The organism is Micromonospora sp. NPDC005205 (genome assembly GCF_040608275.1).
GTDB lineage: Bacteria > Actinomycetota > Actinomycetes > Mycobacteriales > Micromonosporaceae > Micromonospora.
On sequence record NZ_JBEXHV010000008.1, the window covers coordinates 57,672 to 113,811 of the forward strand.

Annotated in this window: 53 protein-coding genes and 1 riboswitch (2 of these 54 only partly in view); of the genes, 23 read left to right on the plus strand and 30 right to left on the minus strand. The window is 73.5% G+C overall.

Annotated features, from left to right (window positions below; all coding sequences use genetic code 11):
- The 3 genes in view from ABZU43_RS16585 to ABZU43_RS16595 are tightly spaced (at most 4 nt apart) and all read left to right on the plus strand, a layout consistent with a single transcriptional unit that may run on beyond the window.
- Nucleotides 1-856 carry the 3' portion of a carbohydrate ABC transporter permease gene (locus tag ABZU43_RS16585; RefSeq protein ID WP_355007379.1) on the plus strand. The gene continues 32 nt to the left of window position 1, outside the view, so the window shows 856 of its 888 coding nt (coding positions 33-888); the start codon falls outside the window, past its left edge; its stop codon occupies nt 854-856.
- A 4-nt stretch (nt 857-860) separates the two neighbouring features.
- Nucleotides 861-1,481 (plus strand): hypothetical protein, encoded by a 621-nt coding sequence (locus tag ABZU43_RS16590; RefSeq protein ID WP_355007380.1) that lies wholly within the window; start codon nt 861-863, stop codon nt 1,479-1,481.
- On the plus strand, nt 1,478-2,323 hold the full coding sequence (locus tag ABZU43_RS16595) for a PmoA family protein (RefSeq protein ID WP_355007381.1): 846 nt from the start codon (nt 1,478-1,480) through the stop codon (nt 2,321-2,323). The genes ABZU43_RS16590 and ABZU43_RS16595 overlap by 4 nt, the downstream gene beginning before the upstream one ends.
- A gap of 7 nt (nt 2,324-2,330) precedes the next feature.
- Here the strand turns inward: ABZU43_RS16595 and ABZU43_RS16600 are convergent, their stop codons facing one another.
- From ABZU43_RS16600 to ABZU43_RS16680, 17 genes are all read right to left on the minus strand, one after another.
- Nucleotides 2,331-4,535 (minus strand): hypothetical protein, encoded by a 2,205-nt coding sequence (locus ABZU43_RS16600; RefSeq protein WP_355007382.1) that lies wholly within the window; start codon nt 4,533-4,535, stop codon nt 2,331-2,333.
- A 50-nt stretch (nt 4,536-4,585) separates the two neighbouring features.
- Nucleotides 4,586-5,341 carry a hypothetical protein gene (locus ABZU43_RS16605; protein WP_355007383.1) on the minus strand — a complete coding sequence of 252 codons (756 nt, stop codon included), beginning with the start codon at nt 5,339-5,341 and terminating at the stop codon, nt 4,586-4,588.
- 30 nt (nt 5,342-5,371) lie between these two features.
- Nucleotides 5,372-5,833: a hypothetical protein gene (locus ABZU43_RS16610; RefSeq protein ID WP_355007384.1), complete on the minus strand. Its 462-nt coding sequence runs from the start codon at nt 5,831-5,833 to the stop codon at nt 5,372-5,374.
- The gene (locus ABZU43_RS16615) at nt 5,830-6,759 is read right to left on the minus strand and encodes a hypothetical protein (protein WP_355007385.1); all 930 of its coding nucleotides are present in this window, start codon (nt 6,757-6,759) and stop codon (nt 5,830-5,832) included. The genes ABZU43_RS16610 and ABZU43_RS16615 overlap by 4 nt, the downstream gene beginning before the upstream one ends.
- Entirely contained in the window at nt 6,756-7,271 is a 516-nt protein-coding gene (locus ABZU43_RS16620) for a phage tail protein (RefSeq protein ID WP_328654054.1), read from the minus strand. The genes ABZU43_RS16615 and ABZU43_RS16620 overlap by 4 nt, the downstream gene beginning before the upstream one ends.
- Nucleotides 7,252-9,924 carry a putative baseplate assembly protein gene (locus ABZU43_RS16625; RefSeq protein WP_355007386.1) on the minus strand — a complete coding sequence of 891 codons (2,673 nt, stop codon included), beginning with the start codon at nt 9,922-9,924 and terminating at the stop codon, nt 7,252-7,254. Before ABZU43_RS16625 ends, ABZU43_RS16620 begins: the two co-directional genes overlap by 20 nt.
- Nucleotides 9,921-10,355 (minus strand): GPW/gp25 family protein, encoded by a 435-nt coding sequence (locus tag ABZU43_RS16630; protein ID WP_355007387.1) that lies wholly within the window; start codon nt 10,353-10,355, stop codon nt 9,921-9,923. Before ABZU43_RS16630 ends, ABZU43_RS16625 begins: the two co-directional genes overlap by 4 nt.
- Nucleotides 10,352-10,690 (minus strand): hypothetical protein, encoded by a 339-nt coding sequence (locus ABZU43_RS16635; RefSeq protein ID WP_355007388.1) that lies wholly within the window; start codon nt 10,688-10,690, stop codon nt 10,352-10,354. Before ABZU43_RS16635 ends, ABZU43_RS16630 begins: the two co-directional genes overlap by 4 nt.
- Nucleotides 10,690-12,282 (minus strand): contractile injection system protein, VgrG/Pvc8 family, encoded by a 1,593-nt coding sequence (locus tag ABZU43_RS16640; RefSeq protein WP_355007389.1) that lies wholly within the window; start codon nt 12,280-12,282, stop codon nt 10,690-10,692. Before ABZU43_RS16640 ends, ABZU43_RS16635 begins: the two co-directional genes overlap by 1 nt.
- Nucleotides 12,279-13,151 (minus strand): hypothetical protein, encoded by an 873-nt coding sequence (locus ABZU43_RS16645; RefSeq protein WP_355007390.1) that lies wholly within the window; start codon nt 13,149-13,151, stop codon nt 12,279-12,281. Before ABZU43_RS16645 ends, ABZU43_RS16640 begins: the two co-directional genes overlap by 4 nt.
- On the minus strand, nt 13,151-14,620 hold the full coding sequence (locus ABZU43_RS16650) for a hypothetical protein (RefSeq protein WP_355007391.1): 1,470 nt from the start codon (nt 14,618-14,620) through the stop codon (nt 13,151-13,153). Before ABZU43_RS16650 ends, ABZU43_RS16645 begins: the two co-directional genes overlap by 1 nt.
- On the minus strand, nt 14,595-15,077 hold the full coding sequence (locus tag ABZU43_RS16655; RefSeq protein WP_030327509.1) for a phage tail protein: 483 nt from the start codon (nt 15,075-15,077) through the stop codon (nt 14,595-14,597). The genes ABZU43_RS16650 and ABZU43_RS16655 overlap by 26 nt, the downstream gene beginning before the upstream one ends.
- A gap of 1 nt (nt 15,078) precedes the next feature.
- A complete protein-coding gene (locus tag ABZU43_RS16660; protein WP_355007392.1) occupies nt 15,079-16,329 on the minus strand; it encodes a phage tail sheath subtilisin-like domain-containing protein in 1,251 nt (416 codons plus the stop codon).
- Nucleotides 16,330-16,352: 23 nt separating this feature from the next.
- The gene (locus ABZU43_RS16665) at nt 16,353-17,051 is read right to left on the minus strand and encodes a carboxypeptidase regulatory-like domain-containing protein (protein WP_355007393.1); all 699 of its coding nucleotides are present in this window, start codon (nt 17,049-17,051) and stop codon (nt 16,353-16,355) included.
- Nucleotides 17,048-17,656: a glycine zipper family protein gene (locus ABZU43_RS16670; RefSeq protein WP_355007394.1), complete on the minus strand. Its 609-nt coding sequence runs from the start codon at nt 17,654-17,656 to the stop codon at nt 17,048-17,050. The genes ABZU43_RS16665 and ABZU43_RS16670 overlap by 4 nt, the downstream gene beginning before the upstream one ends.
- An 11-nt stretch (nt 17,657-17,667) precedes the next feature.
- Entirely contained in the window at nt 17,668-18,003 is a 336-nt protein-coding gene (locus ABZU43_RS16675) for a hypothetical protein (protein ID WP_355007395.1), read from the minus strand.
- A gap of 143 nt (nt 18,004-18,146) precedes the next feature.
- On the minus strand, nt 18,147-18,959 hold the full coding sequence (locus tag ABZU43_RS16680) for a DUF3153 domain-containing protein (protein ID WP_355007396.1): 813 nt from the start codon (nt 18,957-18,959) through the stop codon (nt 18,147-18,149).
- Between the two features lie 140 nt (nt 18,960-19,099).
- Here ABZU43_RS16680 and ABZU43_RS16685 point away from each other — a divergent pair, with 140 nt between their 5' ends.
- Complete coding sequence (locus ABZU43_RS16685; RefSeq protein WP_355007397.1) at nt 19,100-19,564, plus strand: NUDIX domain-containing protein; 465 nt, start codon at nt 19,100-19,102, stop codon at nt 19,562-19,564.
- Here ABZU43_RS16685 and ABZU43_RS16690 read toward each other — a convergent pair.
- Complete coding sequence (locus ABZU43_RS16690; RefSeq protein ID WP_355007398.1) at nt 19,534-20,697, minus strand: FAD-dependent oxidoreductase; 1,164 nt, start codon at nt 20,695-20,697, stop codon at nt 19,534-19,536. The genes ABZU43_RS16685 and ABZU43_RS16690 overlap by 31 nt on opposite strands.
- Before the next feature lie 67 nt (nt 20,698-20,764).
- Between ABZU43_RS16690 and ABZU43_RS16695 the strand changes: the two genes are divergently transcribed.
- On the plus strand, nt 20,765-21,394 hold the full coding sequence (locus ABZU43_RS16695; protein ID WP_355007399.1) for a TetR/AcrR family transcriptional regulator: 630 nt from the start codon (nt 20,765-20,767) through the stop codon (nt 21,392-21,394).
- A gap of 487 nt (nt 21,395-21,881) precedes the next feature.
- Nucleotides 21,882-23,006 (plus strand): FUSC family protein, encoded by a 1,125-nt coding sequence (locus tag ABZU43_RS16700; protein ID WP_355007400.1) that lies wholly within the window; start codon nt 21,882-21,884, stop codon nt 23,004-23,006.
- 33 nt (nt 23,007-23,039) lie between these two features.
- On the opposite strand, the gene ABZU43_RS16705 is transcribed toward ABZU43_RS16700, so the two are convergent.
- Entirely contained in the window at nt 23,040-23,747 is a 708-nt protein-coding gene (locus ABZU43_RS16705) for a phospholipase (protein ID WP_355007401.1), read from the minus strand.
- 91 nt (nt 23,748-23,838) lie between these two features.
- Nucleotides 23,839-24,831 (minus strand): LacI family DNA-binding transcriptional regulator, encoded by a 993-nt coding sequence (locus tag ABZU43_RS16710; RefSeq protein WP_355007402.1) that lies wholly within the window; start codon nt 24,829-24,831, stop codon nt 23,839-23,841.
- Nucleotides 24,832-25,040: 209 nt separating this feature from the next.
- Here ABZU43_RS16710 and ABZU43_RS16715 point away from each other — a divergent pair, with 209 nt between their 5' ends.
- Nucleotides 25,041-26,243, plus strand: coding sequence for an MFS transporter (locus ABZU43_RS16715; RefSeq protein WP_355007578.1), 1,203 nt, complete (start codon nt 25,041-25,043; stop codon nt 26,241-26,243).
- Nucleotides 26,244-26,316: 73 nt separating this feature from the next.
- Nucleotides 26,317-27,213 carry an aldo/keto reductase gene (locus tag ABZU43_RS16720; RefSeq protein ID WP_355007403.1) on the plus strand — a complete coding sequence of 299 codons (897 nt, stop codon included), beginning with the start codon at nt 26,317-26,319 and terminating at the stop codon, nt 27,211-27,213.
- A gap of 19 nt (nt 27,214-27,232) precedes the next feature.
- Here the strand turns inward: ABZU43_RS16720 and ileS are convergent, their stop codons facing one another.
- The 3 genes from ileS to ABZU43_RS16735 form a co-directional block, all read right to left on the minus strand.
- Nucleotides 27,233-30,379 carry an isoleucine--tRNA ligase gene (ileS, locus tag ABZU43_RS16725; protein WP_355007404.1) on the minus strand — a complete coding sequence of 1,049 codons (3,147 nt, stop codon included), beginning with the start codon at nt 30,377-30,379 and terminating at the stop codon, nt 27,233-27,235.
- 278 nt (nt 30,380-30,657) lie between these two features.
- Nucleotides 30,658-31,326, minus strand: a complete 669-nt coding sequence (locus tag ABZU43_RS16730) for a hypothetical protein (RefSeq protein WP_355007405.1) — start codon at nt 31,324-31,326, stop codon at nt 30,658-30,660.
- A 30-nt stretch (nt 31,327-31,356) separates the two neighbouring features.
- Nucleotides 31,357-31,863: a hypothetical protein gene (locus ABZU43_RS16735; protein WP_355007406.1), complete on the minus strand. Its 507-nt coding sequence runs from the start codon at nt 31,861-31,863 to the stop codon at nt 31,357-31,359.
- 146 nt (nt 31,864-32,009) lie between these two features.
- On the opposite strand from ABZU43_RS16735, the gene ABZU43_RS16740 reads away from it, so the two are divergent.
- The gene (locus ABZU43_RS16740; RefSeq protein WP_355007407.1) at nt 32,010-32,786 is read left to right on the plus strand and encodes a maleylpyruvate isomerase family mycothiol-dependent enzyme; all 777 of its coding nucleotides are present in this window, start codon (nt 32,010-32,012) and stop codon (nt 32,784-32,786) included.
- On the opposite strand, the gene ABZU43_RS16745 is transcribed toward ABZU43_RS16740, so the two are convergent.
- Nucleotides 32,783-33,502: a hypothetical protein gene (locus ABZU43_RS16745; RefSeq protein WP_355007408.1), complete on the minus strand. Its 720-nt coding sequence runs from the start codon at nt 33,500-33,502 to the stop codon at nt 32,783-32,785. The genes ABZU43_RS16740 and ABZU43_RS16745 overlap by 4 nt on opposite strands.
- Complete coding sequence (locus tag ABZU43_RS16750) at nt 33,495-34,076, minus strand: RNA polymerase sigma factor (RefSeq protein ID WP_355007409.1); 582 nt, start codon at nt 34,074-34,076, stop codon at nt 33,495-33,497. The genes ABZU43_RS16745 and ABZU43_RS16750 overlap by 8 nt, the downstream gene beginning before the upstream one ends.
- A 118-nt stretch (nt 34,077-34,194) precedes the next feature.
- Between ABZU43_RS16750 and ABZU43_RS16755 the strand changes: the two genes are divergently transcribed.
- Nucleotides 34,195-34,530, plus strand: a complete 336-nt coding sequence (locus ABZU43_RS16755) for a hypothetical protein (protein ID WP_355007410.1) — start codon at nt 34,195-34,197, stop codon at nt 34,528-34,530.
- A gap of 105 nt (nt 34,531-34,635) precedes the next feature.
- Here ABZU43_RS16755 and ABZU43_RS16760 read toward each other — a convergent pair whose 3' ends face one another.
- Nucleotides 34,636-35,352: an MBL fold metallo-hydrolase gene (locus ABZU43_RS16760; RefSeq protein ID WP_355007411.1), complete on the minus strand. Its 717-nt coding sequence runs from the start codon at nt 35,350-35,352 to the stop codon at nt 34,636-34,638.
- A 341-nt stretch (nt 35,353-35,693) separates the two neighbouring features.
- Nucleotides 35,694-35,823: riboswitch (cobalamin riboswitch) on the plus strand.
- A gap of 47 nt (nt 35,824-35,870) precedes the next feature.
- On the opposite strand from ABZU43_RS16760, the gene ABZU43_RS16765 reads away from it, so the two are divergent.
- From ABZU43_RS16765 to cobA, 13 genes are all read left to right on the plus strand, one after another.
- Nucleotides 35,871-35,993 carry a hypothetical protein gene (locus tag ABZU43_RS16765; protein WP_355007412.1) on the plus strand — a complete coding sequence of 41 codons (123 nt, stop codon included), beginning with the start codon at nt 35,871-35,873 and terminating at the stop codon, nt 35,991-35,993.
- 124 nt (nt 35,994-36,117) lie between these two features.
- Nucleotides 36,118-39,786 carry a cobaltochelatase subunit CobN gene (cobN, locus tag ABZU43_RS16770; RefSeq protein WP_355007413.1) on the plus strand — a complete coding sequence of 1,223 codons (3,669 nt, stop codon included), beginning with the start codon at nt 36,118-36,120 and terminating at the stop codon, nt 39,784-39,786.
- Nucleotides 39,783-42,023, plus strand: coding sequence for a magnesium chelatase subunit D family protein (locus tag ABZU43_RS16775; RefSeq protein WP_355007414.1), 2,241 nt, complete (start codon nt 39,783-39,785; stop codon nt 42,021-42,023). Before cobN ends, ABZU43_RS16775 begins: the two co-directional genes overlap by 4 nt.
- Nucleotides 42,024-42,110: 87 nt before the next feature.
- Nucleotides 42,111-42,722 carry a cob(I)yrinic acid a,c-diamide adenosyltransferase gene (gene cobO / locus ABZU43_RS16780; RefSeq protein ID WP_355007415.1) on the plus strand — a complete coding sequence of 204 codons (612 nt, stop codon included), beginning with the start codon at nt 42,111-42,113 and terminating at the stop codon, nt 42,720-42,722.
- Nucleotides 42,716-44,071 carry a cobyrinate a,c-diamide synthase gene (locus tag ABZU43_RS16785; protein WP_355007416.1) on the plus strand — a complete coding sequence of 452 codons (1,356 nt, stop codon included), beginning with the start codon at nt 42,716-42,718 and terminating at the stop codon, nt 44,069-44,071. The genes cobO and ABZU43_RS16785 overlap by 7 nt, the downstream gene beginning before the upstream one ends.
- The gene (cobI, locus tag ABZU43_RS16790) at nt 44,068-44,841 is read left to right on the plus strand and encodes a precorrin-2 C(20)-methyltransferase (RefSeq protein WP_355007417.1); all 774 of its coding nucleotides are present in this window, start codon (nt 44,068-44,070) and stop codon (nt 44,839-44,841) included. The genes ABZU43_RS16785 and cobI overlap by 4 nt, the downstream gene beginning before the upstream one ends.
- Complete coding sequence (gene cobM / locus ABZU43_RS16795) at nt 44,838-45,662, plus strand: precorrin-4 C(11)-methyltransferase (protein ID WP_355007418.1); 825 nt, start codon at nt 44,838-44,840, stop codon at nt 45,660-45,662. The genes cobI and cobM overlap by 4 nt, the downstream gene beginning before the upstream one ends.
- Nucleotides 45,659-46,810 (plus strand): cobalt-precorrin-5B (C(1))-methyltransferase, encoded by a 1,152-nt coding sequence (locus ABZU43_RS16800; protein ID WP_355007419.1) that lies wholly within the window; start codon nt 45,659-45,661, stop codon nt 46,808-46,810. The genes cobM and ABZU43_RS16800 overlap by 4 nt, the downstream gene beginning before the upstream one ends.
- Entirely contained in the window at nt 46,807-48,174 is a 1,368-nt protein-coding gene (cbiE, locus tag ABZU43_RS16805; RefSeq protein WP_355007420.1) for a precorrin-6y C5,15-methyltransferase (decarboxylating) subunit CbiE, read from the plus strand. Before ABZU43_RS16800 ends, cbiE begins: the two co-directional genes overlap by 4 nt.
- Entirely contained in the window at nt 48,171-49,898 is a 1,728-nt protein-coding gene (gene cobJ / locus ABZU43_RS16810; protein WP_355007421.1) for a precorrin-3B C(17)-methyltransferase, read from the plus strand. Before cbiE ends, cobJ begins: the two co-directional genes overlap by 4 nt.
- Nucleotides 49,895-50,137, plus strand: coding sequence for a 4Fe-4S binding protein (locus tag ABZU43_RS16815; RefSeq protein ID WP_355007422.1), 243 nt, complete (start codon nt 49,895-49,897; stop codon nt 50,135-50,137). The genes cobJ and ABZU43_RS16815 overlap by 4 nt, the downstream gene beginning before the upstream one ends.
- On the plus strand, nt 50,134-50,730 hold the full coding sequence (locus ABZU43_RS16820) for a precorrin-8X methylmutase (protein WP_355007423.1): 597 nt from the start codon (nt 50,134-50,136) through the stop codon (nt 50,728-50,730). The genes ABZU43_RS16815 and ABZU43_RS16820 overlap by 4 nt, the downstream gene beginning before the upstream one ends.
- Nucleotides 50,727-52,427, plus strand: a complete 1,701-nt coding sequence (gene cobA, locus ABZU43_RS16825; RefSeq protein WP_355007424.1) for a uroporphyrinogen-III C-methyltransferase — start codon at nt 50,727-50,729, stop codon at nt 52,425-52,427. The genes ABZU43_RS16820 and cobA overlap by 4 nt, the downstream gene beginning before the upstream one ends.
- 3 nt (nt 52,428-52,430) lie before the next feature.
- On the opposite strand, the gene ABZU43_RS16830 is transcribed toward cobA, so the two are convergent.
- The 4 genes from ABZU43_RS16830 to crcB all read right to left on the minus strand — a co-directional run.
- The gene (locus tag ABZU43_RS16830) at nt 52,431-54,587 is read right to left on the minus strand and encodes an FtsX-like permease family protein (protein ID WP_355007425.1); all 2,157 of its coding nucleotides are present in this window, start codon (nt 54,585-54,587) and stop codon (nt 52,431-52,433) included.
- Entirely contained in the window at nt 54,584-55,264 is a 681-nt protein-coding gene (locus ABZU43_RS16835) for an ABC transporter ATP-binding protein (RefSeq protein ID WP_355007426.1), read from the minus strand. Before ABZU43_RS16835 ends, ABZU43_RS16830 begins: the two co-directional genes overlap by 4 nt.
- Entirely contained in the window at nt 55,261-55,785 is a 525-nt protein-coding gene (locus tag ABZU43_RS16840) for a PadR family transcriptional regulator (RefSeq protein ID WP_091398392.1), read from the minus strand. The genes ABZU43_RS16835 and ABZU43_RS16840 overlap by 4 nt, the downstream gene beginning before the upstream one ends.
- Before the next feature lie 113 nt (nt 55,786-55,898).
- Nucleotides 55,899-56,140, minus strand: the 3' portion of a protein-coding gene (gene crcB / locus ABZU43_RS16845; protein WP_355007427.1) for a fluoride efflux transporter CrcB. Its footprint extends 121 nt past the window's final position; the window shows 242 of its 363 coding nt (coding positions 122-363); the start codon falls outside the window, past its right edge — the gene reads right to left on this strand; the stop codon is at nt 55,899-55,901.

Below are 56,140 nucleotides of genomic sequence, written 5' to 3' on the forward strand. Positions count from 1 at the left end.
GCCTAACGTGCGCCGACGCCCCGGCGGACGGCCCGTGCTGCGACTGCTGATCCTGGTGGCGATCGTCGCCGTGGTGCTCTACCCGCTGATCTGGATGGTGGGCACCTCGCTGAAGTCGCAGGAGGAGATCGTCAACAACGTCGGGCTGCTGCCCGAACGGTTCACCCCGGGCAACTACACCGCCGGGTGGTCCAACTTCGACGTCAGCTTCGGCCGGTTCTTCCTCAACAGCGCCATGGTCAGCCTGCTCACCGTCGTCGGCAACGGCCTCTCCTGCCTGCTGGCCGCGTACGCCTTCGCCCGGCTGCGGTTCCGGCTGCGCGGCATGTGGTTCGCCGTCATGATCGGCACGCTGCTGCTGCCGCAGCACGTGCTGATCGTGCCGCAGTACATCCTGTTCCGGACGTTGGGGCTGGTCGGCGGTGACTGGCCGTACCTGCCGCTGCTCATCCCGCAGTTCCTGGCCACCGAGGCGTTCTTCGTCTTCCTCATGGTGCAGTTCATGCGGGGCGTACCCCGGGAGCTGGACGAGGCGGCCCGCATCGACGGCGCCGGCCCGTTCGGCATCTTCCGGCACATCATCCTGCCGCTGAGCCGCCCGGCGCTGGTCACCACGGCGATCTTCTCGTTCATCTGGACCTGGAACGACTTCTTCCGCCAACTGGTCTTTCTGTCCCAACTGGAGGACTACACCGTCCCGGTCGCGCTGACCCTGTTCATCGACTCGACCAGCCAGAGCGCGGTCGGCCCGATGTTCGCCATGTCGGTGCTGTCGCTGTTGCCGGTCTTCCTGTTCTTCGTCGCGTTCCAGCGGATGCTCGTCGAGGGGATCAACACCAGTGGCATCAAGGGCTGAACCGGTGGACACCGGCGGGCGGCGGGACTGGCGCGACGTCGCCCGCGACGCCGCGGACCTGGCCCTGCTGGGCATCCTGCTGACCCTCGCGGCGGTCCCCCTGCTCACCGCCGCCGCGGCGGCGGGCACGGCCAGCGCGGCGGTGCACGACTGGACGCGTACCGGCAGTTGGCCCTCGGCACGCACGACAGTGCGCCGGTTCGGCCGCGCGGTGCTGCCCGGTGTGCCGGTCAGCCTGCTGGCGCTCGCCGCCACCGCGCTGCTCGCCGCCGACCTGGCGGCGCTGGCCACCGGCCGGGTGCCCGGCGGCCCGGCTGCGCTGCTGGTGACGGCGCTGGTCGCGGCCGGCCTGGCCGGGTACGCCGGGCTGGTCGTCGTCGAGGTGGGTGGTAACGGGGGCGTGCGGTGGCGGGCCTCAGCCCGCTCCGCCGCGCGCGCCTGCCTCGACGCGCCCATCCGCTGGGCGGCGCTCACCGGGGTCGTCACACTCGCCGGGCTGCTCACCGTCCTGGTCACCCCGGTCGCGGTGCCGATCCTCGCCGGCTACACGGTGGCAGCCCTGCACGCCGTCGCCAATCGCCGGCCGGTCTCCGTCGCCGTCGCCGGCCCTGGGGAGCTGCCGTGAGCGGGGAGCCGGTGCGGCTGACGGTCGGGGCCACGGAGGTGGCCGAGTACGTGCTCGACCCGGCGCTGGACGCGCGACACGGTCCCCGGCCGTACCTGCACCCGGTGCGCACGCTCGGCGGAACGGTGGTCACCGACGCGCTCCCCGCCGACCACGTGTGGCACCTCGGCGCGTCCCTCGCGGTTCAGGACGTCGACGGCAGCAACCTCTGGGGCGGGCGCACCTACGTCCGCGACGTCGGCTACACCTGGCGCGACGACCACGGCGTCATCGCGCACACCGGTGAGGTCGAACGGTCCCCGGGCCGGTACGCGCACGATCTCCAGTGGCGCGACCGGACCGGCGGGGTGCTGCTGACCGAGCGGAGGTGGCTCGCCGCGTCGGTGGTCACACCGGACGCCTGGCGCCTCGACGTGGAGTCCGTCCTCGTCGCCCCGGACGACCGGGAGATCCGGCTGGGCAGTCCGGCCACCAACGGCCGCCCGGGTGGGGCCGGCTACGGCGGGTTCTTCTGGCGGGCCGCCGCCGACGGTGAACCGGCGGTGTTCACCGCCGACGCGGTCGGGGAGGAGACGGTCAACGGCAGCGCGGCGCCGTGGCTCGCGCTGACCGGCGCCCGGTCGGGCGGCGGGGCGTACACCCTGGTCTTCTCGGGGCTCGGCCGCGACGACAGGTGGTTCGTGCGGACCGGGATGTATCCGGGGGTCTGTGTGGCGTTCGCGTTCGACCGTCCGGCGGTGGTGCCGGCCGGTGGGAGCCGGCACGGCCGGTACCTGGTGTGGGTGGCCGACGGGACCCTCGACCGGGACGCGGTGACGGCCCTCGTCGCGCTGACGCCGTGAGTGCGGATCAGCCGGAACGGTCGATCAGCTCACGGATCGCGACCTGGTACGCGGCCTGGGTGTGGTACGGCCAGTGTCCTTCGATCGGCGGCGGCACGGTGTCCGCCGGGTCGATGGTCAGGCTGCGGGGATCACGCAGTCGGACGTCGACGTCCGGCGGTGTTCCGGGCGAGCCCGGCGGGAAGATCGGCCCGCCGATCGGGTCGGTGTCCCGCCACAGGTTGCGCCACCGCCACCCGATCCGCCCACCCAGGTCGTGCAGCGTCCGCGGTCCGAAGTACGCGGGGTAGAGCCGCGCGTAGGTGCGCCGCAGCGGTGACCCGTAGGTCAACAGCGACACCCGGGTCAGCACGGCCGGCGGTAGGTGCAGGATGGTGGCGGCGGCGAGCACCGAGCCGTGGCTGTGCCCGGAGATGACCACCGGGCCCCGCGCGGTGAGCCCGGTGACCCGTTTCGCCAGCTCCGGGACGGCGCGGGCGGCGTAGCAGGGCGGCGCGAACGGGTGGACCGTCCGGGGCCAGAAGGTGCCCAGGTCCCACAGCACCGCCACCACCCGCCGGGTCTGCGCCGACCGGTACGCGCGGAACCCGAGGATCAGCAGGCAGATCACCAGCAGGCTGATCACCCAGACACCGGCGTCGGTGACGTAGGCGAGCACGACGGCTGCGCGGCCGTCCCCGCCCAGCCGGTCCGCGAGCTGGGTGGGACCGATCCCGATCACGTCGAAGGCGACGGTGGTCAGCCCGAGCGACGCGATCAACAGGAACGCGAGCAGCACCGGGCCGAGCTCCTCGGTGACCCGGGACCGGGCGATGGTCTCCCGGACCACGCGCAGCCGGTGCGCGTCCGCCGCCGGCACGTCGGGGTAGTCCCGTTCGATGATCCGTGCCGCCAACCGCCGTCGCCGTCGCCGACTCAGCAGGAGGGTCACGGAGGTCACCGCCGCCCCGATCAGCAGCGCGGCGAGCCCGGCGAGCGCTGCCCACCAGTAGGCCACCGGCGGGTCCAGCGGGCCGACGATCGGCGGGTTGGGCCGGATCGGGTCGGGGATGTCGCCGTGGTCGAGGGCGTCGGCGACGCGGTAGACCAGAGTCGCGGTGAAGGCGGCGCCGATGCTCACCGCCGCCGCAGCCATGACCGGGGTGCCCAGCCCGCGCAGGACGGGGCGCTCGTCGCCGCGGGCGGCACGCTGGCGGGTGTACGTGACGACGGTGAGCACGACGAGCAGGACACCCTGCGTGGCGACCACCCCGGCGGCGGCGCCCTCGTACCCGGGCAGTTTGCCCGAGCCGGACGGTGTCGCGTCCGCCAGCGTGGCCGAGCCGAGGCACAACACGGTCGCCACCACTGTGGTCGCCCACAGGGGTCGCAGGATCCGTCGGGCCCGCACCGGGCTGGTCGGCACGGGCAGGGCGAGGAGCACCACGCTCGCCCCGAGCAGGCCGACGGCGATCACGAACAGCACGACGTGACCGATCCCGCCCGGTGCGACGCCGGCCAGCAGGGCGACGTTCAGCGTCCCGATGCCGAGCACCACATGGACCTGCCGTAGCCAACCGGTGACGTGCGCGTCCTGCCAGAAACCGGCGTCGGTGAGGCTCTGGTCCCGGTCGTCGGAGCGGGGTTGCGCCGCCAACGGGCCGAACCCCTCGAAGGCCCGCGCCGACCGGGTGCCGATGGCCCAGACGACCCACAGCGCCAGCAGGGGAACGAGCGACAGCAGGGCCAGCCGGGGCCCGGCCGGGACGGTGTGCAGCCAGGCCAGGTAGGGGCGGCTGGCCCGGCACCCGGGGTACGGCACGCACTGCCAGCCGACCAGGTCGAGGGTGACGCCCACCGCCGCCAGCACGAACGTGGCCGTGAGGGTGCCGGCGAGCACCCGGCACAGCAGGCCGAGCAGCCCCCACCTGTCGTGCCCCGCCGGCCGGAGCCAGATCGCCAGGTTGCTCAACATGAAGGGCAGCAGCAGCAACATCGAGGCCGTCCGTACCGCCGCGCCGGCGGTCAGCGAACCCCAGCGGTATGCCTCGACGGCAACCCCGTCGGTGGCCCCGCCGGCGGTGCCGCTGCCAGGCCGGGGCCGGAAGAAGCCCGCATGCGTGTTCCCGGCGACCCGGGTCACGATCGGGTGGTCGAGGATCCGCTCGGCGGTGACGCCGGAGATGCCGTGCACGCGCAGCTCCACGGCGTCGCGCCCCGGCGTCTCGTCCACGCCGTCAGGGTCACAGACAATTCACCCAGGCGCTGCCGATACCGCAAAGGTCAACGGCTCGGAAGGGCGGCCGTTACCCGGATGGCCTTGACGATCGCCGGGATGGAGCCGATCAACAGCACCAGGCCCCAGATGATCGCGATGATCGCGAAGACCAGCGCCGCCACGTCGTCGACGATGCTGACCAGGATCACCGGCACCAGGTTGTGCAGGAACTCCAGCACGACGGTGCACAGCAGGGTGGTGAGGATCAGCAGGACGAGGCCCTTGTTCTGCAGGAAACGCGGTTGGGCCAGCACCAGCATCCCGGCCCACACCAGTTTGAGCAGCAGCACCAGCCCGAGCAGCACCGCCGCCTCACCGACCGGGAAGAAACCCCACAGCGCCAGGTAGGCCAGGGTGCCGAACGGGACGGCCAGGAACAGCGACACCATGATCATCAGCTCGACGAACGCGACGACCAGCGCGACCAACCCGACGATGATCAGGATGATCGAGAAGATCAGGCTGGCGACGCCCTGCACCCGACCCTGGACGCGCTCGGGCAGCAGCAGCCCCAGGCAGAACAGCCCGGTGCTCCAGACCGCCACCGCGTCGATCAGCGCCAGGTAGCCGGTGCCCCGACCGGACGGTTCGCTGACCCCGGACACGTCGTCGATCTCCACGTCCAGCGCGCCGGCGCTGTCGGCGAGGGCCGCGCCGGCGTCGGCGCCGCCGAGCAGCAGCCCAGCGCCGAGCTCCACCCCGATCGCCAGGACGATGGCGAGCATGGCCATCAGCAGGAACGGCTTGCGCAGGTCACCCACGGCGGCACCTTCCTCTCGGTCCCTGTCGATTCAGGACGTGGCCACGACGACAGTGCAGCCGCCCAGGCCGGGGCAGGCCAGGCCCACCTCGGTGGCCTGGTCGACGGCGATCTTCGCCACCGCGCCGGTGCCGTCCGCGGCCGGCTCGACCTCGTCGCGGATGGTGAGGTCGGCGTCGCCGGGCGCCGGGGCGACGACAGTGAACCGTGCCGCGCTGCGCAGCACGAGGGTGCGCAGCCCGCCGGGATCCGCCACCCGCACCACGCAACTGCCGGAGAACGCCAGCCGGCCCGTCTCGTCGGCGCAGTCGGCGCTGACCGTCAGCGGATCCACTGCGGAACGCTCGCCGCCCAGCGCGCCCAAGCGGTCGACGAACCCGTGCCGGGCCCTCGGATCACCCCGGTCGTCCCGGCCCGCCCCGACCGCTACCACGAACAGCGCCACCAGCAGGACGGCGAACAGCCCCAGCAGCGCCTTCTGCCGTCCACTCATCGCGCCACGGCCTGCGCCACGACCTCGGTGAACCGGATCTCGTCGACGCCCGCGAAGTAGCGGTTCGTGCCCTGCGTCTTGCCGACCACCAGGAGCGTGACCTGGTGCGGGCCCTTGGTGAGTTGGACCGTGCCGACGTCCAGGAACTCCGTCTTCCGCACCGTCGGGGTGAAGCCGAGGAACGTCCCGCCGACCTGGCGGCCGTCGATGACGAAGACGGTGTTGGCGTAGTCGAGGGAGGTGGTGCGAACCGTGGCGAAACGCCAGGTGCCGTCAGCCGGGATCTGCACCGTCACGGTGACCTTGTCGCCGATGGCCAACCCCTGGAAGAACAACTGCTTGTCGCCGGACCAGGTCACCCCGCAGCAGTTGGGCTGCGCCTCCACCTTCGCGGCGCTCTTCGTCGGAGACTCCACCAGCGCGCCCTCCACCAGGCTCTCCGCCTCGACGGTGGCCACCCGCGGCTCGCCGGGGGTCGGCTCGCCGTCGCGGGTCAGCAACACCACCCCCACGGCGACCACCACCAGCACCAGCGCCGCCGCGGCGGCGATCCACAACCACGGGGTACGCCGTGGCGGCGCGACCGCCCGCACCTCGTAGGTGACCCGGCCGCTGGAGCGGGAACTCTCCTCCGGCGCGGTGTTGGCCGAGTACGCGAACCCGGTCATGTCGTAGCGCCGGGGCGCGGTGCCTGCCGGCACGGCGAGCTTGACCAGGAACGACACCGAGCCCTGCCCGGGTACCACGCGTTGGGGTTCGGCGACGGTGAACCAGGCCCGCTGCGAGCCGTCACCGGGTGCCACGTCGAACACCACGGTGTCCGGCGCGTTGCCCGGGTTGGAGACGGTGAAGGTCAGCTCGCCGCTGTTGCGCGGGTCGACTGTGAACTGCTCGGCGGCGGCGACGACCGCCCACTCGGTGGTCATGACGACTCCTCTTCCAGGACGATCTCGACAGTGGCCGAGGCAGGTTTCTCCGCCTCGACGATGCGGGTGATCACGGCGAGCTGACCGGCGGCGGCGACCGGCACCCGCACCACGACGTGGAAGGCCCGCTCGGGAGGCTCGTCGATGGCGAAGCCCGACATCCCGGTGGCCAACTCCAGGGCCCGGCGCATCCCGTACGGGGTGCCGCGCCAGCGGGCCAGCAGGGCGGCGTTGGCCACCAGGTCGCGCAGCCGACCCACCGGCAGCGGCAGCGGGGTGTCCGGTCGGGGCGAGGCCACCACGTGATCCATCGCCACCCAGCGGGTCAACCGCACGACCAGCCCGTCCGGCGCCCGGTACGGGTCGAAGAGCGCGTCCACCTCGGCGAGGATCGCCTCGTCCGGGGCGTGCAGCCCCTCCATCACGTCCAGCAGCGCCCAGAGCACGCTGCCCGGCACGCAGGCCCGCTGGTAGGCGGCGGGCAGCAGCCGTTCAATCGCCGAACGTCGCATCCTGGCGCACCACCTCGATGTCGTGCTCGCCGGAGCAGAGCAGCCAGGTATCGGGGACTGTCACCACGTCGGCGGTGGCCTGGTTGGCGCTGGGCGTCCAGGTGACGGCGTCGGCGCTGCGGTGCACGCCGCGTTCGCCGCCGGCCAGGATCAGCCGCTCCGCCGCGCCGGTGCCGCCAGCTGCCGCGCTTCCGGCCGTCGGACCGCTCACCGCGATGGCGTCGACCGGCACGAACCGGGTCCGGTCCCGCAACGGCAACCCGCAGTTGACCGACACCGCCTGCCACTGCGGCTGGGCGGCCAGGGCGTCCAGCCGCAGCACCCCACCGCTCTGCGTGGCCGCCACCGCCTGCTGACCGACGAACGCGAGGTCCCGGCAGGTGCCGCCCATCCACCCGGCCTGCATCGACTGCCACTTCACGTCCGACTCGAACAGCCGGGTGCGGTGGCAGCCCTGCCCGGGTTTCTTCGGATCCGGCTCACCCGCACCGCACCACAGCAGGGTGGCTGGGCCGTCGTACTGCACGGCGAGGACCCGGTTGTCCACGTTGGCCAGACCGACGTGGGTGAAGCTGCCGGGTCGGCCGCCGGTTGTCGACAGGTACACCCCGAAGCTGGCCTGCGCCGCCACCGCCACCCCCGGCGCGCCCCGTTCGGAGACGAACGTGCGGACCGCGTAGAAACCCCGGTCGGCGTCGGACGGGTCGACGAGGATCTGCAACGGCACCGCCCCGGGCAGCAGCGACACCTCGTACAGGCCGGTGTCGGTGGCCACCAGCAGCGCGCCCGCGCCGTCGCGGTCCAGCCAGGCCACGTCGGAGATCCGCGCGTCCAGGTCGGTGAGCAGCGACCACGTCTCGCCCAGGTCGGTGCTCAGGTGCACCCGGGAGCCGCCCGACTCACGCAGTGTCACCACCGCCACCGAGCCGGCTCGCGCGACGATGCCCGGCCGCACCGGCGCGGGCGCGGGCGCCACCCGCAGCACCGTCTCGTCGTCGAAGCGGCCGGCCGGTTCCCAACCCGCGCCGCCGTTGCTGGAGCGGAACAGCACCGGGCCGCGTCCGGCGTACCAGGTGCGCGGCTGGTACTGGTCCACGGCGAGGGCGCGCACGCCGGCGTCGGGCGCCTCGTCGACCACGAACCGCACCGACTCGACGTAGCGCACCCCCGGCTCGGCGTGCTCCAGCAGCCGGTACACGTTGGACGCCCGCAGCGGCTCGCCGAACGGCCAGCCGGTCGGGTTGAGCGCTGTGGGCAGCGGGCTCAACGTCTGGTGCAGCCGGTCGTGGATGCGGCGACGGACGGCGTCCACGTCCTCCTCGCGGCGGACCACCACCCTGGCCCGCACGGACACCGCCTTGAAACGGGCCCAGGTGGCCCGGGAGCGGATGCCGAGCATCCGGCGTTCCTCCAGGTCCGCCTCGACCCGGTGGCGCGCCTCGGGCACCTCGTGCTCGCGCAGCACCGCCACCGGCAGCCGACCGCCCGGCCGGGCCGCCTCCGGCACGTACGGCACCAGCACCACCTCGACCTCGCCCGGCCGGGCGAAGCTGTAGACCGCCGCGCGGGTGAACGCCCGCGCCCGCGCCACCGCGCCGGAGCTGGTCGCGAGGACCTCGAAGTCGCGGGCGGTGACCGCCCGTTGCTGGGCGAAGAACTCGTACGGGCCGCGCAGGAGCACCGACTCCAGTGCCTCCATCTCCCGGCCGCCGGCCGCCGGCGCGGGGTTGTCCACGCGTACCCCGGGCAGTGGGTCGCGCAGGCTGGTCAGCGTGCCCGCCGCCACGTTGCCGGTCGGCCCGCCACCGGCGCGGTACCAGAGCCGGATCTGCCGTCCGGCCGGCGGCACCGCCGCGACGGTCACCGGCGGCGCGGTGCTCGTCGGTGCGGCCGCGTCGGCGGTGGCCTCGCCGTGCGGGGTCGTCAGGGCGGGGGGTCGCAGGTCGAGGGCCGGGGCGAAGATGACAGTGCCGGAGCACCGGTCGACCAGGTACGCCTTGGCCTGCGGGCCGAGCCCGGCGAAGCTGTCGACCGGCTGCCAGATCTCGAACGTGCGGCCGTCGTGCTCGCGGGCCGCCGCGCCCAGCTCGACGGTGCCGGCCGCCACCTCCACCCCGAGCAGCAGGTCCAGCGCCTCGGCGGTGCGTGTCAGCGGCGCGTGGGTCGCGCGCAGCACCTGCCCCGGCTGGCCGGTGCCCACCCCGAGCAGCTCCGCCTCGACCGGTTCGCAGTGGTGCATCCGTACCGTCACCGACGTCTCGTCGGCGGGCAGCAGCGTCGGCTCGGTGGTGACGAACACGACCGGCCGGGGGTCCGCGCCCCGGGCCGCGGCGACCCGCAGCCCGGCCGGGATCCGGACCGCGCCGCGGTCGGTGCCGGTACGGGTGAACCGGACGTCCGCCCAGGCCGCCGTCGGCGCGTGCCGGGTAACCCCGAGCAGGTTCAGAAACGAGACGTACGCCTTCTCCGGCAACTGGTTCAACCGGTAGATCATCACCTCGGTGAGGTGTGCGAACGTCTCCACCAGCGCCATGCCGGGGTCGTGCGCCGACAGGTCGGTCCACGCCGGGCAGGACTGCCGGATCCGTTCCCGGGCCTCGGTGACCAGGTCGAGGAAACCGCGATCGTCCAGGTGCGGCACGGGCAGCGTCATGACGCTCCTCCCTCAGCGGGCTCGTCGACGGGGAGCAGATCCACGGAGAAGACCAGTTGCCCGGGTGTCAGGCTGGCCCGCACCCGGTAGTCCAACCGGATCACCAGGCGCCAGGCGTCGTCCGGGTCCGGCCCGGCGTCCACGTCGATCACCTCGACCCGGGGCTCCCACCGGGCGATGGCCTGCCGGACGTAGTGAATGGCCAGACCGGCAGTCGTGTCGTCGTTGGGCGCGAAGACCAACCGGTGCAGCCGGGAGCCGTACCCGGGTCGCATCAGCCGCTCACCCGGCGTGGTCGACAGGAGCAGGAACAGCGCCTGCCGTACGCTCTCGTCGCCCTCGGTCATCGCCAGGCCGCCGGCAGCGGTGAGCGCCAACCCGCCGGCGCGGCCGGCGTCGAAGCCGGCGCCGACGAAACGGAACGCCCTCATCGGTCCGCCCCCAGGAACTGCTGGCGCGGGTCGCGCACCGTGTGCTTGACCAACCCCGGCGGTGTGCCGTTGGTGAACCCCTCCAGGTGCGACAGCACCACCCGGTGCCCGTCAACGCGAACCCAGTCGCTGTAACCGACGCGTACGGTGAGTGTCGTGGTGCACGGCTTGATGGTCGGGCCGTAGTTCGGGCAGGCGACTATCTTGCGTCCCTCCGGGTCGTCGTCGACGAGCACGGGCACACCGGTGACGGTCACCCACTCCCGCGAGGGTCGGTTCTCGACCCGACCGTCGTGATCGCAGGTGATCACGGAGTCCCGGTGGATCCAGCGCATCAGCCGCCTCCTTCGTGGTGGGCGCGGGCAAGCGTTCGGGCCTGCTCCGCCGCGGTGGTCGGGTCCTCGGTCGAGGCGGCGTGCAGGAAGTCCACGCTGCGGGCGCGCACCACCATGGCCCGGCCGGGTGCGGAGATCACCAGGTCGGACGCCGCGTGCAGGGTGGCCAGGTCGGGGGTCAGCTCCAGGAAGCTGCCGCCCTCGGTGCCCAGCCGCAGGCTGCGCCGTACGTCGTCGACGACGATCGACTGCCCGCCGGAGGTGCGCATCGTCCAACGGCGGGCCTTCCCGTCGTCGATGCCCGCGTCGTACGGCTCGACCGCGCCGAACAGCGAGCCGAGCACGATGCCCGAGGCCGGCTCGCCGCCGGGCAGCACCACGAGCACCGTGTCGCCCGGATCGGGGAGCGCCACCAGGCCCTTGCCCGGCCCGGCCCCGGGGCAGAGCACGGCCAGCCAGCCGGCGTCCAGATCCCCGTACGCCGGCAGGGTCAACCGGACCCGGCCCAGCCCGTCCGGGTCGGCGACGTCAGTGACGTTGCCGAGGGTGACCACCGCGCCGCCGGTCGGGGTCGCCTGCGTGGCCGGAGGCACAGTGGAGAACCGGGTCAGGTGCCCGTTGCCGTCCACCGTGTGCACGACTTCGGTCAGCACGTACGTCCCGGCGACCGGGTCGGGCACCCCGCCGAGGTCGACGCGGCGGCCCGGCCGTAACGCCGGGTCGCCCTCGGCCACCCCCTCGGCCGTTGCCAGCGCCGCCGCGCGGCTGTCGAGGCGGGCCTGGGCCAGCGCCGCCAACTCGTCGTCGCTGCGGCCGGGCTGGTCCACAGCGGTGCGAACGCCGTCGGCGCCCACGTCGGCCGGGTCCGGGCGGTCGTCGGCGGGTCGGCCGCAGCGCGCCTCGTCGACCTGCTGGCTGATCACCTCGGCCCGCTGCGGGTGCCAACCCAAGGCCGCACTGGCACCGCTGGCCTGGTCGGTGTTCAGGGAAAGCCGGAGGCTGTGCACCCCCGCGCCGAGCGTCAACGTGACCGGCTCCCCGTAGCCGGCGAGCGTGACCAGCCGGACGCCGTCACCGTCGGCGGCCAGGTGCAGCCCGGCCCGGCCGGCCACCTCGCGCAGCAGCTCCAGGTCGCTGTGCCGGTGCTGGAGCAGCCGCTCCAACCGAGGGCCGTCGACCTCGGCGGTCACCGCCAGCCCCACCGCGCCGCACAACTCCCGGGCCAGCTCGACGGCGGTCACCGCGGTGAAGACCCGCAACCCCTGCCGCTTGCGCAGCCGGTGCAGCGGGTCGTACGCCCGCAACCGCAGCACCGCCGCCCCGTCGGCGGCGAACTCCACCTCCACGCAGGTGACCTCACCGGTGAACAGGGCGTCCGCGTGGTCGGCCAGCCGTACGTCGAGCGCCGTGCCGGGGCGTACCGGTGGGTCGAATGCGCCGGTCCCGGCGGTGGTGGCGAGCACCAGCTCGGCCTGGGTGGGCTGGTTGAGCCGGGCCGCCACCCGCACCGACCGGACCCGCTGACGAGCCGCGCCGACCAGCTCGACGCCGTCCAGCAGGACGACCAACGCCCGGGGCGCGAGGCTGGTCACGGCGTACCCCCGGGACTGCCGGACGCGCTCGGGGCGGCGGCGGTCGGGCCAGTCGGCGCGTTCCACGGCGCGTCGGCGATCGAGGCGCCCAGGTACGACGCTCCCGCGCCCACCACACCCGCCACCGCCCGCGCCAACCCGGTCACCGGAGCGGTGCCGGCGCTCGGTGGCACGGCGAGAGTGGTGCCGGCCGGCACGGCCAGGGGATCGGTGATCCGGTTGTGTTCGGCCAGCAGTCGCCAGCGCAGCGGCGAGCCCAGCGCGTCGTTGGCCAGCAGATCGAAACGCACACCGGAGCGACCCGGCTCGGCCGCGCCGTCACCGGCGGCGATCACCGCGCTGCCCGGCGCGGCGGTCGGGGTGCTCGCGGCGGCCAACTCCTCGGCGAAGCCGGCCTCGGCCTGATCGGCCGTCTCGGCGGCGCGGACCAGCTTCAGCCGCAGCCAGGACCGCCGCGGCGACCCGGTGCCGGTGAACGCGTCGAACCGTTCCGCCACCGCGACGATCACACCTGGCACGTTCCAGGTCTTGCCCCAGACCAACCGGACCAACGGCGGTCGCAGCCAGCCATGCTCGGCGGTGGAATTCTCCGCCAACATCCACAGCGGACGGGTGAGCACCCGAACGTCGGCCGGACGCAGCTGCGCCTCCACGAAGTCCACGTCGAAGAGCAGGTCGAGCACCAGCTCGGTACGGCCACCACCGGTGAAGACCAGTGGGTCGTCGGCCAGACCGGCCCCGGTGAGCTGCCCGCCGCCGGCACCCCGCTGCCGTACGCCGGCGAGCCGGGTCACCTGCACGGTCTCCGGGTTGAGCAGGCAGTCCACCCGAACGCCGGAGGAGTCGATGAGGAAGGCGACGCGTTCCATCAGTCACCCGCCTGTTCCCGGTCCAGTCGGGTCAGCTGGGCGGTGTCCAGCGCCGCGCCGGGAACCGACCACAGTGCGGAGTCGTCGGGCAGCGCCGGCCACGGGTCGACGCTCCGGGCCGCCGCGCCGGACGGCGACCCGTCGATGCCCGTCGGTCGTCGGCCGCCGGCCGCGTCCGTCAGTGCGTCGCGCCGTACGGCCGGATGTCCGGGTGGCGCCGGTTCACCGGGCAGGGCCAGCCACGGTCCACCGTCCGCCACGCGATCCAGGTCACCACGCACAGAGGCCGACGGGTTCCCGGCGCTCGTCGCCGTCCACCCGGTCCAGGGTGCGTCGACCCCGCCCCGGATCGGCCCGTTCCCGTCGCTGCCCCGCACAGTCGTTGCGTCTCCTCGAGAGGTCCATGCCGCGTTCTGCGCATCGCCACGCGGGTGCCCGCTCCGGTCCTCCCTGGGCCAGGGCTGACCGTCCGGGTGGCCCCCGAACCCGTCGCGGCCATCCGGGAGCCGGTCGGTGGTGGGCCGCGCGGGGAACGCGCCGGTGGAACGCCGGTGGTCGACCTCGCCGGACCGCCGTGCGTCCCGGTGTGGATGTGAGGTGGTTGGGGTGGCCTCGACCCGGTGCGGGCGGTCGCTCGGCGAACGGTGCGGCCCGAAGACCATGGAACGGGCCGGCTGTCGGGGTCCGTCCGCCCGGGGCAGCCCGCTTGCGTCGAGGGCCGTGCTGTCGACGGTCGCGGCATCGTGGGCAGTGGCGTCGAGGGCCGTGGTGTCGTGGGCAGTGGTGTCGATCCGGGCCGTCTGCCGTACCGGAGGCACCGCCGCGCCCGGTTCCGCCGGCCAGGTCGAACCGGCTGGCGGGGTCGACGCGTCCGGCCAGGTGGATCCCGCCGGCGGGGTGGTCAGGTTCGAGTGGGACGAGGGCGTTCCGTCGCCGGGCGGGCCGGCAGCCCCGGTCCGCGTACCGTCGGGCTGGTCACCGGCTCGCGACGGACGGCCCGCCCTGCCGGTGCGGCCCTCGGCACGCGACCTGGTCGGCCCGTTGTCCCCGCGCGCACCGGGACTGCCCACACCCCCCTCGTTGCCGAGCCCGTCGAGTCTGCCGGACCCGCCGAGCCTGCCGAGCCTGCCGGACCCGCCGGACCTGGCGTTCGCGACCGGGTCCGCACCGTCGGCGTCGACCCGGCCGGCCGGGTCGCCCTGCCCGCCGTCCCGGACCCCGGCCCCGGCGTTGCCGGCCGGGGACGGGTCGAGGTCCAGGTCGTGCAGCAGCCCGGGCGCGTGGGCGGCGACCAGGTCCAGCCAGTGCCGCGGCGGTTCCCCGAAACGGCGTGGGGCCGCCTCGGGCGTCGGCGACGGCGGCGGAAGGTGGCCGGCGGGCTCGACCCGCCCGGCGAGGCGCTGCACCGCTCCGGCCGCCGAGCGCAGTCGGCCGGCCAGCCAGCTACGCGGGCGTCGGCGCGGTGGCACCGCCGGTCTCCAGCTCCAGGCCCTCGTAGCGCAGGGTCAGCGAGGCGATGGCGATCTCGTGGCTGAGGGTGTTGAGGTGTGCCCCGCGCCACCGGGTCGGCCAGGCGTCGATCAGATTCCAGCGCAGCACCTCGGCCGTCCCGACCGAGTCGAGCAGCACCACGGAGACGTTGCGCCGGTTGAGGGTGCCCTGGGCGGTGGCGTTCACCCAGTCCCACAACTCGCGCGAGGCGGTGAGGCCGAAGTGCAGTGTCACCGGCTCGTACTCGGCCTGGCCGGGCACCATCCGCATCCGACCCAGGCCGTGCTCCCGGTACGGCTGCCCGGGGATGTTCACCTCCAACCCGGTCATCTCGGTGAAGTGGCCGTTGGTGACGCCGTTGATGAGCAGTCGGAAGTTGTACGCCCGGTACGGGTCGACCGGGGCCCCGGGTTGCGGGGTGGCGGTGGTGGGCATGTCAGCCTCCGATCGTCTCGGTCTCGGTGCCACCGGCCCACTGGCTCAGCTTGAACACCACGAACTCGGCGGGCTTGACGACCGCGATGCCGATGTGGGCGATCACCATGCCCGCGTCGCGGACGTCCGGCGGGTTGGTCTCCTCGTCGCACTTGACGAAGAACGCCTCCTCCGGGCTGCGCCCCAGCAGCGCGCCGTCGCGCCACACCCTGGTGAGGAACGCCCCGATGTCGCGCCGGATCGAACGCCAGAGGGTGAAGTCGTTGGGCTCGAACACCATCCACCGGGTGCCGTTGGCGATGGCCTGCTCGATGGCGATGCTGAGGCGTCGGACGTTGAGGTAGCGCCACTCGCTGGCCTCGGCGGCGAGCGTACGGGCGCCCCAGACGCGGATGCCCTCGCCGGCGAAGTAGCGGATCACGTTGACACCCTTGGGGTTGAGCACGTCGTGTTCCGGTCGGGTGACCAGGTAGCCCAGGTCGACGGCGCCGCGCACCGGCTCGTTGGCCGGTGCCTTGTGCACCCCGCGTAAGGCGTCGGTGCGGGCCCAGATGCCGGCCAGGTGCCCGCTCGGCGGGGTGAGCTCCAACTCGCCGCTGATCGGGTCGCGCACCCGCAGCCAGGGGTAGTAGAAAGCGCCGAACTCGGACTGGCGCGGCCGGTAGGCGGGCCCCTCGTGGCCGCCGGAGCCGCCCGGCTGGGCCGCGCCGCCGCCGGGACCGCCGCCCGTACCCTCGGCGGGCTTGGGGGGTTTGCCGGAGGACGGCGTGGCCACCCGGGTCAACGCGGAGATGTCGTCGATGTCCGGCGCCGGGTCGCAGATCGCGACCATGGTGCGGGTGCGCTCGGCCATGCTGAGCAGGGCCTCGTGCGACACGACGTCGTGGAAGCCGGGCGCGGCGATGATCGAGATCTCGTCGACGGCCTCCAGCAGTTGCAGACCCCCGCGCCGCTGCCCGGAGCCGGTGATCGCGCCACCCTCGCCGACGTTGACCACCCAGCAGCGGGCGCCCCCGTTGTCCAGGAAGCCGAAGACCGCCCGTGCCAACGGGGTGCTCTCCACCCGCTCCCCACCGGCGAAGAGCCGCAGGAACTCCGTCCAGTTGTTGACCGGCACCGCCTTGCCCAGGTGGGCGGAGCGGTCCGGGGCGACGCCGACGAAAGCGGCGATGCTGGTGCTCGCCGGCCCGATCGGTCGGGCGCCGCTGGGGACCTCCTCGACATAGATGCCGGGGGAGAAGTAACTGGGCATCGGTCCTCCTGTGCCTGTGGGTGTCAGTGGGTCGGTGGCGCGCAGACGATGACGATGTCGTCCTCGGCCGGATCGACGTCGGCGGTGAGGACGAGCCCGCGTCCGCTCAGCCGCAGCCGAACCGGGCTCGGGTGCTCGGGGTCGTGCGGGACACCGACGATCAGGAACCGGCCCTCGGTGTCGGTGCGGGTGGCGGAGCCGGTGGCGGGCAGCTCGACCCGCATCGCGGCAAGTGGCTGCTCCTGGGGGCCGACGACCCGCCCACTGAGGCTGCGCACGTCGAGTTGCCGCAACCGCAGCGGTTGCAGCACCGGCGGCGCGGCCGGAGTCGGATGGTCCACCTGCGCCGCCACGTCGATCAGCAGCGCCGGACGGGGTGCGGTACCGAACGCCGTCCACAGCGGTGGATCACCGGCCTCCAGTACGACCGGGTAACTGCCGTCGCTGGTCGCGGCGGTGAGCACCCGGTCCAGCCGGGGCAACCCGGCCGGACCGGTGACGCAGAGCAGGTGGCGGACCGTGAACCGGTACGGTTCGCGGACCGCGCCGCTGGAGCGGGTCTGCCGGGCCGGGCGCAGTTCGAGGGGCCAGAGGGTGAGCCCGTCGGCGTCGTCGCAGGCTCGGGGCGGGCCGATCGGGACCGGTTCCCCCACCGCGCTGGTCACCCAGGCGACCAGCTCGGCGGTGGCGCTCTCGATCGGTCCGCGCCCGTGGGTGGTCATCGCGGCGGCGTCCCCTGGATCCGGTACGCGATGGCCTCGTTCCACACGTGCGGGTAGACGCCGATCTCGAAGTACCGGGTGAAGCGGTTGATCGGCGCGTTGGTGTGGTCGTGGTAGAGCAGCCACACCGGCGCGATGGTGAACAGGACGTAGTTGGCCAGGACGAGGGGGATGTAAAGCGGCCCGAGCAGACGACCCTGGAAGATGTGCACGTCCTCGTGCCGCTGGATGCCGGAGCTGGAGCCGGCGCAGACGGTGCCGATGGTGGTGGCGTAGCGGGGCGAGACTCCCTCCACGACGCTGACCCGGCCGCTGTTCAGTGATGTGGGCCGGTCCAGTGAGTGCCCGAAGATCAGGTGCACCGTCAGGTAGATCGCGCCGACGACAGTGTTGAGCAGACTCCAGGTGTGGTCGACGACGAAGAGGAAGATGCCGCGGGCGTCCGAGCCGTACACCCCGGCGGAGGCCACCGACCAGCCGAAGACCGCGCCGACCACCAGGCCCACGACGGCGCCGATCAGCAGCCCGATGGGGCCACCGGCGAGGAAGCCGAGCAGGGCGCCGAAGCCGACGTGAGCGGCTGCGCTGAGAATTCCGAAGACCATGACGGCACCCCTCAGACCCAGGAACGGAAGACTCGGGGCTCACGACCGCTCGCGACCTGGGTCGGCGTCGCCTGTCGATTGCCGGGCGGGAACTGGTTGACGCCGAGTGCGGCGGAGAAGATGACCAGCGCGTTGAAGAACGCGATGACCCACTTCTCGCCGCCGGCCTCGTCGGCGAACGCCGCTGTCACGTAGGACAGCAGCAACGCGATGGCGATGGCGATCCACTTGCGGAGCTTGTCGCCGCTCGGGCCGATCAGCCCGCCGATGACGTTGGTGGCCAGCAGGGTGGCGGCGCTCGCGCCGGCGATGGTCCCCAGGGCTGCCCAGGTGAAGAGATCGTTCATGACGATCCCCCTTCTGCGATGGTGCGACCGGGATGTGGTGGTGGTGAGGTCCGGTGCCCCTGGTGGGAGCACCGGGGCCGGTCGCCGTCGTCTCGGGGGCGGCCGGGGCCGGGCGTGGCCGGCCGAGCCGGCCACCAGATGGATCAGCCGGGCCCCGGGGCGCCGGCGGGAGGGCCCGGCGGCGGGGTCGGACCGGGCGCCGCCGGCGCCGCGGGGTGACGGCGGCGAATCAGGAGTACGCCCACCGCGGCGAGCAGCAGCAGGAGGAGGACACCGCCGACGACGAACAGCCAGGGGAATCCGCCGTCGTCCTCCTCGCCGGCGGCAACCGGCGAGGTGGACGGTCGCGGTGGCGCCTCGGCCACGGCCCGCAGCTCGGCTGGCTTGTCCTGGTTGGGATCGACCTTCCAGCTGACCGACCGGCCGTTGACGGAGCCATTGCTGTCGATCACCCGGCCGGGAAATGTCACCGAGATCTCGAACGACATGAGCTTGAGGAACGCCTGTTGGTTCTGCGGATTCTGCTCGGCAACCTTTCCGCCGTATTTCTTGGGATCGAGCGGCAGCGTGAAGCGGTAAAGATCGCCGTCCCTGACCAGTTTCACGCTCTCGGTGTCGAAACCGGCCAGCGGCGCCTTGCGGTAACTGATCTGGGAGCCGTAGAAAGTGTCGTCCTGGTAAAGGGTTTCCTCGCCCGCCGGTAGGGCGGGGATGTTCTGCCGCAACTCCGCGAAGGCGACCGGGAGATTTTTGTTACGACTGCTCAGCACGGACTTCTGAGCCGTCAGCAGGAGCTGCCCGTCGACAGTGTCGTCGGCGTTGACGGTCAACCCCATGTTGAGCTGCATGCAGCCGCTCAGCGCGGCGAGAAGAAGGAGGCACACCGCGACGCGGAGTGCCCTACCGCGGTTGACTCTGCTGTTCATGGGATCAGTGTGTGTGATCGATTTCACCATCAGCAGTCAGCGATCGGTCACAACGAAGTCGCCGATTGTACCGGCGCACTGTCGCCTTTGATTAGTTCCGCCGACGCCCCGAATGACTATTCTGGAGCTTTGGGGCCACGACGGCTCCTCGTCGGCCGTAGTCTGGCCGGATGAGAATTGTCGCGTGCGTCCTGCTGGTAGATCCCGACGGGCAGCTGCTGTTGCAACTGCGCGACGGCGACGCGACGCACCACCCGAACGTGTGGGGTCTGCCGGGCGGCCACGGCAAACCGGGGGAGACGCCGGAGCAGACCGCCGAGCGGGAGTTGTTGGAGGAGACCGGCCTGCGGGCCGACGGTCCACTGCAACCGGTCGCCGTGCAGTCGCTGCCCGAGCTGGCCCGGGTGAAGCACTACTTCCTCGGCACCACCAGGGCCCGGCAGGAGGACGTGGTGCTCGGCGAGGGCGCGGCGATGCTCTTCGTCCCCGGTGCCGAAGTGCTCGACGGTCGTCAGTGGACGCCGGGCACCGTGGAGGTGTTGACCGAGTTCCTCGCCTCGGCGGAGTACGCCGCCCTGGCCACCGGCCGGATCGCTGGCCCGGCTCAGCCCGCCGGCGGTCGCCAGTCCGCGTAGCGAGCCATGCTGCGCAGGGCCAGCCGGCTCGGGATGAGCCGCAACGCGACGGTCCGCATCGCGAAGGCGACCGGGTTGTGCAGCTGCTGTCCGAACCGTCCAGCGACGTAGGAGGCACGGGCAACTGACTGACTGCGTGGTCGACGCTGCTCGTCGTACGCCGCCAGGGCGGCGGGCACGTGCCCTGCGCCGCCGGCGCAGACCGCGCCGAGCACCACAGCGTCCTCGATCGCCTGTCCGGCGCCCTGCCCCAGGTTGGGCGTCATCGGGTGGGCCGCGTCGCCGAGCAAGGCCACCCGCCCCCGCACGTACGAGGGCAGCGGCTCGGCCAGGTGGTGGATGTCGTTGCGCAGCACGACGTCGGGTGGGGTTGCCGCGAGAAGCGCCGGGATGGGGTCGTGCCAGTCGCCGAAGTGCTCCCGCACTGCCGCCAGCTCGTCGGGAGCGTGGCCACCGGGCGGGGCGTTCAGCGCGGCGTACCAGTAGAGCTGGCCGTCGCCGATCGGCACCATGCCGAACTCGGCTCCCGGCCCCCAGGTGATGGCGGCCGGGATCGGATCGGGGAAGGCGATGGCCGCCCGCCACGTCGTCGATCCGGCGTACACCGGGCCGGGGTGTTGCGGCCAGAGTTGGGCGCGGACCCGGCTGCGCAGGCCGTCGGCGCCGACCACCAGATCGGCGGTGACCGTGTGGGGGCCGTCAGGCCCCTGGTAGCGCACCTCGGCGCTGTCCGGGCCCGACTCGACGTGCTCCACCACAGCGGAGGTGTGCAGGGACGACGCCGGCAGGGCCTCGCGCAGGGTGCGGTGCAGCGTGGCCCGGTGCACGCCCAGCGCCGTGGTGCCCAGCTGTCTGATCATCTCCGCGGCCTCCACCCGGGACAACCACCGCCCGTGCCGGTCGCGCATTCCGCCGGGCGCCTCACCGTGTCCGCCCCGGCGCAGGGCCGGGCCGAGGCCGAGGGCGTCCAGTGCGCGCACCGCGTTCGCCATCAGGCTCAGGCCGGCGCCGACCTCGCGCATCTCGGGGGCGCGCTCCAGCACGGTGACCCGCCATCCGTGCCGGTGCAGGGCGAGCGCCGCGCTCAACCCGCCGATGCCGGCGCCGACCACCACCGCGTGTGAGTCGTCCATGTCGATCCTCCTTCTACACCTGTAGAAGAGCGATACTACCTCCGGACCACCGGGAGGGAGGAGTGCCATGACGGCGCGGGGGAACCGGATCGCGACGCTGACCGACGCGGCCATCGAATTGATCGCTGACGGCGGCATGCGAGCCCTGACCCACCGGGCGGTGGACGGCCGTGCCGGAATGCCGCCGGGCACCACCTCCGCGTACCTGCGGACCCGGCAGGCGCTGATCGAGGCGGTGGTGGGACGGCTCGCCGAGCGGGACCGGGCCGACCTGGCCGCGTACGACCTGCCGACCGGCCCGCCACCCCCGACTCCTGCGCCTCGGCTCGACAGCGGCGACCTCGACGCGCTCGCCGCCGGCGTCGCCGAGGTGCTCGACCGCTGGTTGAGTACCGGCCGTAGCCGGAGCCTCGCCCGCTACGCGTGCCTGCTGGAGGCGGTGCACCGGCCCGAGCTGCGCGGCATCCTGCAGCACGGCACCGGCCTGCGGGTGCAGGCCCGGGACCTGCTGACCCGGGCCGGGGCCACCGACCCTGATCGGCAGGGCGACCAGTTCGTGGCGTTCGTGGACGGGCTGCTCTTCGACCGGCTGGCCGGCGCGGGCGCGCTCAGCGCCCCACCGCCCGGAACGGTCGCCAGCCGCGCCGACCTGAGCGCCGCCGTCCGTACGCTGCTGCGCGCCCTCACCGGAAGCTGACCCGACCGACGCCGGTCAACGAGCGGGACGCCGCCGGGTCTGGCCGCGCGCAGGCCTGATGGTGTGCGGGCCTGGTGGTGTGCGGGCCTGGTGGTGTGCGGGCCTGGTGGTGTGCAGGCCTGGTGGTGTGCGGGCCCGCCTACGCGCTGGCACCCGGGAGGGTCGCACAGCAGCCCGGTGATCAGGTCCGACGCGTGATGGGAGACGATCGCCACGGAATGCCGTGGGCCGCCGGCAGGTGCGATGGGCCGGCCCTTTGGAGCTGAATCGTTTACGACATCGCGCCCGATTCGTCTGTGACATCAGCTCCAAAGGGCGAGTGAACGGCGTGCTGCGGTGTGCCGGCGTGAGCTGGTGGCGGATGTGGTGAGCTGACGGCTTGACGGCTTGACGGCTTGACGGCTTGACGGTCTGACGGCTTGACGGCTTGACGGCTTGACGTCGGGGCGGTCCGGCGGGTGGCCCAGCGGGGTGGAGAGGTTGGGCGATGGTGCGGTTCAGCGGCCTGCGGACGGCCGGCGGCCGGCTGCGGCACGGCTGGCGGCCGGTGTTGGAGGCAACCGCCGCGGCGACAGTGGCCTGGCTGCTGGCCACCCGGTTGCTCGGGCACCCGCAGCCCTTCTTCGCGCCGGCCGCCGCGCTGATCGTCCTCGGACAGGCCCGGGGGCAGCGCATCCGCAGGGCCGTCGAGGTCATCCTCGGGGTCGCCGCCGGGGTGCTCGTCGCGGACCTGGTCGTGCAGGCGCTCGGGCCGGGCAGCACCTGGACGGTGTTCACCGTCATCCTGCTCACAGTCCTCCTGGCGGTGGCCTTCGGCGCCACCGGCGTGACGCTGGTGCAGGCGGCCGTCTCCGCGCTCTACCTGGTGGTGGTCGCACCGCCGGACGGCTCGTTGGTGCCGTTCCGCTTCGTCGACGCGCTGGTCGGCGGCGCGGTGGCCCTCGCGGCCAGCCTGCTGGTCGACGCCCGGCATCCGCTGGCCCCGCTGGTCGCCGAGGTGCGGCGGACCTTCGACGAGCTGGCCGGTCTGCTGGGCGGAATCGCCGACGCGCTGAACGACCATGACGAGCCGGCGGCGGTCGCCGCGCTGAGGCAGGCGCGGGGGATGGACGCCCGGGTGGACGGGCTGCGCGACGGAGTGCTGGCCGCCGGTGAGGCGCTGCGGCTCAACGTCCGTCGACGCCGGCACATCGGTCGGCTGCGTTCGGTGGACGAGTCGATCCGACAGATTGACTACGCGGTCCGCAACGTCCGCGTGCTGGCCCGTGCGGGCGTGACCCTCAGCCGGCTGCACACTCCTGTTCCGCCCGAGCTGGGCGTCGCCCTGCGGTCACTGGCCGAGGCGGTCCGTCAGGCCGGTGCCGCCCTCGCCGCCGACCTCGACGGGCAGGAGGAGACCGCCGACGGGCACGCCAGTCGGGCCGACGAGTCGGCGCTGGCCGCGGTGCACGCCGCCGGGCAGCTCTTCGGCCCCACGCAGACCCTCCCCCTGGCGATGATCATCGGTCAGGTCCGGGCCACTGCCATCGACCTGCTGCGCGGCGTCAACCCGGAGGACGACGCCGCCGTCCTCGCCCGCGTCGACGAAGCCCTGGGCCTCCCACCGGTCTGATGTCCGCACTGCTCAACGCTGGTTCCCCGACCTTCAAGGATGGGCGGTCAGCCAGGTGGTAGCGGCGTCGCGGATCGGGGCGGGGATGGCGTGGCCGCCGGGGAACTCCTGGTAGGTCACGTCGTAGCCGAGGTCGTGCAGGTGGGGAACGAGACGGCGGCTGCACACGTCGATGGGCAACACCCGGTCGTCGACGCCGTGCGAGATGAAGATCCGTGGCCGACCGTGGGTGACCGGTGGCGCGGCGAAACCGGGGGAGAAGGCCAGCACCGCGTCGACCAGATCCCCGTTCGCCAAGCCCAGCGACAGCGCGTACGAGGCGCCGTCGGAGAAGCCACCGACTGTCACGTCGGTCACCGGGTAGGTGTCGAAGACGGTCGCCAACAGCCCGTCGATGCGCCCCACGTCCGCCCCGAAGCCGCCGGCGATCAGGTCCCAGCTGGCCGCTGACGAGTCCGGGGCGACCAGCAGCAGATGATGCGCGTCCGCGACCGGCAACAGCAGGTCCAGCCCCTGTCGCGCCGAGCCGCCCGCACCGTGCAGGAGCAGCACCAACCGGTACGCCGAACCATCGGTGGCCGGCTCCGGGGCGTACCCCAGGGCCAGCCGGTCACCCTCGGGGCCGGTCATCGGCACCAGCCCGGTGCGGCCCGGCGCCACCGGAGGGTGGCGGCGGGCGGTCAACCGGCCGTCCCGGGGGCTCGGCGCCGGGTCCCAGTGCGACGGCGCGGAGTCGGACACGGGTCGGTGCTCCTCACGGTGGACGGAAGCTCCGACGCGGTTACCCGGCCCGTCACTGGTTAACCGTGAGCGTGCTCGACCGGGCGTCGACTCAAGCGCTGGCCCGTGCCACCAGTGCGGACGGGAAGAGGGTCACCGGGGCAGCCGGGCGCCCCTCCAACAGAGCGGTAGCTGCGGCGCCGGCGATCCGCCCGACCGGATGACTCGCCGTGGTCAGCGCCGGGGCCGTCATCCCGGCCAACGGAATGTCGTCGAAGCCGGCCACCGCGACGTCGTCGGGCACCTGCGCGCCGGCGTCGCGCAGGCCAGCGATCACCCCGAGCGCGGTGTCGTCGCTGATCGCGTAGATGGCGTCGATGTCCGGCCAGCGGCGTAGCGCCTCGCCGGCCGCCGTCCGGCCGCGCAGGGCCCGGAAGTCCCCGGGCAGTGTCCGCTCCGGTAGGCCGGCCTCGGCCATCAGCCGGCGGTACGTCTGAACGGGGCGTTGCGCGCAGGGCAGCCACCGGGGGCCGGTCACCATGGCGATCCGGCGGCGCCCCGAGGCGTACAGATGACGCAGCACCGCCTCGGAGCCGGCGGCGTTGTCGACGTCGAACGAGGGCACTGTCGCCGAGCCGATGCCGATCGAGACCACCCGACCGCGCAGCGACCGGGGCACCGCCGCCAGCAGCTCCTCGGTGGTGTTGACCAGGATCACCCCGTACACACTGCGATCGCCATCGAGTTGGTCGAGGCTGCGGGGGTCGCCGAACGGCAGCCAGCACAGGGCCACCCCGACACCGGCGGGCGTGCACACCCGGGCGGCCGCGCCGACCACCTGGTTCACGTACGGGTCGTCCAGCACGGCGGCGCTGGTGCCCAGAACGGCAACGACCAGGCGTACGCCGCCTCTGCCGTGGACCAGCGCCCGCGCGGCCGGGTTGGGCACGTAGCCGAGCTGGTCGACGGCCGCCGTGACCTGTTTCCGGGCAGCCGGCGAGGCGAACCCCGTGCCGGCGATCACCCGCGACGCCGTGGACCGGGACACCCCGGCGACCCGGGCCACGTCCTCAAGAGTGGCCGGTCGGTGTGCCGCTGTCGTCATCGTCGCCTCCTGCGGCGGCCCGTCAGGTGGGACCAACGCCTGCCCATCATGCCCCGGCCGGTCCAGCAGCGGTAAGGGGCGGTGCCCGGTTGTGGTGGTAGCGCTCTCAGGTGTGCGATCGTGCCAGGAGATCACCCCGAGAAAGAGGACTTACCCTCGTGAGCGCCCCCACCAGTCGACCGTTAGCCCCGGAAACCGCGTCGCCGACCCTGCGGACGGTGCGACTCGCCCGCAACGGCGTCGCTGTCACCTTCACCCTCAACGGGCTGGCCGTGGGTAGCTGGTTCTCCCGCGTTCCGGCGGTCCGGGAGGCGTTGGACCTCTCCGCCGGCCGACTCGGGTTGCTGCTGCTGGCGATGAGCGTCGGCGCGTTGCTCGCCATGCCCACGGCCGGCCTGCTCGCCCAGCGTCTCGGCGCGGCCCGCACCGTCACCCTCGCCACCGGGGTGGTCGCGGTCGGCCTGACCGTGGCGGGCCTGGGCGCCACGATGACCGGGTCGTTCGCCGTCGTCGCCCTGGGGCTCGTCGCCCTCGGCTACGGCTCCGGCGCCTGCGACGTGGCGATGAACGTCGAGGGCGCGGCGGTGGAACGGCGACTGGCTCGTACGATCATGCCCCGGTTCCACGCCGGGTGGAGCCTCGGCTCGGTGGCCGGAGCGGCGCTGGGCGCCGGGGCGGCCCGGTTCGACGTGTCGGTCGGCGCGCATCTCGTCGCTGTGGCGGTTGTCGTGTTGATCGGCACCGGGCTCGCCGCCCGGACGTTCATGCCCGTGGGCAGCGATCACACCGGCGACCCGGCGGACGCCACCCCGGCTGCCCGCCGCCGGGCTCAGCTCGCTGCCTGGCGGGAGCCGCGCACCCTGCTGATCGGGCTGTTCGTGCTGGTGGCGGCGTTCACCGAGGGTGCCGCCAACGACTGGCTGGCCGTGGCGTTCATCGATGGACGGGAGTTGAGCGAGGCCGCCGGCGCGGCGGTCTTCGCGGTCTTCGTGGTCGGCATGACCGTCGGACGCACCGTCGGCACCATCGCGCTGGACCGGTGGGGTCGGGTGCCGGTGCTCAGCGGCACCATCGGCCTCGCCGTGGTCGGCGCCGGCCTGGCGGTGCTGGCGGGCTCCGGGGCGGTGGCTGTCATCGGCGTCGCGCTGTGGGGCCTGGGTGCGTCGCTGGGCTTCCCGGTCGGAATGAGCGCGGCGGCCGACGACGAGGCGCACGCGGCGGTGCGGGTGAGCGTGGTCGCGGTGATCGGCTACACCGCGTTCCTCGGTGGCCCGCCGTTGCTGGGGCTGGTCGGCGACGAGGTCGGCACCCTGCGCGCGTTGCTGGCGGTGCCGTTGCTGCTGCTGCCGACCCTGCTGCTGGTGCCGGTGCTGCGCCCGCCGCACGCGGTTTCCTCCGCCACTAAAAACTAACCCACTCCGCCGTCGGGCGGTATCGGGTGCGTGGCCGACTGCGTCACGTACCCGAGCTGGTTAGGGTCGCCCGATGCCAACCGATGAGATCACCGCCGCCGCGGCGGGCACCTGGATCCTGGGCGACCGCACAGTGCGCCGGATGGGCTTCGGCTCCATGCGGATCACCGCGAACCCCGACCCTGACCGGGCCGTCGCCCTGCTGCGCCGCGCCGTGGAGCTGGGCGTCAACCACATCGACACCGCCGCGTTCTACGTCTCGCCCGGCGGCACCCTACGTGTCGGCACCGGGCCGGCCCGTTACGCCACCGAGCTGATCCGCGCGGCGCTCGCCCCGTACCCGGAGGACCTGGTGATCGCCACCAAGGTCGGTTTCGGGTACGACCCGGAGGCGGGCTTCACCGAGGCGTTCACCCCGGCGCAGTTGCGGGCCCAGGTGGAGGAGAACCTTCGCCGGCTCGGCCGCGACCAGCTCGACGTGGTGAACCTGCGCCTCGGCCGAGGGCCGGGTGCGGTGCCGGTGGCCGACCGGTTCGGCGCGCTCGCCGAGTTGCGGGCCGCCGGGCTGATCCGGCACCTCGGGCTCTCCAACGTCCGGCCGGAACAGCTGGACGAGGTGACGGGCATCGCGCCGGTGGTCTGCGTGCAGAACAACTACGGGGTGGACGCCTACCGGGAGCAGGACGCGTTCGTCCGGCTCTGCGGTGAGCGGGGCATCGCCTACGTGCCGTTCTTCGCGCTGGCCGGCACCGGGCGGGAGGCGGGCGCGAGCACCGCCCAGGGCGAGGCCGTGGAGGCGGTCGCCCGCGCCCACGGCGTCACCCCGCAGCAGGTACGCCTCGCCTGGACCCTGCACCAGGGCCCTCACGTGCTCGCCATCCCCGGCACTGCGGACCCGGAGCACCTGGCGCAGAACATCGCCGCCGGAGCCCTACGCCTGACCCCGGAAGACCTGACCCGTCTCCACTGATCGTCCACCCCGTCACCACTCAGGCCCGCACGACGTGCACGACGACCTCCTGACCGTCGCCCACAGTGCCGGAGAACCCCTCCGACAACGCGTCCGTGACCGTCAGCTGGAGCGCGAGGGTCTCGTGCGCGATGAGCTTCTGATGCGCGGAGATCGCCGCCGCGACATCCGCGGAGGCGGCGATCGACACCGTGATCCGGTCGGCGACCTCGAAGTCGGCGTCACGGCGGGCCTGCTGGATGATGCGGACGACGTCGCGTGCGACGCCCTCGGCCGCCAGTTCGGGGGTGATCTCGGTGTCCAACGCGATCGTCGCGCCGCGCTGGGACTCGACGACCCAACCGGTGCGCGGCACCTCCGTGATCAGGATGTCGTCCAGGCCCACCTCGACCTGCGTGCCGTCGACCGACAGGGGGTACGAGCCGTCCGCTCGGACGCCGTCGACCAGGTCCCGGGGGGCGACGGCGGCAATCGCCGTCGCGACGTGCTGGGTGCGGTTGCCGAACCGGCGGCCCAGGGTCCGGAAGTTCGCTTTGACCCGCACGTCGATGACCCCGCTCTGGGCGTCGAGCGGCTGGAGGACCTTGACGTTCAACTCGTCGCCGATGTCGTCCAGCAACGCCTGCGGGAGAACGGTGCCGGACGGCAGCCCCACGAGCGCCCGGCTCAACGGCTGCCGGATCCGCAGGCTGCTCGCCTTACGCGCGGACCGTCCCGCCTCGGCCAACGCCCGCGCCGTGGCCACCTGGGCCGACAACTCCGTACTGATCAGTGTGGTGTCCGGTGTGGGCCAGGTCGCCAGGTGCACCGACTCCGCAGCCGTCGCGGCACCCGGCCGGACGACCTGCTGCCACACCTGCTCGGTGACGAAGGGAACGAAGGGCGCCAGTAGCCGCGTGAGAATGTCGATGCACTCGTACAGGGTGGTGAGGGCGTCGGCGTCGCCCTCCCAGAAACGCTGCCGCGACCGCCGCACGTACCAGTTCGACAGGTCGTCGATGAAGTCGGCGAGCAGCCGGCCGGCGCGCGCCGTGTCGTAGTTCTGCATCCGTTCGTCGACGGCGGCCGCGAGGGCGTGGACCTCGCCGACGATCCACCGGTCCAACACCGGCCGCTGGGCGACCGGCTGCGCCAGTTGCGGCGCCCACGTCGAGTTCGCCGCGTAGAGGGAGAAGAACGCAGCGGTGTTCCAGTAGGTCATCAACACCTTGCGGACGATCTCGTCGAGCGGGCCGGGCCCGATCCGGCGCGGCGACCACGGTGAGCCGGAGCAGGCCATGAACCAGCGCACCGCGTCGGCGCCGTGGGTGTCCATCAACGGGATCGGCAGCAGGATGTTGCCCAGGTGTTTGCTCATCTTGCGGCCGTCCTCGGCCAGGATGTGCCCGAGGCAGACGACGTTCTCGTACGGGGACCGGTCGAAGACCAGCGTGCCCACCGCCATCAGCGTGTAGAACCATCCCCGCGTCTGGTCGATCGCCTCGCAGATGTACTGGGCCGGGTAGGTGCGCTCGAAGATCTCCCTGCTACCCGGCACGTGGGGGTAGCCCAACGACGCGAACGGCATGGCACCGGAGTCGTACCAGGCGTCGATCACCTCCGGGACCCGGGTGGCGGTCCGGCCGCAGTCCGGGCAGGCGAAGGTGATCTCGTCGACGTACGGGCGGTGCGGATCCAGCTCGGACAGGTCGGCGTCGGCCAGCTCGCCGAGCTCCGTACGGGAACCGACAGCGGTCACGTGGTTGTCCGGGCATCGCCACAGCGGTAGCGGGGTGCCCCAGTACCGGGAACGGGACACCGCCCAGTCGATGTTGTTCTTCAGCCAGTCGCCGTAGCGGCCGTGCTTGATGTGCTCCGGGAACCAGTTGGTGTTCTCGTTCTCCCGCGTCAGCTCGTCGCGGACCTCGGTCGTCCGGATGTACCAGGACGGCTGCGCGTAGTACATCAGCGGTGTGTGGCACCGCCAGCAGTGCGGGTAGGGGTGCTCGAACGGTTCGTGCCTGAACAACCGACCAGACTGCCTGAGACGGTCGATCAGCAACGCGTCGGCGTCCTTGAAGAACACCCCACCGACCAGGTCTATGCCGTCGTTGAACCGCCCGTTCGGGGCGACCGGGTTGACCAGCGGCAACCCGTACGCGCGGCAGACGGCGAGGTCGTCCGCGCCGAATGCCGGCGCCTGGTGCACCAGGCCGGTGCCGTCCTCGGTCGTGACGTACTCCGCGAGGACCACAAGGTGCGCGTCCGGGATGTCCACCAGGTCGAACGGCCGCTCGTACCGCAGTCCTTCCAGGGCCGACCCGGGTACGGTCGCCAGGATCTCCGCCTCGTCGCCGAGGACCCGCCGGGCCAGCGGTTCGGCGACGACGAACGTGCCCTGCCCGGTGCGGGCGAGGGCGTACGTCACCCCGGGGTGTACGGCGACGGCGGTGTTGGACACCAGGGTCCACGGGGTGGTGGTCCAGATCAGCAGGTCGACGCCGCTGTGGCCGGCCACGTCCCCGCGCACCGGAAACCGCACGTACACGGAAGGGTCGGTGACGGTCTCGTACCCCTGCGCCACCTCGTGGTCGGACAGGGTCGTGCCGTCGCGGGTGCAGTACGGCGCGACCCGGAAGTCCTCCACCAGCCGGCCGCCGTCGTGGATCTGCTTCAGTGACCACCAGACGCTGTCCACGTACTCCGGGGACATGGTCTGGTACGGATGCTCCAGGTCGATCCAGTAACCCATCCGCTCGCTGAGCTGGACGAACTCGTCGACGTGCCGCAGCACCGAGGTGCGGCACAGGGCGTTGAACTCCGCGACGCCCATCCTCTCGATGTCGGCCTTGCCGCTGAGCCCCAGTTCCTTCTCCACCGCGAGCTCGACGGGCAGGCCGTGGCAGTCCCACCCGGCACGGCGCGGCACCGAGAAGCCCCGCATCGTCCGGTACCGGGGAAAGAGGTCCTTGAAGACCCTCGCCTCGATGTGGTGGGTGCCCGGCGTGCCGTTGGCGGTTGGCGGGCCCTCGTAGAACACCCACGGCGGGCCGTCGGCCGTCTGCTCCAGACTCCGGTTGAACACGTTGTTGGCCTGCCACCACTCGATGAGCGCACGGTCCATCCCGCCAAGGTCGATCTTGGTGGGCAGTGGCACGAATGGCGACTTCGACGGACCGTCCGGCACCGAATTCTCCCTACACGTCACGTCCGCTCGCGGGGGCATCAGCTCACTGCCCACGCGGGGACGAAGCGCCGGGCGTATGGCCAGGACTCCGCGGTACCACCCCGCTTGCGCCTCGACGGTGCAGGCGCCGCTCAATTTCACGACGTGACGTGCCGCTACGTCCGGTTCTACTTGGGCGGTCGAACTGCCCGTTCTTCCGGAGGCTCCCCGGTGATGGCCGGATCGGTGCCGATGCCGCTCAGCATAGCTGGCCGTGCGCGGGGCCCGTGGCCGGAGCGCTAGCCGTGCAGCCAGATGCGGAGAGGGCCGGTGGTGGTGAAACCAGCGGAGAGCGCCGGCGCCAGTTCCGCGGTGCTCTCGTAGCCGACCAGCGGCGCGTCGGGCACTGTGGCACACACCGCGCGCCAGATGGCCCGGGAGGTGTCGACGCGGGCGAACAGGTTGGAGACGCCGTACGGGCCGTCGCCGCTGAGCACCGCTCCACCGGTGACCACACCCCGGTCGTCGTATCGGGCGAGCACCCGTACGCGGGGGTCAGCCAGGAGCGCGGGGCGGAACAGATCCCCGCCGCCGTGGGCCGCCGCCCAGGCCACCAACTCGTCGGGTGTGGTGACCGGAGCCAGCGGTGTGTCGACAGGTGGTGCCGACGGTGGCCGGTGGATCCACTGCGCGTCGAAGAGCACCCGGAACCCGTACCCGGACAGGTCGAGGTCGGCGAAGCTGTCCTTCACCGACGCGCCGGGCCCGGCGTCGATCCGGGCCAGCAGGGTCTCGGCGTCGACGCCCGGCCGTAGGGTGACCGCGTCCGGGTACCACTGCGGCGAACGGTGGGGGACCCACCAGGCGTCGGCGTCGGTACGGCCGGCCAACCCCTGGCTGCCGCAGACGATGTCGCACCACTCGGCGTTGTTGCGGGCCGCCGCCGCTACCCGTTCGTCCTCCTGCACGTCAGGCAGCCTAGGTGGCCCGGTGCTGGCTCAGGGGGCGTAGACCAGGTCCATCGTGTCGGCGTGCCCGGACCAGCGCAGGTCGAGGCGCCAGCAGCCGGCCTCGGGCAGGTCGATGATCGACGGACCGGGGCCACCGGGAACCTCCCGGATCACCCGGGTGTCGGTGCCGTCCAACCTCGCGGTGATCTCCAGGGTCGCCGGCGCGGTCGGGTCGGGGGAGGTCGTGGCGGCGCGGGCCACCCACAGGATCTTGTTGTTCGACCCGTCTGTCCGGACCTGCCGCAGCGGGTGGGCGAACAGCACCGCCACGATGTCGCCCTTCGCGCCGAAGACGTGCGGAGCCCGCGCGTCCCCGCTGAACCCGGCGTCCGCCCAGTCCGGCAGCGACCCCGTCTCGACCCGCGCCGCGCAGGCGGTCGCGGTGCTCGCCGTGGTGGCCGCACCCGCCGTCGGCGCCGCCCCGCTGGTCGTGGTCGTGCACCCCGCCAGCAGGACCACCGAGGATGCCAGCATCAACCTGCCCCAGGAAACCATCTCGCTCCTTCCGGTACGCGTCGACGACTCGCCGCACCCTTCCGACACCGCCCAGGCCCGCCAGGTTCCTCGTGCTCGGCGGGGCCGAACGTCCTGGGCCGACGAATTCACTATCCGCTGGCGGCGCGCGGTGATAGACAACCGTGGTGCCGAACACTGTGGAGTTCCCCGAGGTCCTGCGGCTGATCGAAGGCCGCTCGGCGGCGTTCCGCGCCGCGATCGCGTCCGCCCCCGACCTTGACGTCCAGGTCCCGACCTGCCCCGACTGGACGCTGCGCGAACTGGCGCAGCACCTCGGCGACGGCCGCCGTCGCCAGGCCGTCATCGTCGCGGCGGGCCCGGGCGCCGAGCCCCCGACGAGGACGGACCCGAAGGGCGCCCCGACCGCGCCCCGCAACCGCGAGGCCCTCGACGCCTGGCTCGCCGAGTCGACCGAGCTCATGCTCGACGCTATGCGCGAGGCCGGCCCGGACCGCGGCTGCTGGACCTGGTGGGGCCGCTCGCAGGCCCCGGAGACCAGCGGAGCCGTGGCCCGGCACCAGGTCCAGGAACTGGCCGTCCACACCTACGACGTGCAGCTCACCCAGGGGGCGGCGCAGCCGCTGCCGACGGACGTCGCGGTCGAGGGCGTCGACGAGTTCCTGACGACCGTCGCGGCGACGACCGTCCCCTGGCCGTTCGAGCCGGCGACCATCGACCTGCACACGGCCGAGGGCCGCTCCTGGCGCCTGACCCTCGACGCCGACGGCGTCCGCTGCGACGACCTCGCCGCCGACGCGGAGCCGGGCGACATGGCGATGCGAGGCGCAGCGAGCGACATGGTCCTCTACCTCTACGATCGCGTCCCGCTCGACGGCCTGGAAACCACCGGCGACACCAAGCCGATGGAGCAGCTAGCGGACTGGGACCCGAACGCGCACTAGCCCAGTGAGCGCGCGACCTCGATCGCCTCGGCCTTGGTGAGGGCCCCCTCAAGCCGGTAGCTCACGTCGTTGTCCTGCCAGATCAGCGTCGAGGCGGCAAGTCGGGCGGTCTCCCTGCGGATCCCACCCGCCCGGTCCACGTAGGACACCGCGTGTGGGCCGTCGACCCAGACGGCGAAGTCGCCGTTCACCTGGACCCAGTTCGCGCCCGGCGGGGTGATCTCCTTGTGGAAGGCCAGGTCGAGGTGACCGTCGAACGCGTCGACGCGCAGCGCGCCTCCGTCGTAGAGCAGCGTCGCCACCCGGTACCGGCCAGCGGCGTCGGGGTCGGCGACCAGTACCTGTTCGGGCGGGCCCAGCTTCGCCGGTAGGCGGATCGGAAACCGCACCGCCCGCTGGGCCTCGGCCAGGGCGACGGTCCGCTGCCCGGGCAACGGCGACGCGGTGCCGCCGGGCGGCACCGGGGCGGGTGAGGTGGCGATGCTGACCCCGGCGAAGCGCAGCAGCCCCGTGACGGCGTCGGCGATGGCGGCCCGAGTCGGCGGCAACAGCGCCACCAGCAGGGCGACGAACGCCACCGCGGCGAGCGACCGCCACCGCCGCCGCCGGGGCGCGGGCGTGCCCAGTCGTACGCGGACACGGGCGGTCACGTCGGGCGGATCAGGGGTGTCCAGCCAGGCGGACAGGTCGCGCAGTTCCCGTTCGAGGTCACCCATGCCGGACCTCCGCACTGTCGAGCAGGCCGCGCAGCTTCGCCAGCGCCCGGGACGTACGCGACTTCACTGTGCCCCGGGGCCAGCCCAGAGCCGACACCGTCTCCTCCTCGGTGAGGTCGAGGAAGAACCGGCAGACGATGACCTCGCGGTCCCGTGTTGGCAGTTGCCGCAGCGCCTGCACCAGCGACCTCCGGCGCTCCCCGGCGAGGACCGCGGCGACCGCGTCGTCCTCGGCGATCTCAGACCTCGGGTCCGCTGCCGCCGCCCGCAGGACGAGCCCGTCGCGCCGGCCACGGGAGCGGTGCAGGTTGCGGGTCTCGTTCGCGACGATCGCGAGCAGCCACGACCGGAAGGACGCGTCACCCCGGTAACGGGACAGCTTCCGGTACGCCTTCACAAACGCCTCCTGGATGACGTCCTCGGAGTCCGAGCCCGCGCCGAGCAGCACCGCGGTCCGGTACGCGGACGCGGTGTGCCGGGTGACCAGGAGGTCGTACGCCTCCAGGTCACCTGCCCGAGCGCGGGTGACGAGCGTCTCGTCGTCCAGGGGAGCCTCCGTTCGGATCACACTCATGACACCGCCCACCCGCTGCGGGTTCCACCCGGCGTGGGTCAGGTTGCTCCCATCCGCCGTGCAGCGTATTGCCAGGAATCGGTGCTCCACTGGAGGGACGTCGAGGAGAGGGGCGGGCATGAGCTGGTTCAACCGCCGGTCACGGGGTGCCGAGGCGACCCCGACGAAGCTGGACCGGGAGGCGACCCGCGACGACCTCGCGGCGCTGGAGGCGTTCGTGGCCACCCGGCACGGGGTGGAGTTCTACCTGGAACCGGAGACGACCGCGACGGACACCACAGTGGTGGCGATCGCTCACGACGGCGAGTGGATCCGCCGCCGTACCGGAACGCCCCGCGCGGCCGGGGCCATCGCCCGCAAGCACGCGGTGCCGCTGTACGAGGCCGGGCGCACCGGCTACCCGGAACGGATGCGGACCTGGAGCCGGGCCCACCCGGAACGGCACGCCCGCTGAGGCGCAGCCCGGACGCTCGTGGCCGGGGCTTCATCGTTCTGAAGATGAACGGTGTGCCGGCCTGAGGCGCCCGCACTCGGTGCTGGAAGGGCGTTGCCGGCTGGATCAGGCGCCCTCGACGGCTGAGCGGGCCTGCTCGAACGTCATCGGGTCGGCGTGGCTGGAGACGTACCAGTGGTAGGTGCTGTCGAGCAGTCGTCGGACCAGGTCGACGTCGAGGCCGTCCTCCGGTCGGCGCAGGTGCGCCGGCGGCGGGTAGAAGCAGTCGCCCAGCAGCATCACCCCCGAGTCGGGCACCAGCACCACTGCCGAATCCGGTGCGTGCCCGCCCCCGACGTGGCGTAGCCGAACCCCGACCGGCAGCTCGTCCACGTCGGCGAAGGTCCGGGTCGGCGGCAGGATGGCGAAGTCTTCCCAGGACGGCATCGCGCGTGCGCGGGCCTGGAAGCTCGGGCGCAGGCGGGGATCGGCGCGTACCTGCTCTTGCAGGTAGCGGTGGCTCCACGGTCGGGCGGCCTCGGCGCGCAGCAGCGACACGGCCGTCTCGTGCCCGACGATTTCCACGCCGGGCCAGGCGCAGGCGCCCCACACGTGGTCCCAGTGATGGTGGGTGTAGACCAGCCAACGCGGCTCCGGGAGCCCGGCGGCGGCCAGCGCGCCCTGGATCTCGCGGGCGTGCGCGGGGCTCTGCCCGGCGTCGATCATCACACTGCCGCGTTCGTCGGCGACGACGGCGACGCCGGCCTGGACCGCCTCCGGGTCGGGATCGCCCGGACAGAGCCAGACCCGGCCCGCCAGGTGGTGGAACTGCGGGGCGACCATGGTGATCGACCTCCGAGATTGATCGCGGACACTGGTGTGGCGTTCGCCGATCCTAGGTGAGGGTTTCGGCCGGCACCGCCCTGCCGGATGATCGGCGCAGGTGAGAGCTGGTTCGGCCATCCTTTGCTCTGCTTACCTATAGGCGCCGGTGACCCTCCGTGCCCGGCGCGTATAGGTAAGCAGAGCAAAGGACGTCGCACATTGATCTGGGGCATTACGCCGCGCGGAGTCGCGCCTGCACCAATCGCTGAAGCTCGATGAATGCCGTCCGCCTGGCGGGGCCGGGCCGGCGTTGACCGGCGGCGCGGCGGTGTGGCAGCATTCGCGGCCTGACGGCAGTGAAGGAAGTCGGTGCGAATCCGACGCGGTCCCGCCACTGTCACCGGGGAGCGATCCCCCCTCGTGAGTCACGGCCGTGTGTCTGCGGTTGGAAGGCCGGGGGAGAGCGTCGATCCGGAAGCCAGGATACTTCGGCCGTCGGGACGTACCCCAGGGCGTGGACACCCGAGGAGGACCCGATGACGCACGGCGTCTCATTCATCGACGACTATCGTCGTCTCGCACTGCAGGCAGTGCATTCCAAGGACACCGGACACCGGACACCGGCCACCGGCACCGCTGAGCTGATCGCCCGGCGCTGACCGGCCCCGACCCATGCGTCGGTGCGCCGTTCGCCCGGGCCGTCGTACCGGCTGACGCCGTACCCACCCGCTTCGTCCAGGTCGCCCTCGTGAGGGCCCAGGGCGTCACTCTCCGGAGCCTGCCGTGCGCATCCTGCTGCTGTCCACCGCCGACACCGACCTGCTGGCCGCCCGCGCCAGCGGCGCCGACTACCGGTTGGCCAACCCGGCCCGAGTCGCCGCCGAGGAGGTGCCCGCCCTGCTCGACGGGGTCGCCCTCGTCGTCGTACGCCTGCTCGGCGGGCGGCAGGCGTGGCCGGACGGCCTCGCCGCGGTGCTCGCCACCGGCGTGCCGACTGTCGTGCTCGGCGGTGAGGCGCTGCCCGACGCGGAGCTGATGGCCATCTCCACAGTGCCGTCCGGGGTCGTCACCCAGTCGCTGGCGTACCTCGTGGAGGGCGGCCCGGACAACCTCGGACAGTTGGCCCGGTTCCTCTCCGACACGGTGCTGCTCACCGGCCAGGGGTTCGCCGCACCCGCGCCCACCCCGGCGTACGGCGTGCACGGCGACCACCCCGCCGACCCGGATCGGCCCACAGTGGGAATCGTCTTCTACCGGGCGCACGCCCTCGCCGGCAACACCGGATTCGTCGACGTGCTCGCTGACGCGGTCCGCCAGGCCGGCGGCAACCCCCTGCCGATCTTCTGCGGCTCGCTGCGCGGGTTGACAGCGGGCGCCGGACCACTCGGGCTCTTCGCCCGCTGTGACGCGCTGCTGGTCACGGTGCTCGCGGCCGGCGGCGCGGTCGCCGCCGACGCCTCCGGTGGCGGCGACGAGGACGCCTGGGACGTCGGCGCCCTGGCCGCCCTGGACGTGCCGGTCATCCAGGCGCTCTGCCTCACCAGCACCCGCGCGCAGTGGGCCGACAGCGACGCCGGCCTGTCCCCGTTGGACGCCGCCATGCAGGTGGCCATCCCCGAGTTCGACGGCCGGATCGTCACAGTGCCGTTCTCGTTCAAGCAGATCGACGCCGACGGGCTCTCGGTCTACGCCGCCGATCCCGAGCGGGCCGCGAGGGTCGCCGGGATCGCGGTACGCCACGCCCGGCTGCGGTACGTGCCGCACGCCGACAAGCGGGTCGCCGTGGTGCTCAGCTCGTACCCCACCAAGCACTCCCGGGTCGGCAACGCCGTCGGGTTGGACACCCCGGTGTCGGCGGTCCGGCTGTTCGCCGCGTTGGCCGAGGCCGGCTACGACCTGGGTGACGCGCCGCCGCCCGACGACGGCGACGCACTGATCCACGCGCTGATCGCCGCCGGTGGTCACGACGTGGAGTGGCTCACCCCGGAGCAGCTGGCCGCCGCCGAGGCCCGGATACCGGGGCCGACGTACCAGCGGTGGTTCGACCAGGTGCCGGCCGAGCTGCGCGAGCGGATGCGGGAGCACTGGGGTGAGCCGCCGGGCGAGCTGTACACCGAGGGCGGGGACATCGTGCTCGCCGGGCTGCGCTTCGGCAACGTGGTGCTGCTGATCCAGCCGCCCCGTGGCTTCGGGGAGAACCCGATCGCCATCTACCACGACCCGGACCTGCCGCCGAGTCACCACTACCTGGCCGCGTACCGCTGGCTGACCGCGCCGGTCGCGGACGGCGGCTTCGGCGCGGACGCCGTGGTGCACCTGGGCAAGCACGGCACCCTGGAGTGGCTGCCCGGCAAGGGCCTCGGCCTGGCCGCCGACTGCGCGCCCGACGCGGTCCTCGGCGACCTGCCGCTGGTGTACCCGTTCATCGTCAACGACCCCGGCGAGGGCACCCAGGCCAAGCGGCGGGCGCACGCAGTGGTCGTCGACCACCTGGTCCCGCCGATGGCCCGCGCCGAGACCTACGGCGACCTGGCCAAACTGGAACAACTGCTCGACGAGTACGCGACGGTGCAGGCCCTCGACCCGGCCAAGGTGCCCACCGTACGGGCGCAGATCTGGGACCTGGTGCGCGCCGCCGAGCTGCACCACGACCTGCACGCCGAGGCGATGCCCGACGCGGACGACTTCGACGACTTCGTGCTGCACCTCGACGGGTACCTGTGCGAGATAAAGGACGTGCAGATCCGCGACGGGCTGCACATCCTCGCCGACGCGCCCACCGGCGAGCCCCGGGTCAACCTGGTCCTCGCGGTGCTGCGCGCCCCGCAGATCTGGGGCGGCGCCCGCGCCCTGCCCGGCCTGCGACAGGCCCTCGCCGTCGCGTACTCCCTCGACGAGCAGGAACTGCTCGCGTCGCCGGGACAGCGACTGGCACTGCCCGCGGCGCTGACCGACGTGGTGGACGGGCCGGCCGGCACCGCCGCCGATGCGATCGACCTGATCGAGGCCCTCGCCCGGCGGCTGGTCGTCGGCATGGAGACCCTGGACTGGGCGGTGGACACCATCGACGCCGTGGTGACGGAGGTGACCGGTCGGCCGATCCCGGAGGTCGCCGCGGTGCTGCACTTCGCCGCCACCGAGCTGGTGCCCCGACTGGACCGGACCACCGACGAGCTGACCAACACCCTCGGGGCGCTGGACGGCAGGTTCGTGCCGCCCGGCCCGTCCGGCTCACCCACCCGGGGCCTGGTCAACGTGCTGCCCACCGGCCGCAACTTCTACTCTGTCGACCCGAAGGCCATCCCCAGCCGCAACGCCTGGGACGTCGGGGTGGCCCTCGCCGACTCACTGCTGGCCCGGCACCTCGCCGACACCGGCGCGTACCCCCGCTCGGTGGGGTTGACCGTCTGGGGCACCAGCGCGATGCGGACCCAGGGCGACGACATCGCCGAGGTGCTCGCGCTGCTGGGCTGCCGGCCGGTCTGGGACGACAGGTCCCGGCGGGTGACCGGCATCGAGGTGGTGCCGACCGCCGAGCTGGGCCGCCCGCGCGTCGACGTCACAGTGCGCATCTCCGGTTTCTTCCGCGACGCGTTTCCGCACGTGGTGGCGCTGCTCGACGACGCCGTCCGGCGGGTCGCCGCCCTGGACGAGCCGGACGAGGAGAACTACCTGCGGGCGCACGTCGCCGCCGACCTCGCCGAGCACGGCGACGAGCGGCGGGCCACCGCCCGGATCTTCGGTTCCAAGCCCGGCGCGTACGGCGCTGGGCTGCTGCCCCTGATCGACGCCCGGACCTGGCGCAGCGACGCCGACCTGGCCGAGGTGTACGCGGTGTGGGGCGGCTACGCGTACGGCCGGGGCCTGGACGGGCGGGAGGCGCGCGCCGACATGGAGCGCTCGTTCGCCCGGATCGCGGTGGCGGTGAAGAACCAGGACACCCGTGAGCACGACATCGTCGACTCCGACGACTACTTCCAGTACCACGGCGGGATGGTGGCGATGGTCCGCCACCTCACCGGAACGTCACCACAGGCGTACGTGGGTGACTCGGCGATGCCGCACGACGTGCGCACCCGCACGCTGGGTGAGGAGACCCGGCGGGTGTTCCGGGCCCGGGTGGTCAACCCGAAGTGGATCGCGGCGATGCGCCGGCACGGCTACAAGGGCGCGTTCGAGCTGGCGGCCACAGTGGACTACCTGTTCGGTTACGACGCCACCGCCGGTGTGGTCGACGACTGGATGTACGAGCACCTGGCCGCCGCGTACCTCTTCGACGAGACCACCCGGGAGTTCCTGGAGACGTCCAACCCGTGGGCGTTGCGCGGCATCACCGAACGCCTGTTGGAGGCCGCCGACCGGGGGCTGTGGGCCAAGCCGGAGCCGGCCACCCTCGACCGGCTGCGCGACACGTACCTGGCCAGTGAGGGCGACCTGGAGGACCGGGCATGACTGGGACCACGACCTACCCGTTCAGCGCGGTGCTCGGCATGGCCGACATGCGGCTGGCGTTGCTGCTCAACGCGGTCTCCCCGGCGATCGGTGGGGTGCTGGTCCGGGGTGAGAAGGGGACCGCCAAGTCCACCGCCGTGCGGGCTCTCGCCGCGCTGCTGCCCCCGGTGCGGCGGGTCGCCGGCTGCCGTTTCGGCTGTGACCCGGCCGAGCCCGACCCGGCCTGCCCGGACGGCCCGCACCCGGCCGACGTCGCCGCCGAGACCCGTCCGGCCCGCCTCGTCGAGCTGCCGGTGGGCGCCGCCGAGGACCGGGTGGTCGGTGCGCTGGATCTGGAAAAGGCGATCGGCGAGGGGGTACGCGCCTTCGAGCCGGGCCTGCTCGCCGCCGCGCACCGGGGTGTGCTCTACGTCGACGAGGTCAACCTGCTGCACGACCACCTCGTCGACCTGCTGCTCGACGCGGCGGCGATGGGCCGCAGCCACGTCGAGCGGGAGGGCGTCTCGGTCAGCCACGCGGCCCGGTTCCTGCTGGTCGGCACGATGAACCCGGAGGAGGGGGAGCTGCGCCCGCAGCTGCTCGACCGGTTCGGGCTCACTGTGGAGGTGGGCGCCAGCCGGGACCCGGAGATCCGGGTCGAGGTGGTCCGCCGCCGGCTGGCCGCCGACGCGGACCCGGTCGGCTTCGCCGCCCGTTGGGCCGACGCCGACGCGGAGATCGCCGACCAGGTGGCTGCCGCCCGCCGCCGACTTCCCGGGGTACGACTGCCGGACGCCGCGTTGCGGCAGATCGCCGAGGTGTGCGCGGCGTTCGACGTGGACGGGATGCGGGCCGACATCGTCACCGCCCGTACCGCCCTCGCCCACGCCGCCTGGCACGGCCGGGACCGGGTCACCATCGACGACGTCCGGGTGGCGGCCCGGTTGGCCCTGCCGCACCGCCGCCGCCGCGACCCGTTCGACACCCCGGGGCTGGACGAGAAGCGCCTCGACGAGGCGTTGCAGCGCGCCCAGGACGCCCACCCCGACGACCCGGACGACGCCGGCCCCGACGACCGCGGACCCGACGACACTGACCCGGACGGCGGCCCGCAGGGCGGCGGCCCGGCCGGTGGCGGTGGCCCGAACGGTGGCGGACCACATGGCGGCGGACCACATGGCGGCGGACCGCAGGGCGGCGACCGCAGCGTCGACCAGGGTGGACCGGGTTCGGCGGAGCACCCGACGGCGCGTGATGGCGCTGGCACCGACGGGCCGGACGGCACCGGCGGCTGGCCGCAGCGCCAGCCGGGCGACCGGAGCGACGACGACGGTTGGCCGCAGCACCAGCAGGCCGATCGGGGTGACGACGGCAGGGACTCGCGCCCGCGCGGTGGCGGGCATTCGGCGACCGGTGCCGACGACCCGACCCGCGGCGGGAAGTCCCAGCCGGTGGCCGTACCCCGGGGTGGGTTGAGGGCGCGGGTGCTCACCGCGCCCGGCCTGGGTGACGGGGTGCCGGGCCGACGGTCTCGGGCCCGCACCGGGCGGGGTCGCACCACCGGCGCCCGGGTACCGGCGGGTCGGGTCGGCGCGCTGCACCTGCCGGCCACGATCCGCGCCGCCGCGCCACACCAGGCGGTCCGGGGCCGGCTCACCGGTCCGCTGCGACTGCGCCGGGACGACCTGCGCGAGGCGGTTCGTGAGGGGCGCGAGGGCAACCTGGTGCTGTTCGTGGTGGACGCGAGCGGCTCGATGGGCGCGCGGCAGCGGATGGCCACTGTGAAGGACGCGGTGCTCGCCCTGCTCACCGACGCGTACCAGCGGCGGGACAAGGTCGCGGTGATCGCGTTCCGGGGTGCCGGCGCCCGGACCCTGCTGCCGGCGACCTCGTCGGTGCTGGCCGCCTCGACCCGGCTGGCCGAGCTGCCGACCGGCGGGCGTACGCCGCTGGCCGAGGGGTTGCTCGCCGCCGCGGACCTGTTGCGGGTGGAGCGCCTGCGCGACCCGAAGCGCCGCCCACTGGTCCTCATCGTCACCGATGGGAGGGCCACGGCTGGCACCCGCCCGCTGGACCGGGCGGCAGCGGCGGCAGCGGTCCTGGCCGCCACCGGCGCGCCGTGCGTGGTCGTCGACTGCGAGACGGGTCCGGTCCGCCTGCACCTGGCCGCCCGCCTGGCCACCCAGCTGAAGGCCCCCCGAACTCCCCTGGAAGCCCTCACCCACCCCCGCGATCTTGCACTTCCTGTCGCGGCATAGAGGGCGAAGTGCGCATATGACCAACAGAAACCGCAAGATCGCGGAAGAGGCGGGCACGGGAGTGGCCGCGGGACGGGGGACGGGCTGATGCCGCAGGGACAGCCGAGTTCGGTGCCGCAGGACGGGTTGACGACCCGGCAGCGGCGGCACCGGCCACTGCTGATCGTCCACACCGGGCAGATGAAGGGGAAGTCGACGGCGGCCTTCGGGCTGGCGTTGCGGGCCTGGACGGCCGGTCTTCCGGTCGGGGTGTTCCAGTTCGTCAAGAGCGCCAAGTGGCGGGTGGGGGAGGAGAACGCCTTCCGGGCGCTCGGCGAGGTGCACGAGCGCACCGGCCAGGGCGCGCCGGTGGCCTGGCACAAGATGGGCGAGGGCTGGTCCTGGATCCAGCGCGGCGGCGACGCCGACCACGCCGCCGACGCCCTGGAGGGCTGGCGGCAGATCCAGCGCGACCTGGCCGCCGAGCGCTACGGGCTGTACGTGTTGGACGAGTTCACCTACCCGATGAAGTGGGGCTGGGTGGACGTCGACGAGGTGGTCGCCACCCTGGCCGACCGCCCCGGCTTCCAACACGTCGTGATCACCGGCCGGGACGCCGACCCGCGCCTGGTCGCCGCCGCCGACCTGGTCGCCGAGCTGACCAAGGTCAAGCACCCGATGGACGCCGGCCAGAAGGGCCAGAAGGGCATCGAGTGGTGACCGCGCACTGGGCGCTGCCCCGGGTGGTGGTCGCCGCCCCGGCCAGCGGCCACGGCAAGACGACGGTGGCCACCGGGCTCCTCGCCGCGTTGCGCCGGCGGGGCCTGACGGTCAGCCCACACAAGGTCGGGCCCGACTACATCGACCCCGGCTACCACGCCCTCGCCGCCGGGCGGGCAGGGCGCAACCTCGACCCGTTCCTCGTCGGAGCCGACCGGATCGCCGCCCTGCTGCGACACGGCGCGAGCGTCCCCACGCCCGCCGACATCGCCGTCGTCGAGGGCGTCATGGGCCTGCACGACGGCGCGGTGGGCCGCCGCGACTTCGCCTCCACCGCGCACGTCGCCCGGCTGATCGAGGCACCCGTGCTGCTGGTGCTGGACACCACCGCGCAGGGCAGGTCGGCCGCCGCGCTCACCCTCGGCATGGCCGCGTTCGACCCGGCGGTACGGATCGGCGGGGTGATCCTCAACCGGGTCGGCTCACCCCGGCACGAGACGCTGCTGCGTGACGCCCTCGCCGAGGTGGGCGTACCGGTGCTCGGGGCGGTGACCCGCGCCGCCGAGGTGGCCGCGCCGGCCCGGCACCTCGGGTTGGTGCCGGTCGCCGAGCGGGCACCCGAGTCCGTCGCGATCGTCACCGCGCTCGCCGAGCTGGTCGAGGCCACAGTGGACCTCGACGCCGTGCTTGACCTGGCCCGGACCGCCCCGCCGCTGACCACAGCGGCCTGGGACCCGGTCGCCGCCGTCGGCGGGCCGGTCGGCCTCGAACGGCCACGGGTCGCGCTCGCCGGTGGCCCGGCCTTCACCTTCTCGTACGCGGAGACCGCCGAACTGCTCACCGCGGCCGGCGCGGACGTCGTCACCGTCGACCCGCTGCGCGACCCGGCCCTGCCCACCGGCACCCGGGCTGTGGTGATCGGCGGGGGCTTCCCCGAGGCGTACGCGCAGGCGCTCGCCGACAACACCGCGCTCCGCGCCGAGCTGGCCGACTTCGACGGGCCGATCGTGGCCGAGTGCGCCGGGCTGCTCTACCTCGGGCGGTCCCTGGACGGCGTACCGATGTGCGGTCGGCTGGACCTGACCGCCCGGATGACCGACCGGCTCACCCTCGGCTACCGGGAGGCGGTGGCCGTCACCGGCTCCCCGGTGGCGCGCGCCGGCGAGCCGGTACGCGGCCACGAGTTCCACCGCACCACCACCGACCCGGGGTACGGCGACGCGCCGGCGTGGCAGTGGAACGACACCCCGCACGGCTTCGTGGCCGGCCGGGTACACGCCTCCTACCTGCACACCCACTGGGCCGGTCACCCGGACGCGGCCCGCCGACTGGTCGAGGCGGCCCGATGAGCGCCACGCTCACCGGGGTCGGCGTCGGCCCGGGCGACCCGGAACTGCTCACCGTCAAGGCGGTGCGGCTGCTGCGCGAGGCCGACCTGGTCTTCGTACCCGTGATGGCGGACCGGGTCACGCCCACCGCGACCGCCGGCGCGACGCCGCCGGGTGCGGACGCCGGGCGGGCCGAGGCGACAGTGCGGGAGCACGTCGCGAGCGACCGGCTGCGTCGGCTGCCGTTCGCGCTCGACGACCGGGGTGGGGTCACCCCGCGCAGGGCGGCGGCCTGGGACGACGCCGCCCGGGTGGTGGTCGAGGCGATCGATGCGGGCGCGCGGTCGCTGGCGTTCGCCACCATCGGCGACCCCAACGTCTACTCCACCTTCGGTTACCTGGCCCAGAGTGTCCGCGCGCTGCGCCCGGCGGTGCGGGTGGCGACAGTGCCCGGCGTCACCGCCATGCAGGAGCTGGCGGCGCGCAGCGGCACCCCGCTCTGTGAGGGACGCGAACCGCTCACCCTGCTCCCGGCCACCGCGGGCCTGGCGCTCTTTGCCGACGCCCTCGCCGGGCCGGGCACCGTGGTGGTCTACAAGGGCTGGCGGCGGCACCCGGAACTGCTCGCCGAGCTGCGCCGGCAGGGTCGCCTCGCCGACGCCGTGCTCGGACGCGACCTGGGGCTCCCCGGCGAAGGCGTCGGGCCGGTCGACGACACCGGGCACGACCTGCCGTACCTGTCGACGCTGCTGGTTCCGGCCCGCCGCGAGCACCGAGGAGGAAAGCTGTGACCAGCGACGGCACCGTGTGGTTCGTCGGAGCCGGCCCGGGGGCGGCGGACCTGCTGACCCTGCGGGCCGCCCGGGTGATCTCCGAGGCGGACATCGTGATCTGGGCGGCCAGCCTGGTGCACGCCGACGTGCTCGACCACGCCCGCCCCGACGCGGAGATCGTCGACTCGTCGCAGCTGCCCATCGAGGGTGTGCTGCCGCTCTACCAGCGCGCCGCCGAGCAGGGGCTGACAGTGGCCCGGATCCACTCCGGAGACCCGGCGCTGTGGGGCGCGGTGCAGGAGCAACTGGACCTGTGCCGGGCGCTCGGACTGGCCGTCGAGATCGTGCCCGGGGTGTCGTCGTTCACCGCCGTCGCGGCGATCATCGGACGGGAGCTGACAGTGCCCGAGGTGGCCCAGTCGGTCATCCTCACCCGCCTCGAAGGCGGCAAGACCCCGATGCCGCCCGGCGAGCGGGTCCGGGACTTCGCCCGGCACGGCACCACGATGGCGCTGTTCCTCTCCGCCGCCCGCTCCGGGCAGGTGCAGGCCGAGCTGCTGGCCGGCGGCTACCCCGACGACACGCCGGCCGTGGTGGCGTACCAGGCGACCTGGCCCGACGAACTGGTGGTGCGCTGCACCGTCGGCACCCTGGAGGCGACGGTCAAGCAACACAAGCTGTGGAAGCACACCCTCTTCCTGGTCGGCCCGGCCCTCGCCGCCGAGGGCACCCGCTCGCACCTCTACCACCCCGGGCACTTCCACACCTTCCGCCGGGCCGAGCCGGCCGCCCGCGCCGAGCTGCGCCGCGCCCGCGCCGGAGAAACAGAAACCCCATGACGTACGCCGAGCCGCCGCTGCGCGAGCCGGATCTGCCGCGTACCGCGAAGGTCCGGCCCACCGCTCTGCGCACCGGCTGGACCACCGGCGCGTGCGCGACGGCGGCGGCGAAGGCCGCGGTCACCGCGCTGGTCACCGGCAGCAGCCAGCAGGAGGTGGAGATCGGGCTGCCGGCCGGACGCCGGGTGCGTTTCCCGGTCGAGCGCTGCGAGGTGACCGGCACCCCACCGGTTCGGGCCGAGGCGGTGGTAATCAAGGACGCCGGGGACGACCCGGACGTCACCCACGGCGCCGAGCTGACCGCCACGGTGAACTGGACCGACGTGCCCGGCCTGCGGCTGGCCGGCGGTGCCGGCGTCGGCACGGTCACCAAACCCGGTCTCGGGCTCGCGGTCGGCGGCCCGGCGATCAACGACACCCCCCGCCAGATGATCGGCGACGCCGTGGCCGAGGTGGTCGACCTCAGCGAGGTCGGAGTCCGGGTCGTGATCAGCGTGCCCCGCGGCGAGGTCATGGCCCGCAAGACCACCAACCGTCGCCTCGGCATCCTCGGTGGCATCTCGATCCTCGGCACCACCGGGATCGTCCGCCCCTTCTCCACCGCGTCGTGGCGGGCCAGCGTCGTGCAGGCCGTGCACGTGATGGCCGCCCAGGGCGAGCCGACAGTGGTGCTCTGCACCGGTGGGCGTACCGAGCGGGCCGCCCGTACGCTCCTGCCCGACCTGCCCGAGGTCTGTTTCGTCGAGGTCGGCGACTTCACCGGGGCCGCGGTGACCGCTGCGGTGGGTGACGCCATGACCGGTGTGGTCTTCGTCGGCATGGCCGGCAAGCTCGCCAAACTGGCGGCCGGCATCCTGATGACCCACTACACCCGCTCCACTGTGGACCTCTCCCTGCTCGGCGCGGTGACCGCCGAGGCCGGCGGCGACCCGTCGCTCGTCGCCGCCGTGACCGAGGCGAACACCGGGCGACACGCGTACGAGCTGTGGGAGGCCGCCGGGCTGCTCGCCCCGGCCGGCGACCTGCTCTGCCAGCGGGTCCAGGCGGTGTTGCGGCGCTTCGCCGGGCCCACGGTGACAGTCGACGTGGCGATGGTCGACTTCGCCGGAGCGCACGTCGTCGCCTCGTCCGGCCGGTGGCCCCGATGACGCGGATGGCCTCGGCGACCCCACCGGCCCCGGTGACCGCCGTGTCAGTGGTCGGCCTGGACGCGGCGGGCGCACCCCCGCACCCCGCGCTCGCACCGGTGCTGGCCACCGCCGGGCTGGTGGTCGGGGCCGCCCGGCACCTGGCCGCGGTGCCCGTACCGGCCGGCGCGGACACCATCGCCCTCGGGCCGCTCGCCCCCGCCCTGCGCCGCCTCGCCGAGGCCGTCGACGCCGGGGTGCCGGCCGTGGTGCTGGCCAGCGGCGATCCCGGCCTGTTCGGCATCGTCCGGCGGCTGCGCGCGGCCGGGCTGCCGCTGCGGGTGGTGCCGGCGGTGTCCAGTGTGGCCGCCGCGTTCGCCCGCGCCGGGCTGCCCTGGGACGGCGCCGCCGTGGTCACCGCGCACGGCCGCGATCCGCGCCCGGCGTTGAACGCCTGCCGGGCGCTGCCACTGGTCGCGGTGCTCACCGCGCCCGGCGCCGGCGCGGCCGAGCTGGGCGCCGGCCTGATCGGCTGGTCCCGCCGCCTGTTGGTCGCCGAGCACCTGGGCACCGCCGCCGAACGGATCCGCGCGGTGACCCCTGAGCAGGCCGCCGCCGAGACCTGGGCCGACCCGCACGTCCTGCTCAGCCTCGCCGACCCGGTACCGGCCGGGTCCGCGCCCGCCGACCCCGCGCCCGCCGACCCCGCGCCCGCCGACCCCGCGCCCGCCGGGTCCACGTCAACCCCCGCCCTGCCCGCCTGGTCCGCGCCCGCCCTGCCAGATCGAGGTACGGCCGGTATGCGCGCCGACAACCAGCCCGCCGCCGCGCCGGCCGGCGGTTGGGCGCTGCCGGAGGACCGGTACGCCCACCGCGACTCCATGATCACGAAGTCGGAGGTGCGCGCCCTCGTCGTCGCCCGGCTACGCCCTCGACTGGGCCGGCTGATCTGGGACATCGGGGCGGGCAGCGGCTCGGTCGGCATCGAGTGCGCGTTGCTCGGCGCGGCAGTGCTCGCCGTCGAACAGGACGCCGACGCCGGTGCCACCATCCGGGCCAACGCCGCGGCGCACGCCGTGCACGTCCGACTGATCAGCGGACGTGCCCCGGCGGCACTGGCCGGCCTCCCCGAGCCCGACGCGGTCTTCGTCGGCGGTGGCGGTGTCGACGTCCTCACCGCCGTGGCGGCCCGCCGACCCGAGCGGGTGGTGCTCACCCTGGCCGCACTGGACCGGGTCGCACCGTCCGTGGGTCTGCTGCGCGCCGCCGGCTACACGGTCGAGGGCAGCCAGCTCTCCGCCGCCCGCCTCGCCGACCTGCCCGGCGGGTCGATCCGCCTCGCGGCCACCAACCCGGTGGTCGTCCTCACCGGGGAGCGCCAGTGACCGAACAGAACCCGCCCGCCCGGATCGGCCTGGTGGCGGCCACCGCAGCCGGCCGCCGGCACGCCGACACACTGACCGCCGCCTGGCCGCACGCCCGGCTGGTCGAGGGGGAGACCGTCGCCGACGCGCTGCGGACCGCCTGGGCCGGGTGTGACGCGGTCATCGCGTTCCTGGCCACCGGGGCGGTGGTACGGATCGTCGCGCCGCTGCTCGACGACAAGCGCACCGACCCGGCGGTGGTGGTCGTCGACGAGGCCGCCCGGCACGCGGTGGCGCTGCTCGGTGGGCACGCCGGCGGGGCCAACGCCCTCGCCGAGCAGGTCGCCGCCCTGCTGGACGCCCGACCGGTGATCACCACGGCCACCGACGCCGTCGACCTGCCGGGGCTGGACACCCTCGGCTGGCCCGTGCAGGGCGCTGTCGCCGCGGTGTCCCGGGCCATCCTGGACGGCGAGCCGGTCCGGCTGATCGCCGACGCCGACTGGCCGCTACCCGCCCTGCCCCCGAACGTGCGCGCGGCTGACGAGGACCCGACGGACGGCGGGTACCGGCTGCTGGTCACCGACCGGGTCGTGTCCCCCGACGAGCGGACCGCCGTGCTGCGGCCGCCGTCGCTGGTCGCCGGCGTGGGCGCGAGTCGGGGCGTACCCGCCGCCGAGGTGGCGGAGCTGCTGCACCGGGTGCTGGCCGAGGCCGGCCTCGACCCGGCGAGCCTGCGCTGCCTGGCCACCGCCGACATCAAGGCCGACGAGGCAGGCATCCGCAGCACGGTCGACGCGCTCGGCGTACCCCTGGTGACCTGGCCGGCGACGCGGCTGGCGGCGGTCGACGTGCCGCACCCCAGCGAGGTGGTCCGGGCCGCGGTCGGCACGCCGAGCGTGGCGGAGGCCGCGGCCCTGCTCGGCCCGCACGGCCGGGCCGACGACGCGACGCTGCTGGTGGGCAAGACCGCGACGGCGATGGCCACCGTCGCGGTGGCCCGGCACGCGCCACGCGGCCGGCTGGCCGTCGTCGGCCTCGGGCCGGGCGCCGCCGACCTGCGCACCCCCCGGGCGGTCGCCGAGCTACGCCGCGCCGCCGTGGTGGTCGGCCTCGACCAGTACCTGGAGCAGGTCCGCGACGTGCTCCGCCCCGGCACCCGGGTGCTCTCCAGTGGGCTGGGCGCGGAGGAGGCGCGGGCGCGCGCCGCCGTCACCGAGGCCGCCGCCGGCCGGGCGGTCGCGCTGATCGGCTCCGGCGACGCCGGGGTGTACGCGATGGCCAGCCCCGCCCTGGAGTACGCCGACGAGCGGATCGAGGTGGTGGGCGTCCCCGGGGTCACCGCCGCCCTTGCTGCCGGGGCGCTGCTCGGCGCGCCCCTCGGCCACGACCACGCCTACGTGAGCCTGTCCGATCTGCACACCCCGTGGGACGTCATCGAGCGGCGGGTCACCGCCGCCGCCGAGGGCGACTTCGTGACGCTCTTCTACAACCCGCGCAGCCGGGCCCGCGACTGGCAGCTCGGCAAGGCGCTCGGCATCCTCGCCACGCACCGGTCACCGGACACCCCGGTGGGCGTGGTGCGCAACGCCAGCCGCCCCGGCGAACAGGTGCACCTCGCGACCCTCGCCACGCTCGACCCAGCCATCGTCGACATGTACAGCGTCGTGGTCGTGGGCAGCAGCGACACGCGGCTGGTCGCCGGCCGGATGGTCACACCCCGGGGGTACCGGTGGCGCTCGTGACGATCGACGCCTGCCAGGGCTGCGGCGCGTGTCTGCTCACCTGCCCCACGCACGCGATCCGGCCGGTCGCCGGCGGCCTGACGGTCCGCACCGACCGGTGCACGGGCTGCCTGGAGTGCCTGGAGATCTGCCCGGTCGACGCGATCCGCGTCGTCGCTGACCCTGACGCGATCCGCGTCGTCGCTGACCCTGACGCGATCCGCGTCGTCGAGCCCGACCCCTGTGAAGGAGCCCGATGAGCCGGGTGGTGCACCCCATCGAGGCCGAGTCGTACCGCATCCTGCGCGAGCGCGTCGACCTGTCGCACCTGCCGCCGCTGACCCGCGCGGTGACCGAGCGGGTGGTGCACGCCAGCGCCGACCTCGCGTACGTCGACGAACTGGTCTGCTACGAGGCCGCCCTGGAAGCGGGGCTGGCGGCGCTGCGCGCCGGGGCGCCCGTGGTCACCGACGTGGCGATGGTCGCCGCCGGCATCACCCGGGCCGGCCTGGAACTGGTTTGCCCGGTCGCCGAGCCGGCCGCCGCCGCGCTGGGCCGCTCGGCCGGGATCACCCGCTCGGCGGCGGCCGTCCGGATCGCAGTGGAGCGGGTCGGAACCGGGGCGGTCTGGGTGGTCGGCTGCGCGCCCACCGCGCTTGTCGAACTGCTCACGGTGGACGCCGCACCGGCGCTCGTGGTGGGCCTGCCGGTCGGCTTCGTGGGGGCCGCCGAGTCGAAGGCGGCGCTGCGGGCCAGTGGCCTGCCCGCCGTGTCCAACGTGGGGGAGAAGGGTGGCTCGGCGGTCGCCGCCGCCGCCCTCAACGCCCTGCTCTACGTCGAGGAGAAGTCATGACCGGGTTGGTCATCGTCGGGCACGGTACGCGCAGCGCGGCCGGGGTCGAGCAGTTCGCCGCTCTCGTCGAGCGGGTCCGTCGTCGGGGCGACATCGGCGACGTCGAGGGTGGCTTCATCGAGCTGTCCCGTCCGCCGCTGACCGACGCGGTCGGCGCGCTCGTCGCCCGTGGGCACCGCGCCCTGGTGGCGCTGCCGCTGGTGCTGACCGGCGCCGGTCACGGCAAGGGCGACATCCCCGCCGCGATGGCCCGGGAGCAGCAGCGCCACCCCGGGCTGAGCTACCGCTACGGCCGCCCGCTCGGCCCCCACCCGCTGCTGCACGAAGCCCTCGAACAGCGCATCGACGCCGCGCTGTCCGGTGCCGACCGGGCCGACACGGTGCTGTCCGGTGCCGACCGGGCCGACACGGAGCCGGCTGGTGCCGACCGGGCCGACACGTGGGTGGCGTTGATCGGGCGGGGGTCCACCGACCCGGACGCCAACGCCGAGGTCGCCAAGGTCGCCCGGCTGCTCTGGGAGGGACGTGGCTACGAGGGCGTGGAGCCGGGGTTCATCTCCCTGGCGCAGCCGTCGGTGCCGGCCGTGCTGGAGCGCCTGCGCCGCCTCGGCGCGCGGCGGATCGTGGTGGCACCGTACTTCCTGTTCGCCGGGGTGCTGCCGGACCGGATCGTCGCCCAGTCGGCGGAGTTCGCCGCCGCCCACCCCGACCTGGACGTCCGCGTCGCCGAGGTGATCGGCGACTGTGACGCCCTCGCCGACCTCGTCCTGGAGCGGTACGCCGAGGCGCTGGGTGGGGACATCAGGATGAACTGCGACACCTGCGCGTACCGGGTGTTGATGCCCGGCTTCGCGGACAAGGTGGGTCGTCCGCAACGCCCGCACGACCACCCCGACGACCCGGTCGGCCACCACCACCATCACGACCACGGGCACGACCACCACGACCACGACCACGGGCACGGCTCGGTCGCCGTGGTCGGCGGCGGGCCGGGGCCCGACGACCTGATCACGGTACGCGGGAAGGCGCTGCTCGACGCCGCTGACGTCGTTGTGGTCGACCGGCTCGCCCCGCAGGGGCTGCTCGCCGGGCTGCGCCCCGACGTGCTGGTCGTCGACGCCGCGAAGGTGCCCCGTGGCCCGTCGATGGCCCAGGAGGCGATCAACGAGGCACTGGTGTCGCACGCCCGCGCCGGCCGCCGGGTGGTCCGGCTCAAGGGCGGTGACCCGTACGTCTTCGGGCGCGGCCACGAGGAGGTGCAGGCTTGCGCGGCGGCCGGCGTGCCGGTGACCGTGGTCCCCGGGGTGAGCAGCGCGCTCGCCGCACCGGCCCTCGCCGGCGTGCCGGTGACGCACCGGGGCGTGGCGCACGACGTCACAGTCGTTTCCGGGCACCTGCCGCCCGGGCACCCCGACTCGCTCGTCGACTGGGCGGCGCTGGCCCGGGCCCGGGGCACCGTCGTGCTGCTGATGGCCGTCGACACCATCGCCAAGATCGCGACCGTGCTGATCGAGCACGGTCGTGCCCCGGAGACCCCGGTGCTCGCCGTGCAGGACGCCGGGCTGCCCGACCAGCGATCGGTGCCCGCCCGGTTGGACGAGATCGGCGCTGTCGTCGCCCGGGAGGGCGTCGGCCCACCTGCCGTCTTCGTCCTCGGCCCGGTGGTAGCTCTCACCACCACCGGGCCGACGGGGTGACCACTACTCGCTGCGGGCGGTCTCCGGCCCGGTGATCCGTTCCAGCAGCGGCAGGGTGGAGGCGATGACGCCGAGGCAGGCGGCCAACCCGACGACGACGATCACGTAGAAGCCCGGCTGCGGCGCGACCAGGGTGTAGCCCATCTGCGCCCGCAGGAACAGGTGGGCGGCGAGGAAACCCATCCCGATGGCGACGGCGGCGACGGCGAGCATCGGCACGGCGCTCTCCAACGCCACCACCCGACGCAGGACCCGCACCGGAGCGCCGCTGAGCCGCAGCAGGCTGAACGGGCGTCTGCGCTCGGTGAGACCGCCGATCACGCTGACCGCGAGGCTGCAACCGCCGAGCGCGAGGCTGGCGATGATGACGACGTTGGCCAGTTGTTCCCAGGCGCGCAGCGTGTTGGCGAACTCCGACTCGAAGTCGCCGGGCACGTTCGGCGCCACCCGAAAGGCAGGGAAGGCGGCCTCAAGGGCGGTACGTGAGCGTTCGACGGCGGCTGCCGATCCGTCCGTGTCGACGACGATCGTCATCACCGGCAGCTGTTCGAGACTGCCGAGTGGAACCGACGCGGCGGGCCAGACCCTGGTGGACGACGCCGACTCCCGGAAGGGGATGAGACCCGTCGCCACCTCGGCGACGATGGCGCCGTCGGCGCACCGGCCGTACGCGCTCGGGATCTCGGCGCACGCGATCAGGCCGGGCTCGCTGGCGCTCTTCCAGTCCGGGTTCTCGCGCACCGCAGCTGCGGACTGCACGCCGGTGATCGAGCGCAGCTCGGTGAGGAGCGAGTCAGGCGTCGCCGGTGCGTCCTCAGGAAGGTAGAGCGACACCTGTCCCGCCTCGGTCGAGCCGACCGGTGCCGGGCCGCGGTTGGTGACGATCGTGGTGATCACCCCGACGGCCACGCTCGTCACGAAGAGCGCGAGCATGATGCCGCTGATCGCCCGGAAACCGGCCTTCGGGTTGTCAGCGAGGCGACGCGCGGCGATGAGGGTGGCGGGGCGGTTGGCGTACCGGGCCATCACCCGGGCGCCGACCATCGTCAACCACGGGCCGGCGAAGACCAGGCCGGCCATGATGAGCAGCAGGCCGGGCAGGAACACCGCCGCCTGGCCGTCGGACGTCTCGGGCCGGAAGCCGATGGCGAAGAACAGCACGGCGACACCGAGCAGGATCGGGATCAGCCGGTACGCGCGCGGCGCGCGGGGAGTGACCCGCCGGGTGACGCCCAGCGGCGAGATCCGTACGCGGCGCAGCGAGACCTGCGCCGCCAGCGCCGCGCCGGCCGGAACGCCGAGCGCCACGAGCAGGATGTCCAGCACCCCCAGCGACATGTCGCTGGGGAAGAACGGCATGCCGGTGAACGGTATGCCCGCCATCGAGCCGCGCGACGCGTAGAACAGGCCGAAGCCGACGGCGGTGCCGGCGACTGCGGCGGCGGCCGCCTCCACGGCGGCGACCATCGAGATCTGGCGGGGTGTCGCGCCGACCAGTCGCATCGCGGCGAAGCGCTGCTCCCGGCGGGCGGCGTTGAGCCGGGTGGCCGTGCCGATGAAGATCAGCACCGGAAAGAGCAGCCCTCCGGCGATCACGCCCAGGATGAGGTTCACAGTGGTTTCGGGAAGCGCGGGAGTGTCGCCGACGGTGGTGATCTGCCGGACGAGGGGCAGTGCGGCGACCTGGTCCGGCGTGCCACCCATGATGACGAGCAGGGTGTCCGGGGAGGTCAGCGCGGCTGGGCCGACGGTGCCGAGGTCGCGCCCCGGGTAACGCTCGCCCAGGTGGTCGGCCGGGTGAGTGGCCAGCAGGTCGCGCATCGCGGGCGAGGCGTAGTACTCCCCGGGGCCAGGGATGGTTGGGATGCCGACCGGGGTGGGCGCGCGTTGTCCGCTGGGCGCCACGTCGATCCGGATGATCTGCTCGCCGTGGAAGTAGTCCTCCCGGGTCGACCACCACAGAGGATCGGCGTCGCCGACGGGCGAGGCGTTGGGATAGATCGAGGCGTACCGGGTGAGCTGGGAGTTGACCGCGTTGACCCCGGCGAGGGTGGTCAGCAGCAGACCGCTGCCGATCGCGACGGCGGCGGCGATGACGACGAGCCGGGTGAGCGCCTCGCGGCCGCCGGCCACGGCGAGACGGAGCCCGAAGCGGATCATGAGGCGACCCGGTCCGGTGCGTTCACGCGCCCGTCGCGGACCATGACCTCGCGGTCGGCGTACGCGGCGATCCGGGGCTCGTGGGTCACCAGGATGACGGTGGTGCCCTGCTCGCGGGCGGCGCCGACCAGCAGGTCCATCACCTCCTCGCCGGTGAGCGAGTCGAGCGCGCCGGTGGGCTCGTCGGCGAAGAGCACCTGCGGCTCGGCGACCAGGCCGCGAGCCAGGGCGACCCGTTGCGCCTGCCCGCCGGAGAGCTCACCCGAGCGCCGCTGCTCCAGGCCGTCCAGCCCGAGGCGCGCGAACCAGGCTCTCGCCTTCGGCAGCGCCTGCTTGCGGCGTACGCCGCTGAGCAGGAGCGGCAGCGCGACGTTCTCCACGGCGGTCAGCTCGGGGACGAGTTGACCGAACTGGAACACGAAGCCGAAGCGGTCCCGGCGCAGGCTGCTGCGCTGGGTCTCGGCCAGGGCGTCGATCCGCGCCCCGTCGAAGAGGATCTCCCCGGAGTCGGGCACCAGGATGCCGGCCAGGCAGTGCAACAGGGTGGACTTGCCCGAGCCGCTGGGGCCCATGACGGCGAGGATCTCGCCCGACTCCACGGCGACACTCGCGCCGCGCAGGGCGGGCGTCTGGCCGAAGGCGAACGTCACGTCGCGTGCCTCGATGACGACGCTCACGGCCGCACCTCCTTGCGTAGGGCGTCCAGTCGGGCGCCGGTCATCTCGATCCACCGGAGGTCCGCCTCCAGGTGGTAGAGGCCGTGGTCGGCGAGCAGCGCGTCGACCAGGCTGCCGGCGCGCTTGATCTCGGTCAGCTCACGCATCCGGTGCAGGTGCGCGCTGCGCTGGGTGTCGAGGTATTCGGCGGCCGGGCGGTCCAGCATGAGCGCGAGCACGACCTTGGCGAAGAGCACCGTCTGCAGGTGCGGTTCCGGGTCGACCGGTTGGGTCAGCCACTGCTCGACCTCGGTCGCGCCGACGTCGGTGATGATGTAGCGCTTGCGGTCGGGGCCGGAGCCGGGAGCGACGTCGCTGATCACCACCTTGCCGTCGCGGGCCAGTCGGCTGAGGGTGGAGTAGACCTGGCCGAACGGCAGTGGCTTGCCCCGGCCGAAGAAGGCGTCGTAGTCGCGCTTCAGGTCGTAACCGTGGCTGGGCTCCCGTTCGAGGAGGCCGAGAAGAGTCAGTGGCACGCTCATGCCGAGGAGACTACCCCGAGGGTATACCTCGCGTATATACCCTCGGGGTGTTCGTGAGGAACGCCTGGTCCAGGCGTTGCTGGGGGATGGGGATGGGCGCGGCCGGTGTGCGGTCAGCCGATCAGGGCGCGGGCCACTGCGTAGCCGGTGGTGGCCGCGGCGAGTCCGGCGGCCACGCTGCCGAGCACGTTGGCCAGCGCGAGGAGCCGATGGCCGTCAGTGGTCAGCCGCAGCGTCTCGTAGCTGAAGGTGGAGTAGGTGGTCAGCGCGCCGCAGAACCCGGTGCCGAGCAACGCGCTCACCGCCGGGCCGACCGGCCACCCGACCAGGACGCCCAGTAGCAGCGACCCGGCCA

Excerpts from the sequence above, each read along its gene's own strand:
- ABZU43_RS16610 (WP_355007384.1), bottom strand. The coding sequence starts at position 5,833 with ATGAGTGGACGGCAGAAGGCGCTGCTGGGGCTGTTCGCCGTCCTGCTG.
- ABZU43_RS16615 (WP_355007385.1), bottom strand. The coding sequence starts at position 6,759 with ATGACCACCGAGTGGGCGGTCGTCGCCGCCGCCGAGCAGTTCACAGTC.
- ABZU43_RS16620 (WP_328654054.1), bottom strand. The coding sequence starts at position 7,271 with ATGCGACGTTCGGCGATTGAACGGCTGCTGCCCGCCGCCTACCAGCGG.
- ABZU43_RS16625 (WP_355007386.1), bottom strand. The coding sequence starts at position 9,924 with ATGACGCTGCCCGTGCCGCACCTGGACGATCGCGGTTTCCTCGACCTG.
- ABZU43_RS16630 (WP_355007387.1), bottom strand. The coding sequence starts at position 10,355 with ATGAGGGCGTTCCGTTTCGTCGGCGCCGGCTTCGACGCCGGCCGCGCC.
- ABZU43_RS16635 (WP_355007388.1), bottom strand. The coding sequence starts at position 10,690 with ATGCGCTGGATCCACCGGGACTCCGTGATCACCTGCGATCACGACGGT.
- ABZU43_RS16645 (WP_355007390.1), bottom strand. The coding sequence starts at position 13,151 with ATGGAACGCGTCGCCTTCCTCATCGACTCCTCCGGCGTTCGGGTGGAC.
- ABZU43_RS16655 (WP_030327509.1), bottom strand. The coding sequence starts at position 15,077 with ATGCCCACCACCGCCACCCCGCAACCCGGGGCCCCGGTCGACCCGTAC.
- ABZU43_RS16660 (WP_355007392.1), bottom strand. The coding sequence starts at position 16,329 with ATGCCCAGTTACTTCTCCCCCGGCATCTATGTCGAGGAGGTCCCCAGC.
- ABZU43_RS16665 (WP_355007393.1), bottom strand. The coding sequence starts at position 17,051 with ATGACCACCCACGGGCGCGGACCGATCGAGAGCGCCACCGCCGAGCTG.
- ABZU43_RS16670 (WP_355007394.1), bottom strand. The coding sequence starts at position 17,656 with ATGGTCTTCGGAATTCTCAGCGCAGCCGCTCACGTCGGCTTCGGCGCC.
- ABZU43_RS16675 (WP_355007395.1), bottom strand. The coding sequence starts at position 18,003 with ATGAACGATCTCTTCACCTGGGCAGCCCTGGGGACCATCGCCGGCGCG.
- ABZU43_RS16680 (WP_355007396.1), bottom strand. The coding sequence starts at position 18,959 with ATGGTGAAATCGATCACACACACTGATCCCATGAACAGCAGAGTCAAC.
- ABZU43_RS16685 (WP_355007397.1), top strand. The coding sequence starts at position 19,100 with ATGAGAATTGTCGCGTGCGTCCTGCTGGTAGATCCCGACGGGCAGCTG.
- ABZU43_RS16690 (WP_355007398.1), bottom strand. The coding sequence starts at position 20,697 with ATGGACGACTCACACGCGGTGGTGGTCGGCGCCGGCATCGGCGGGTTG.
- ABZU43_RS16695 (WP_355007399.1), top strand. The coding sequence starts at position 20,765 with ATGACGGCGCGGGGGAACCGGATCGCGACGCTGACCGACGCGGCCATC.
- ABZU43_RS16700 (WP_355007400.1), top strand. The coding sequence starts at position 21,882 with ATGGTGCGGTTCAGCGGCCTGCGGACGGCCGGCGGCCGGCTGCGGCAC.
- ABZU43_RS16710 (WP_355007402.1), bottom strand. The coding sequence starts at position 24,831 with ATGACGACAGCGGCACACCGACCGGCCACTCTTGAGGACGTGGCCCGG.
- ABZU43_RS16720 (WP_355007403.1), top strand. The coding sequence starts at position 26,317 with ATGCCAACCGATGAGATCACCGCCGCCGCGGCGGGCACCTGGATCCTG.
- ABZU43_RS16735 (WP_355007406.1), bottom strand. The coding sequence starts at position 31,863 with ATGGTTTCCTGGGGCAGGTTGATGCTGGCATCCTCGGTGGTCCTGCTG.
- ABZU43_RS16745 (WP_355007408.1), bottom strand. The coding sequence starts at position 33,502 with ATGGGTGACCTCGAACGGGAACTGCGCGACCTGTCCGCCTGGCTGGAC.
- ABZU43_RS16750 (WP_355007409.1), bottom strand. The coding sequence starts at position 34,076 with ATGAGTGTGATCCGAACGGAGGCTCCCCTGGACGACGAGACGCTCGTC.
- ABZU43_RS16755 (WP_355007410.1), top strand. The coding sequence starts at position 34,195 with ATGAGCTGGTTCAACCGCCGGTCACGGGGTGCCGAGGCGACCCCGACG.
- ABZU43_RS16760 (WP_355007411.1), bottom strand. The coding sequence starts at position 35,352 with ATGGTCGCCCCGCAGTTCCACCACCTGGCGGGCCGGGTCTGGCTCTGT.
- ABZU43_RS16765 (WP_355007412.1), top strand. The coding sequence starts at position 35,871 with ATGACGCACGGCGTCTCATTCATCGACGACTATCGTCGTCTCGCACTG.
- ABZU43_RS16775 (WP_355007414.1), top strand. The coding sequence starts at position 39,783 with ATGACTGGGACCACGACCTACCCGTTCAGCGCGGTGCTCGGCATGGCC.
- cobO (WP_355007415.1), top strand. The coding sequence starts at position 42,111 with ATGCCGCAGGGACAGCCGAGTTCGGTGCCGCAGGACGGGTTGACGACC.
- cobI (WP_355007417.1), top strand. The coding sequence starts at position 44,068 with ATGAGCGCCACGCTCACCGGGGTCGGCGTCGGCCCGGGCGACCCGGAA.
- ABZU43_RS16800 (WP_355007419.1), top strand. The coding sequence starts at position 45,659 with ATGACGTACGCCGAGCCGCCGCTGCGCGAGCCGGATCTGCCGCGTACC.
- cbiE (WP_355007420.1), top strand. The coding sequence starts at position 46,807 with ATGACGCGGATGGCCTCGGCGACCCCACCGGCCCCGGTGACCGCCGTG.
- ABZU43_RS16820 (WP_355007423.1), top strand. The coding sequence starts at position 50,134 with ATGAGCCGGGTGGTGCACCCCATCGAGGCCGAGTCGTACCGCATCCTG.
- cobA (WP_355007424.1), top strand. The coding sequence starts at position 50,727 with ATGACCGGGTTGGTCATCGTCGGGCACGGTACGCGCAGCGCGGCCGGG.
- ABZU43_RS16830 (WP_355007425.1), bottom strand. The coding sequence starts at position 54,587 with ATGATCCGCTTCGGGCTCCGTCTCGCCGTGGCCGGCGGCCGCGAGGCG.
- ABZU43_RS16840 (WP_091398392.1), bottom strand. The coding sequence starts at position 55,785 with ATGAGCGTGCCACTGACTCTTCTCGGCCTCCTCGAACGGGAGCCCAGC.